Source organism: Rhodoplanes elegans (genome assembly GCF_016653355.1).
Lineage (GTDB): Bacteria > Pseudomonadota > Alphaproteobacteria > Rhizobiales > Xanthobacteraceae > Rhodoplanes > Rhodoplanes elegans.
The window spans coordinates 1-55949 of the sequence record NZ_NHSK01000112.1 but is presented as its reverse complement, the minus strand read 5'-3'; the positions used below and the strand labels follow the sequence as shown (position 1 = coordinate 55949).

General features: G+C 70.2%; 49 protein-coding genes, 1 tRNA gene and 3 pseudogenes. 24 read left to right on the top strand and 29 right to left on the bottom strand.

Annotated features, from left to right (window positions below):
- A pseudogene (locus CCR97_RS14895) lies at positions 1 to 104 on the top strand (IS110 family transposase); the annotation flags it as partial.
- A gap of 212 nt (positions 105 to 316) precedes the next feature.
- Here CCR97_RS14895 and CCR97_RS14890 read toward each other — a convergent pair.
- The gene (locus CCR97_RS14890; protein ID WP_111357926.1) at positions 317 to 1180 is read right to left on the bottom strand and encodes a tetratricopeptide repeat protein; all 864 of its coding nucleotides are present in this window, start codon (positions 1178 to 1180) and stop codon (positions 317 to 319) included.
- Between the two features lie 163 nt (positions 1181 to 1343).
- Positions 1344 to 1970, bottom strand: a complete 627-nt coding sequence (locus CCR97_RS14885) for a glutathione S-transferase family protein (protein WP_111357923.1) — start codon at positions 1968 to 1970, stop codon at positions 1344 to 1346.
- A gap of 187 nt (positions 1971 to 2157) precedes the next feature.
- Here CCR97_RS14885 and CCR97_RS14880 point away from each other — a divergent pair, with 187 nt between their 5' ends.
- The 3 genes from CCR97_RS14880 (at position 2158) to CCR97_RS14870 (ending at position 5150) form a co-directional block, all read left to right on the top strand.
- Complete coding sequence (locus tag CCR97_RS14880) at positions 2158 to 3534, top strand: leucyl aminopeptidase family protein (protein ID WP_111357922.1); 1377 nt, start codon at positions 2158 to 2160, stop codon at positions 3532 to 3534.
- Positions 3535 to 3764: 230 nt separating this feature from the next.
- The gene (locus CCR97_RS14875) at positions 3765 to 4631 is read left to right on the top strand and encodes a C40 family peptidase (protein WP_111357925.1); all 867 of its coding nucleotides are present in this window, start codon (positions 3765 to 3767) and stop codon (positions 4629 to 4631) included.
- Positions 4632 to 4676: 45 nt separating this feature from the next.
- Positions 4677 to 5150, top strand: a complete 474-nt coding sequence (locus CCR97_RS14870; protein ID WP_111357921.1) for an HXXEE domain-containing protein — start codon at positions 4677 to 4679, stop codon at positions 5148 to 5150.
- A gap of 25 nt (positions 5151 to 5175) precedes the next feature.
- Here the strand turns inward: CCR97_RS14870 and CCR97_RS14865 are convergent, their stop codons facing one another.
- The 10 genes and pseudogenes from CCR97_RS14865 to CCR97_RS14820 all read right to left on the bottom strand — a co-directional run.
- Positions 5176 to 5865, bottom strand: coding sequence for a DsbA family protein (locus CCR97_RS14865; protein WP_111357920.1), 690 nt, complete (start codon positions 5863 to 5865; stop codon positions 5176 to 5178).
- Between the two features lie 4 nt (positions 5866 to 5869).
- The gene (locus tag CCR97_RS14860) at positions 5870 to 6502 is read right to left on the bottom strand and encodes an NUDIX domain-containing protein (RefSeq protein ID WP_111357924.1); all 633 of its coding nucleotides are present in this window, start codon (positions 6500 to 6502) and stop codon (positions 5870 to 5872) included.
- 168 nt (positions 6503 to 6670) lie between these two features.
- The gene (locus CCR97_RS14855) at positions 6671 to 8299 is read right to left on the bottom strand and encodes an ABC transporter ATP-binding protein (RefSeq protein WP_111357919.1); all 1629 of its coding nucleotides are present in this window, start codon (positions 8297 to 8299) and stop codon (positions 6671 to 6673) included.
- Positions 8296 to 8763, bottom strand: a complete 468-nt coding sequence (locus CCR97_RS14850) for a type II toxin-antitoxin system VapC family toxin (protein ID WP_111357918.1) — start codon at positions 8761 to 8763, stop codon at positions 8296 to 8298. The genes CCR97_RS14855 and CCR97_RS14850 overlap by 4 nt, the downstream gene beginning before the upstream one ends.
- Positions 8756 to 8995, bottom strand: a complete 240-nt coding sequence (locus CCR97_RS14845) for a hypothetical protein (RefSeq protein ID WP_111357917.1) — start codon at positions 8993 to 8995, stop codon at positions 8756 to 8758. The genes CCR97_RS14850 and CCR97_RS14845 overlap by 8 nt, the downstream gene beginning before the upstream one ends.
- 49 nt (positions 8996 to 9044) lie before the next feature.
- Positions 9045 to 10244 carry an ABC transporter permease gene (locus CCR97_RS14840; protein ID WP_111357916.1) on the bottom strand — a complete coding sequence of 400 codons (1200 nt, stop codon included), beginning with the start codon at positions 10242 to 10244 and terminating at the stop codon, positions 9045 to 9047.
- A gap of 28 nt (positions 10245 to 10272) precedes the next feature.
- Positions 10273 to 11388 carry a microcin C ABC transporter permease YejB gene (locus CCR97_RS14835; protein ID WP_111357915.1) on the bottom strand — a complete coding sequence of 372 codons (1116 nt, stop codon included), beginning with the start codon at positions 11386 to 11388 and terminating at the stop codon, positions 10273 to 10275.
- A 159-nt stretch (positions 11389 to 11547) separates the two neighbouring features.
- Positions 11548 to 13395, bottom strand: a complete 1848-nt coding sequence (locus CCR97_RS14830; RefSeq protein WP_201159606.1) for an extracellular solute-binding protein — start codon at positions 13393 to 13395, stop codon at positions 11548 to 11550.
- A gap of 80 nt (positions 13396 to 13475) precedes the next feature.
- Positions 13476 to 15395, bottom strand: coding sequence for an extracellular solute-binding protein (locus tag CCR97_RS14825; protein ID WP_244670470.1), 1920 nt, complete (start codon positions 15393 to 15395; stop codon positions 13476 to 13478).
- Between the two features lie 516 nt (positions 15396 to 15911).
- Positions 15912 to 16448, bottom strand: a pseudogene (locus CCR97_RS14820) (c-type cytochrome); the annotation flags it as partial.
- 168 nt (positions 16449 to 16616) lie between these two features.
- Here CCR97_RS14820 and CCR97_RS14815 point away from each other — a divergent pair.
- From CCR97_RS14815 to CCR97_RS14805, 3 genes are all read left to right on the top strand, one after another.
- On the top strand, positions 16617 to 17372 hold the full coding sequence (locus CCR97_RS14815; protein WP_111359186.1) for a 3-deoxy-manno-octulosonate cytidylyltransferase: 756 nt from the start codon (positions 16617 to 16619) through the stop codon (positions 17370 to 17372).
- Positions 17373 to 17443: 71 nt separating this feature from the next.
- The gene (locus tag CCR97_RS14810) at positions 17444 to 18325 is read left to right on the top strand and encodes a prephenate dehydratase (RefSeq protein ID WP_111359187.1); all 882 of its coding nucleotides are present in this window, start codon (positions 17444 to 17446) and stop codon (positions 18323 to 18325) included.
- 33 nt (positions 18326 to 18358) lie between these two features.
- Positions 18359 to 18667 (top strand): hypothetical protein, encoded by a 309-nt coding sequence (locus CCR97_RS14805; protein ID WP_146618863.1) that lies wholly within the window; start codon positions 18359 to 18361, stop codon positions 18665 to 18667.
- Between the two features lie 216 nt (positions 18668 to 18883).
- Here the strand turns inward: CCR97_RS14805 and CCR97_RS14800 are convergent, their stop codons facing one another.
- Together CCR97_RS14800 and CCR97_RS14795 are read right to left on the bottom strand one after the other, a co-directional pair.
- Positions 18884 to 19531 carry a DsbA family protein gene (locus CCR97_RS14800; RefSeq protein WP_111359189.1) on the bottom strand — a complete coding sequence of 216 codons (648 nt, stop codon included), beginning with the start codon at positions 19529 to 19531 and terminating at the stop codon, positions 18884 to 18886.
- A 233-nt stretch (positions 19532 to 19764) separates the two neighbouring features.
- The gene (locus CCR97_RS14795; protein WP_111359190.1) at positions 19765 to 20799 is read right to left on the bottom strand and encodes an aspartate-semialdehyde dehydrogenase; all 1035 of its coding nucleotides are present in this window, start codon (positions 20797 to 20799) and stop codon (positions 19765 to 19767) included.
- Positions 20800 to 20952: 153 nt separating this feature from the next.
- Here CCR97_RS14795 and CCR97_RS14790 point away from each other — a divergent pair, with 153 nt between their 5' ends.
- On the top strand, positions 20953 to 21744 hold the full coding sequence (locus tag CCR97_RS14790; RefSeq protein WP_111359191.1) for a hypothetical protein: 792 nt from the start codon (positions 20953 to 20955) through the stop codon (positions 21742 to 21744).
- A gap of 155 nt (positions 21745 to 21899) precedes the next feature.
- Entirely contained in the window at positions 21900 to 22244 is a 345-nt protein-coding gene (locus CCR97_RS14785; RefSeq protein WP_201159605.1) for a hypothetical protein, read from the top strand.
- A 177-nt stretch (positions 22245 to 22421) separates the two neighbouring features.
- Here the strand turns inward: CCR97_RS14785 and leuB are convergent, their stop codons facing one another.
- The 4 genes from leuB to CCR97_RS14765 form a co-directional block, all read right to left on the bottom strand.
- Positions 22422 to 23537 carry a 3-isopropylmalate dehydrogenase gene (gene leuB, locus CCR97_RS14780; RefSeq protein ID WP_111360690.1) on the bottom strand — a complete coding sequence of 372 codons (1116 nt, stop codon included), beginning with the start codon at positions 23535 to 23537 and terminating at the stop codon, positions 22422 to 22424.
- A 255-nt stretch (positions 23538 to 23792) separates the two neighbouring features.
- Positions 23793 to 24677, bottom strand: a complete 885-nt coding sequence (gene folD / locus CCR97_RS14775) for a bifunctional methylenetetrahydrofolate dehydrogenase/methenyltetrahydrofolate cyclohydrolase FolD (RefSeq protein ID WP_111360229.1) — start codon at positions 24675 to 24677, stop codon at positions 23793 to 23795.
- Positions 24674 to 25015, bottom strand: coding sequence for a DUF167 family protein (locus CCR97_RS14770; RefSeq protein WP_245429241.1), 342 nt, complete (start codon positions 25013 to 25015; stop codon positions 24674 to 24676). Before CCR97_RS14770 ends, folD begins: the two co-directional genes overlap by 4 nt.
- Entirely contained in the window at positions 25012 to 25302 is a 291-nt protein-coding gene (locus tag CCR97_RS14765) for a YggT family protein (RefSeq protein WP_111360228.1), read from the bottom strand. Before CCR97_RS14765 ends, CCR97_RS14770 begins: the two co-directional genes overlap by 4 nt.
- Positions 25303 to 25578: 276 nt before the next feature.
- Between CCR97_RS14765 and CCR97_RS14760 the strand changes: the two genes are divergently transcribed.
- Positions 25579 to 25654: transfer RNA gene (locus CCR97_RS14760), tRNA-Ala, on the top strand.
- 206 nt (positions 25655 to 25860) lie between these two features.
- Positions 25861 to 26124, top strand: a complete 264-nt coding sequence (locus CCR97_RS14755) for a hypothetical protein (RefSeq protein ID WP_111360227.1) — start codon at positions 25861 to 25863, stop codon at positions 26122 to 26124.
- 263 nt (positions 26125 to 26387) lie between these two features.
- On the opposite strand, the gene CCR97_RS14750 is transcribed toward CCR97_RS14755, so the two are convergent.
- The 4 genes and pseudogenes from CCR97_RS14750 to CCR97_RS14735 form a co-directional block, all read right to left on the bottom strand.
- Complete coding sequence (locus CCR97_RS14750; protein ID WP_201159604.1) at positions 26388 to 27761, bottom strand: SLC13 family permease; 1374 nt, start codon at positions 27759 to 27761, stop codon at positions 26388 to 26390.
- 212 nt (positions 27762 to 27973) lie between these two features.
- A complete protein-coding gene (locus CCR97_RS14745) occupies positions 27974 to 29647 on the bottom strand; it encodes a methyl-accepting chemotaxis protein (protein WP_201159603.1) in 1674 nt (557 codons plus the stop codon).
- Positions 29648 to 29792: 145 nt separating this feature from the next.
- Complete coding sequence (locus CCR97_RS14740; protein WP_111357635.1) at positions 29793 to 31760, bottom strand: methyl-accepting chemotaxis protein; 1968 nt, start codon at positions 31758 to 31760, stop codon at positions 29793 to 29795.
- A gap of 382 nt (positions 31761 to 32142) precedes the next feature.
- Positions 32143 to 32323: pseudogene (locus CCR97_RS14735) on the bottom strand (aldo/keto reductase); the annotation flags it as partial.
- 78 nt (positions 32324 to 32401) lie between these two features.
- On the opposite strand from CCR97_RS14735, the gene CCR97_RS14730 reads away from it, so the two are divergent.
- Positions 32402 to 33373, top strand: a complete 972-nt coding sequence (locus CCR97_RS14730) for a LysR family transcriptional regulator (RefSeq protein WP_111357634.1) — start codon at positions 32402 to 32404, stop codon at positions 33371 to 33373.
- A 90-nt stretch (positions 33374 to 33463) separates the two neighbouring features.
- On the opposite strand, the gene CCR97_RS14725 is transcribed toward CCR97_RS14730, so the two are convergent.
- From CCR97_RS14725 to CCR97_RS14715, 3 genes are all read right to left on the bottom strand, one after another.
- On the bottom strand, positions 33464 to 34336 hold the full coding sequence (locus CCR97_RS14725; RefSeq protein WP_111357636.1) for a glutamine amidotransferase: 873 nt from the start codon (positions 34334 to 34336) through the stop codon (positions 33464 to 33466).
- Between the two features lie 117 nt (positions 34337 to 34453).
- Positions 34454 to 35263 (bottom strand): SDR family NAD(P)-dependent oxidoreductase, encoded by an 810-nt coding sequence (locus CCR97_RS14720; RefSeq protein WP_201159602.1) that lies wholly within the window; start codon positions 35261 to 35263, stop codon positions 34454 to 34456.
- Positions 35260 to 35736 carry a tellurite resistance TerB family protein gene (locus tag CCR97_RS14715; protein WP_201159601.1) on the bottom strand — a complete coding sequence of 159 codons (477 nt, stop codon included), beginning with the start codon at positions 35734 to 35736 and terminating at the stop codon, positions 35260 to 35262. The genes CCR97_RS14720 and CCR97_RS14715 overlap by 4 nt, the downstream gene beginning before the upstream one ends.
- Positions 35737 to 36018: 282 nt before the next feature.
- Between CCR97_RS14715 and CCR97_RS14710 the strand changes: the two genes are divergently transcribed.
- Positions 36019 to 37131 (top strand): endonuclease/exonuclease/phosphatase family protein, encoded by a 1113-nt coding sequence (locus tag CCR97_RS14710; protein ID WP_111358808.1) that lies wholly within the window; start codon positions 36019 to 36021, stop codon positions 37129 to 37131.
- Between the two features lie 88 nt (positions 37132 to 37219).
- Here the strand turns inward: CCR97_RS14710 and CCR97_RS14705 are convergent, their stop codons facing one another.
- Both CCR97_RS14705 and CCR97_RS14700 read right to left on the bottom strand, forming a co-directional pair.
- On the bottom strand, positions 37220 to 37810 hold the full coding sequence (locus CCR97_RS14705) for a tetratricopeptide repeat protein (RefSeq protein WP_111358807.1): 591 nt from the start codon (positions 37808 to 37810) through the stop codon (positions 37220 to 37222).
- Positions 37811 to 38122: 312 nt separating this feature from the next.
- Positions 38123 to 39055 carry an NAD(P)-dependent oxidoreductase gene (locus CCR97_RS14700; RefSeq protein ID WP_111358806.1) on the bottom strand — a complete coding sequence of 311 codons (933 nt, stop codon included), beginning with the start codon at positions 39053 to 39055 and terminating at the stop codon, positions 38123 to 38125.
- A gap of 301 nt (positions 39056 to 39356) precedes the next feature.
- Between CCR97_RS14700 and cpaB the strand changes: the two genes are divergently transcribed.
- From cpaB to CCR97_RS14650, 10 genes are all read left to right on the top strand, one after another.
- On the top strand, positions 39357 to 40211 hold the full coding sequence (gene cpaB / locus CCR97_RS14695; protein ID WP_146618842.1) for a Flp pilus assembly protein CpaB: 855 nt from the start codon (positions 39357 to 39359) through the stop codon (positions 40209 to 40211).
- Positions 40212 to 40362: 151 nt separating this feature from the next.
- Positions 40363 to 41817, top strand: coding sequence for a type II and III secretion system protein family protein (locus CCR97_RS14690; protein WP_146618841.1), 1455 nt, complete (start codon positions 40363 to 40365; stop codon positions 41815 to 41817).
- 16 nt (positions 41818 to 41833) lie between these two features.
- Positions 41834 to 42211, top strand: coding sequence for a hypothetical protein (locus CCR97_RS14685; RefSeq protein ID WP_146618840.1), 378 nt, complete (start codon positions 41834 to 41836; stop codon positions 42209 to 42211).
- A gap of 49 nt (positions 42212 to 42260) precedes the next feature.
- Positions 42261 to 43490, top strand: a complete 1230-nt coding sequence (locus tag CCR97_RS14680) for a CpaE/TadZ family protein (protein ID WP_201159600.1) — start codon at positions 42261 to 42263, stop codon at positions 43488 to 43490.
- 39 nt (positions 43491 to 43529) lie between these two features.
- Positions 43530 to 45014 (top strand): TadA family conjugal transfer-associated ATPase, encoded by a 1485-nt coding sequence (locus tag CCR97_RS14675; protein WP_201159599.1) that lies wholly within the window; start codon positions 43530 to 43532, stop codon positions 45012 to 45014.
- A gap of 82 nt (positions 45015 to 45096) precedes the next feature.
- A complete protein-coding gene (locus CCR97_RS14670; protein WP_111357654.1) occupies positions 45097 to 46062 on the top strand; it encodes a type II secretion system F family protein in 966 nt (321 codons plus the stop codon).
- A 26-nt stretch (positions 46063 to 46088) separates the two neighbouring features.
- On the top strand, positions 46089 to 47039 hold the full coding sequence (locus tag CCR97_RS14665) for a type II secretion system F family protein (protein ID WP_111357653.1): 951 nt from the start codon (positions 46089 to 46091) through the stop codon (positions 47037 to 47039).
- Positions 47040 to 47195: 156 nt separating this feature from the next.
- Positions 47196 to 49943, top strand: a complete 2748-nt coding sequence (locus CCR97_RS14660) for a bifunctional diguanylate cyclase/phosphodiesterase (RefSeq protein ID WP_111357652.1) — start codon at positions 47196 to 47198, stop codon at positions 49941 to 49943.
- A gap of 4 nt (positions 49944 to 49947) precedes the next feature.
- On the top strand, positions 49948 to 51072 hold the full coding sequence (locus CCR97_RS14655; protein WP_111357651.1) for a DUF2336 domain-containing protein: 1125 nt from the start codon (positions 49948 to 49950) through the stop codon (positions 51070 to 51072).
- A 94-nt stretch (positions 51073 to 51166) separates the two neighbouring features.
- Entirely contained in the window at positions 51167 to 53584 is a 2418-nt protein-coding gene (locus CCR97_RS14650) for a putative bifunctional diguanylate cyclase/phosphodiesterase (RefSeq protein ID WP_170145863.1), read from the top strand.
- Positions 53585 to 53591: 7 nt separating this feature from the next.
- Here the strand turns inward: CCR97_RS14650 and CCR97_RS14645 are convergent, their stop codons facing one another.
- Positions 53592 to 54116 (bottom strand): hypothetical protein, encoded by a 525-nt coding sequence (locus CCR97_RS14645; RefSeq protein WP_146618763.1) that lies wholly within the window; start codon positions 54114 to 54116, stop codon positions 53592 to 53594.
- A 106-nt stretch (positions 54117 to 54222) separates the two neighbouring features.
- A complete protein-coding gene (gene pcaB, locus CCR97_RS14640; RefSeq protein WP_111357648.1) occupies positions 54223 to 55596 on the bottom strand; it encodes a 3-carboxy-cis,cis-muconate cycloisomerase in 1374 nt (457 codons plus the stop codon).
- A 157-nt stretch (positions 55597 to 55753) separates the two neighbouring features.
- Between pcaB and CCR97_RS14635 the strand changes: the two genes are divergently transcribed.
- Positions 55754 to 55949 (top strand): hypothetical protein (locus CCR97_RS14635; RefSeq protein WP_201159597.1); only part of this gene is annotated, 196 nt, incomplete at its 3' end.

Here is a 55949-nt window from a genome sequence, read left to right as displayed (position 1 = left end):
GTGCCGGCAAGCCGAAGATGGTCGCCTTGATCGCCGTCGCTCGGAAGCTACTGACAATCCTCAACGCCATGCTCAGGGACAATCGACCATGGCAAAACGCTTGACAGCCAAGACAGTCGCTCACCCCAACCCTCTCCCCGCCGGGGAGAGGGAGTTCCCCCGTGCTCGCCGCAGGGGCAGAGAACGTCCGCACCGCCCTTTGTCGTCAGGCGGCCTCGTTCGTCGTGAGATAGGTTGTCGAGGGAGCCGCTATGGAGTCCGGAGCCGCGGACACCGCGCCATGCCGGCGGTATCGCGCGCGTCCGCGATCACCTGATCACGACTTGCCGCGGGCGGCGATCTGGGGCTGGCGGCCCATGCGCTTCCAGTCGCCCTTGTCGGCCAGCATCTCGCGCAGATAGGTCACGTTGGCGGCGGCCTCCGTCGGCGGGAGATCGGCCTTGGCGATCTGCTCGGCATCGGCGAAGCGGCCCTGCAGGCCGACCACCAGAGCGAGGTTCTGGCGCACCCGCGGATCGGCGCCGGGATGCTCGGCGGCGCGCCGCAGCGTCGCCTCCGCCTCGGCGAGGTTCTTGTCGAGCGCGTAGGACAGGCCGAGATTGGACAGGACCGACGGCTCGTTCGGGGCGATCTTGAGGGCGGTCGTGTAATAGGTCTGCGCCTGCTTGTGGCGGCCGAGCTGATCCAGCACCGTGCCCTGCGCCGAGAGGATGCGCCAGTCGGGCCGGTCCGGGCTGTGGGCGCGGCCGAGCACGTCGAGCGCCTGCTCGTAGCGTCCGGTGTCGGCGAGTGCCCGGCCGAAGGCGCCGAGCAGCGCCTGGTTCTTGGGATTGCGCAGCGACGCCTGCTCCAGCACCGAGGCGGCTTGGGCGCGCTGCTCGGTCGCGGTCAGGGCGCGGGCATAGGCGATCGCGTTCGCGGCGTCGGAGGGGTCGGCCCGATAGCGGGATCCGTAGAGCTCGGCCTCGCGCCGCCACTCCGCCTCGCTGCGGGCCTGCGCCGCCGGCGCCGCGGCCGTCACGGCGCCGGTGCGGTCTCCGCCCATTCCGGACGCGCTCAGCACCTCGGCGAGCGTGGTGCCCGTGGTGGAGCAGCCGGCCGCCGAGAGGGCGACGAACCCGAGGCTTGCGACGGAGGCGAGAAGGCGGGCGAGACGGGGGAGACGAACGGGTCGGGACACGGCGGACACCTCACTCGTGCCGGCCTCACGGCTCCGGCACGAGATCAGCAATAGACCGTTAACCCTAACGCCCGGTTAAAGTTTTCACGTCGTGGCGAGATGGCGAGGGCGGCGGTGCAGTGTCGCCCCGCCGTCACGCCCTGTCTTTCCGCGTCGCGCCGGCTCAGCTCAGCGTGACCGCGAAGCCCTTGGCGACGCCGGGGCGCGCCATCATGGTCTCGTACCAGCGCTTCACGTGGGGGAACCGGGCGAGATCGACCTTGTGGCGCTCGTGCCGCCACGCCCAGCCGACGATGGCGAAGTCGGCGATCGAGATGTCGCCGGCGAAGAACGCATGGTCGGCGAGGCGACGATCCATCACGCCGTAGAGGCGCTCCGTCTCCTTGGAGAAGCGCGCCAGTCCGTAGCGGCGGTCCTGCTCGTTCTCGACCGTGAGGAAGTGGTGCATCTGGCCCGGCATCGGGCCGAAGCCGCCGACCTGGAACATCAGCCATTCGAGCACCGGCACGCGGGCGCGCAGATCCTTCGGCATGAACCGGCCGGTCTTCTCGGCCAGGTAGAGCAGGATCGCGCCCGACTCGAAGACGCTGATCGGCGCGCCGCCGGGGCCGTCGGAATCGACGATCGCCGGGATCTTGTTGTTCGGCGAGATCGCCAGGAAGGCCGGGTCGAACTGCTGGTCCTTGGTGATGTCGATGGTCTTCACCGTGTAGGGAAGCTCCATCTCCTCCAGTGCGACGCTGATCTTGCGGCCGTTGGGGGTGTTGAAGGCGTAGAAGTCGATGGCCATGCGGAGTCCTCGTGACGCGCGCTCTGCGGCGCGGCTGGCGAAACCGAATAGTCCATGGCCGCGCCGGCGTCCACGCGGGCCGGCCGTGCACCGGCCGGAGGCCGGCGGGCGGGCGGTGTCCGGGCGGCTTCAAAGCGGCCCGGCCGCGTGGTAGCAGCATGGTTCCTCGACAAAGGACGTCTCCAGCATGCAACCGGTATTCGCGACCGACGCCGCCACGGCGATCCCGATCTGGCTGGTCGATACCGGCACCTGGCCGAACGTGCGGGCGCGGCTCGATCCGGCCGCCATCGCGTTCGCCGAGGCGACGGGCTTCGAGCCCATGCCGGGCCGCCACGCGCTGCTGCCGGACGCCAAGGGGCGCCTCGCCGCGGTCGTGTTCGGCGTCGATCCGCCCGGGCGCGCCGGCCGCGACGCGTTCCTGCCGGGGCGCCTGCCGGCGCTCCTGCCGCGCGGCACCTACCGGTTCGCCGAGCCTCCCGCCGATGCGCGCCTCGCGGTGCTCGCCTTCGCGCTCGGCGCCTACCGGTTCGGCCGCTACCACGAGGCCGCCGACCGCGAGGTGCGGCTGGTCCCGCCGGACGGCGCCGGCGGCGATCTCGCCTGCGTCGTCGAGGCCGTCACCATGGCCCGCGACCTAGTCAACACGCCGTCGAACGACATGGGGCCGGCCGAGCTCGAGGCGGTCGCGAAAAAGCTCGCCGAGCGGCACGGCGGCGCGATCCGCACCATCGTCGGCGACGATCTCCTCGCCGAGAACCTGCCGCTGATCCACGCCGTCGGCCGCGCCTCGACCCGGGCGCCGCGGCTGATCGACATCACCTGGGGCGATCCTGCCGCCCCCAAGGTGACGCTGGTCGGCAAGGGCGTCTGCTTCGACACCGGCGGTCTCGACATCAAGGGCGAGACCGCGATGCGGCTGATGAAGAAGGACATGGGTGGCGCCGCGACCGTGCTGGCGCTCGCCCACATGATCATGGGCCGCGGCCTGAAGCTGCGCCTGCGCGTGCTGATCCCGGCGGTCGAGAACGCGATCGACGGCAACGCCTTCCGGCCGCTCGACGTGTATCCGTCGCGCAAGGGCCTGACCGTCGAGATCGGCAACACCGACGCCGAGGGCCGCCTCGTGCTCGCCGACGCGCTGACGCTCGCCGACGAGGAGGCGCCCGAGCTGCTGGTCGACATGGGCACGCTCACCGGCGCGGCGCGCGTCGCGCTCGGGCCGGACCTGCCGCCGTTCTACACCGACGACGAGGATCTCGCCGTGGCGCTCGCCCGGCACGCCACGGCCGAGCACGACCCCCTGTGGCGGATGCCGCTGTGGCATCCTTATGATCAGATGATCGAGTCGAAGACCGCCGACGTGAACAATGTCGGCACCTCGGGCTTCGCCGGCTCGATCCTGTGCGCCCTGTTCCTGGCCCGCTTCGTCTCCGCGGCGAAGCGCTGGCTGCATCTCGACATCTACGCCTGGACGCCGTCGGCCAAGCCGGGGCGACCGGAAGGCGGCGAGTGCCAGGCGGCGCGCGCCCTCTACGCGCTCCTGTGCGAGCGGTACGGGTGAGAATGGCGCGCTCGCCCGAGCACCCGCGTGTCCCGGGCGCGGCGCAACGCGCCGCGAACCGGGACCCAGGGGCCGTCGCACGAGGCGCTGTCCGACTGCTTGCCGCGGCGCTCGTCGTGACGCCCCTGGGCCCCGGCTCTGCGGCGCATCAGGCCTGCGGCCCGATGCGCCTTGTCCGGGGCACGAGACCACTGTCTGCGGCTTGATCCGATGCCCCTGATCCGATGCTCATGACCCTCGATCCCCGTCTCACGCCGGCCCGGCCCGATCTCGCGGCGTCTCATCTGAGAGGCCAGGTGGAGGCCGAACGCTTCGTCGACGGCGTGCCGCGCGTCGTGGTCGCTGCGCAGGCGCCGCTGCGGCGCCGGCGCGAGCCGGACGCGCCGCTCGACACCGAGGCGCTGTTCGGTGAGGTCGTTACGGTCTACGAGGCCGACGACGAGGGCTGGTCGTGGGCGCAGCTCGACGACGGCTATGTCGGCTATCTGCCGAGCGAGGCGCTGGCGGCCCCCGGGCCGGCGCCGACGCACCGGGTCGCGGCGCTGCGGACCTTCGTGTTCCCGGCCGCCTCGATCAAGACGCCGCCCGTGACGACGCTGTCGCTCGGCGCTCGCGTCGCTGTCGCCCGGACCGAGGGCGTGTTCGCCGTGCTCGCGACCGGCGGGTTCGTCTTTTCCGCGCATCTCGCCTCGATCGACACGGTGGAGCCGGATTTCGTCGCGGTGGCCGAAACATTCGTCGGCACGCCGTATCTGTGGGGCGGCAAGTCGAGTCTCGGGCTCGACTGCTCCGGCCTCGTGCAGGTGGCGCTCGCCGCGGCCGGCATCGCGGCACCGCGCGACAGCGACATGCAGGAGCGCGGGCTCGGCACGGCACTGCCCGCTCCGCACGACCTCGCGTCGTGGCGGCGCGGCGACCTCGTCTTCTGGACGGGCCATGTCGCGATCGTGCGCGACGCCGCGACGATCCTGCACGCGAATGCGCATCACATGGCGGTCGCGATCGAGCCCGCGGCCGCCGCGGTCGCCCGCATCGCCGCGGCCGGCGGCGCGATCACGAGCGTCCGGCGGCTTGCCGATCCGCCACCGCCCGTGTGAGCATCGAGGAGCCGGCGATCGCGTCCGGTTCAGCGTGGAACGATCATGACTCTCGTCGAACTCTCCTGGCTCGCCATGGCCGCCTATGCGGTCCACATTCTCGAGGAATACACGTTCGATTGGCGCGACTGGGCGCGCGGCGTGATCGGCCTGCCGGTCGAGTGGACCGACTTCTACGTGACCAACGCGGTCGTGGTCGCGCTCGGCATGGCCCAAGGCATGCTGGCGCCGACGCTGCCCTGGGCGCCGCTCACCTACGCGGCACTGATGATCATCAACGCCGTCTTCTTCCACATCCTGCCGTTCGTCACGACCCGCGGCCGCTTCTCCCCCGGTCTCGTCACCGCCGTGGTGCTGTTCCTGCCGCTCGGCATCGCGATGTTCGCGGCCGCCTCGAGCGAGGGGCGCCTCGACCTGGCGACCTCGATCGGCGCGGCGGTCGGCGGTGCGCTCCTGATGGCGAGCCCGGTGGTGATGCTGAAGCTGAAGGACAAGCCCTGGTTCGTCCAGCGACGCTGACCCGGTGCGCGCCGGCCGGATCGGCTCAGCAGCCGATCTGGTCGCAGCGGCGCACCGAGGCGATCATCTGCTCGAGCGCCTTGCGACCCGGATGGCCGAGCACCGCGACGCCCTTGATCACCCAGGACGGCGTCGCCTGCAGCCCGAGCGCGTTGCCGAGCCGCACATGCGCCAGCATGGTGTCGGTGGTGGTGTCATCGTCGGCCACCTTGGTGATCGCCGGAACCGACATGCCGAGCTCCTTGACGACGGCGAGCGAACGCGCCCCGTCGATCGTGCCGCGGATGGAGAAGACTCGGCGGTGGAACGCCAGGAACTGCTCCGGCGTGCCGAGCTTGGCGACCGCGAGCTCGATGCGGCCCGCCTGGATCGACGGCACGCCGAGCACCGGGAACGGCACCAGCACCAGCCGCAGCTCCTTGTCGGTCGCGACCAGCATGCCGGCGTCGGCCGCCGCCTTGCGGCAGAACGGGCAGTTGAGGTCGTAGAACTCGGCGAGAGTCACGTCGCCATTCTTGTTGCCGATCACGACGACGCCCGGCATCTCCTCGATGCGGCTCTCCAGCTCCACCGGAACCTTGTAGTTGACGACCGGCTTGCCGTCTTCGCCGGTGATCGGGAACAGCGATGCGTCCTGTGCGCCGGCCGGGGCGAGCGCCATCGCGGCCCCGGCGCCGGCGAGCGCCGCCACGGCGCTCCGTCTCGTCAATCGCATGTGATCAGTCCTCTCCGAGCAGGGCGCCGAGCCGCTGGCGGTTGAGCGCCAGCCATTGCAGCGACAGGAGCAGATAGCCGTTCTCGACCGTGCCGGCGCCGAGCGCGGCGATCGCCGCGTCGATCGGCACGCGGATCGGTCGCGTGTGCTCGATCTCGTCGGTCGCGCCGGCGTGCTCCGGGATCTGCGATGCGTCGACCGAGATCAGGAAGATGTGGGCGTACTCTTCGAGCATGCCGGGTGCCGGTATGAAGCGGAAGATCTCGCGCAGCGCGCGTGGCGCGACCCCGATCTCCTCCAGGCATTCGCGTGCCGCAGCCGCTGCCGGCACTTCGCCCGCCTCGATGTAGCCGGCCGGGATCTCGACGATGTCGCCGCGTCCGGTGGCGAGATGCGCGGCGAGCCGGAACTGGCGGATCAGCACGATCTCGTCGCGGGCGAGGTCGACGGCGACCATGCCGACCGTACGGCCGATGCGCAGGATGTCACGCGACAGCGTGGCCGGCGTGCCGCCGTGGTCGATGCCGACCGACCAGCGCTCGAAACGCCGGAAGCCCGGGCCGAGCAGCGTCGGGCCGTCGAGCTGCACCTCGGCCGGCGCGTCGGCGAGGGCGGGAGGAGGTGATTGTCGGTTCATGCGCGGGTCATAGCACAAGTGCGACGATGGCGAGAGCATCCATCGTCGCGATCGGATTGACATGCGCGTCCGCTCGCTCCGCTCATTCCCGCGCGAACCGGAGTCCGGAGCCGCATGCCGTGCCGCCCCTGGGTCCCCGCCGTCGCGGACGAGCGGGGAGCATCGCACTCACTGCGCCACCACGCCCTCGGGGGCGGTGTCGAGGTTGAAGGCGGCGGCGAAGAGGGCGCGCGTGTAGGCGCTCTTCGGGGCGTTGAACACCTCGGCCGCCGGGCCTTCCTCCACCACCTTGCCGTTGCGCATGACGACGAGCCGGCTCGCCAGCGCGGCGACGACGCGCAGGTCGTGCGAGATGAACAGGTAGGTGAGGTTGCGGCGCTTTTGCAGGTCGCGCAGCAGGTCGACGATCTGCGACTGGATCAGCATGTCGAGCGCCGAGGTCGGCTCGTCGAGCACCATGAAGGTCGGCTCCAGCACCAGCGCGCGGGCGACCGCGATGCGCTGGCGCTGGCCGCCCGAATACTCGTGCGGGTAGCGGAAGCGCGACTGCGGATCGAGTCCGACGTCGCCGAGCGCGCGCACAACGCGCTCCTCGCGCTCGGCCGCCGACAGGCCGGGCTGATGCACCCACAGGCCCTCCTCGATGATGTCGGCGATCGACATGCGGGGCGACAGCGAGCCGAACGGATCCTGGAAGACGATCTGCATGTCGCGCCGGAACGGCCGCATCGCCTTGAACTTCAGCCCCTGCAGCTCGTGACCGAGAAAGACGATCGGCCCCTGCGAGGAGATCAGCCGCAGGATGGCGAGGCCGAGCGTCGTCTTGCCCGAGCCCGACTCGCCGACGATGCCGAGCGTCTCGCCCTTGCGCACCGCGATGTCGATGCCGTCGACCGCCTTGATGTGGCCGACCGTGCGCCGCATCAGGCCGCGCTTCACCGGGAACCAGACCTTCAGATCCCTGGTCTCGACGACGATCGGCTGGTCCGGCTGCAGCGGCGCCGGATCGGGCTTCGGCTCGGCGGCGAGCAGCTCGCGCGTGTAGGGATGCTCGGGCGCCGCGAACACGCGCTCGACCGCGCCCTGTTCGACGATCTTGCCGTGCTTCATCACGCAGACCCGGTCGGCGATCTTGCGCACGATGCCGAGGTCATGGGTGATGAACAGCATCGACATGCCGAGCCGGCGCTGGATGTCCTTCAGGAGCGCGAGGATCTGCGCCTGCACGGTGACGTCGAGCGCGGTCGTCGGCTCGTCGGCGATCAGCAGATCGGGCTCGTTGGCGAGCGCCATGGCGATCATCACGCGCTGGCGCTGGCCGCCGGAGAGCTGGTGCGGGTAGCTGCCGAGCCGGCCCTCCGGATCCGGGATGCCGACCTGGGTCAACAGCTCGATGATGCGGGCGCGCGCCGCCTCGCCGGTGAGGCCGCGGTGGAGCAGCAGGATCTCGGCGATCTGCTTCTCGATCGTGTGGAGCGGGTTGAGCGACGTCATCGGCTCCTGGAACACGATCGCGATGTCGTCGCCGCGCACCTTGCGCATCTCGTCGTCGCTGCGCCCGACAAGCTCCTGGCCCTTGAACACGATGGTGCCGGACGGATGGCTCGCCGCCGGATAGGGCAGGAGCTTCATCACGGAGAGCGCCGTGACCGACTTGCCCGAGCCCGACTCGCCGACCAGCGCCAGCGTCTCGCCCTTGGCGAGATCGAACGACACGCGATCGACCGCGAGGATGTCGCGCCCGCCCTGGCGGAAGACGACGGAGAGGTCCTTCACGGAGAGGAGGGGGGTGGTCATGGCAACTCCTCGATCACCGCTGCGATTGACGCAGCATCCGTTCCGACCCTGAAAACGCCTGTCGGAACCGCTAACCTGGCGTCGTTCGTCACGAGATAGCGGCATCCTTCTATGCCGGCCGTAACGGCATGGATCGCATCTGGGAGTTTCGGCATTCGGAAACCCGCGGATGCGACCGTTCTCCGGAATTCGGCGGCGCCGAGAATGACCTCTCTGGTCACGGGGAGAAGCCGCAGGAAGCCGCTCGACAACATCAGGTCGAGATAATCCTCTCGATGCCACTCCGGTGCTTTCGGCAGGACTTCGGCCAATGTGAGCTCGCTGGTCGCTCCCGATCCGGGATTCGCCTGCAATTTGCCGAACAGTCGCTCCATGACCGCGACGAGATCGTCGGCACCCTCGATCAGGTAAATGAACGGATTCGCGTCCAAATAGACAAGCGGAGCTCGTGAGGCCTCAGTCATCCCACTCGTCTCGGTCTGCCCTCACCTGGGCGTCGATCTCTTCCTTGCTTCGGTACGGCGGGCGGCGACGCGCCATGATCTCCTCGAGCGTGACCCGCCGCTCGGGCGGAGTCTCGACCGCGGTGTCCTGGGTTTCCACCGTCACCACGACCCGCGCCTCCGGATCGCTGCTCGGGCGCAAGTCCTCCGGCAGCTTCGAGGCCGGGTAGTTCTCTCGCACGATCCTGTTCATGGGAGCCTCCTTCGGCCAGGGCCCATCATAACGCGAAACGCGTGAGCACTCACCCGAACGCCTTGCGCGGGTCGAAGGCGTCGCGCACCGCCTCGCCGATGAAGATCAGCAGCGACAGCATCGCCGCGACGGTGAAGAACGCGGTGAGGCCGAGCCACGGCGCCTGGACGTTGGCCTTCCCCTGGCCGAGCATCTCGCCGAGCGAGGGCGAGCCGGGCGGCAGGCCGAACCCGAGGAAGTCGAGCGCCGTGAGCGTCATCACCGAGGACGACAGGATGAACGGCAGGAAGGTGAGGGTCGCCACCATGGCGTTGGGCAGCAGGTGGCGGAACATGATCAGCGTGTTCGACACGCCGAGCGCGCGCGCCGCCTGCACGTACTCGAAGTTCCGGCCGCGCAAAAACTCGGCCCGCACCAGACCGACCAGCGACACCCAGGAGAACAGCAGGAGAATCCCGAGCAGCACGAAGAAGCCCGGCACCAGCACGGACGAGATGATCAGCAAGAGATAGAGCGACGGCACCGAGGTCCAGATCTCGATGAAGCGCTGGAACAGGAGATCCGTCCAGCCGCCGAAATAGCCCTGCACGGCACCGGCCGCGATGCCGATCGCCGAGGACACGAGGGTGAGGCACAAGCCGAACAACACCGAGAGGCGGAAGCCGTAGATCAGCCGCGCGGCGACGTCGCGGCCCTGGTCGTCGGTGCCGAGCCAGTTGTATTCCAGGTCGCGGCAGCCGGAGAGCCCCTTGCGCTCGACCACGGCCTTGCATTGCGCCTCGGTCAGCATCCAGGTCGGCGGCGAGGGCGCCGGCGTCGGCAGATCGAGATTGTGGGTGTTGTAGGAGTAGCGGATCGGCGGCCACCAGATGGTGCCGCCCTTCTCGGCGATCTGCTTCTGCAGGAACGGGTCGCGGTAGTCGGCCGTCGTCTCGAAGTCGCCCCCGAAGGTCGTCTCCGGATAGGCGACGAAGGCCGGGAAGTACCAGTGGCCGTCGTAGGAGACGAGGAACGGCTTGTCGTTGGCGATCAGCTCGGCGCCGAGCGAGGCGACGAACAGCACCAGGAAGACCCACAGCGAGACGAAGCCGCGCCGGTTCGCCTTGAAGTTCTGCCAGCGCCGCCGCGTGATCGGCGAGACCGGGAGGGGCCGGCCCTCGGGCGGCACGGCGAGGCCGGTCGGGGCGATCGCGGAGGTCTCGGGCTCGCGCCCTTGCGCGGCGGCGCGTTCGGCCGGGCGGGCGTCCATGCGGGGTGGGGTGGTCGGGGCGTCCATCTCACACCTCCCGGGTCTCGAAGTCGATGCGCGGATCGACCCAGGTGTAGGTGAGATCGGAGATCAGGTTCACGATTAGGCCGACCAGCGAGAAGATGTAGAGCGTGGCGAACACCACCGGATAGTCGCGGTTGAGCACGCTCTCGAAGCCCAGGAGACCCAGGCCGTCGAGCGAGAAGATCGTCTCGATCAGCAGCGAGCCGGAGAAGAAGGCGTGCACGAAGGCGCCCGGGAAGCCGGCGATGATCAGCAGCATGGCGTTGCGGAACACGTGCCCGTACAGCACCTGCCGCTCGGTACAGCCCTTCGCGCGGGCGGTGAGCACGTATTGCTTGCGGATCTCGTCGAGGAACGAGTTCTTGGTCAGCAGCGTCATGGTGGCGAAGGCGCCGATGCCCATCGAGACGATCGGCAGCACGAGATGCCAGAAGTAGTCGAGGATCTTCTGCCACCAGGCGAGCCGGTCCCAGTTGTCCGAGGTCAGGCCGCGCAGCGGGAACCAGTCGAAGAAGGAGCCGCCGGCGAACAGGATGATCAGCAGGATGGCGAACAGGAAGCCGGGGATCGCGTAGCCGATGATGATGATTCCCGACGTCCACATGTCGAACTGCGATCCGTCGCGCACCGCCTTGCGGATGCCGAGCGGGATCGAGATCAGGTAGGTGAGCAGCAGCATCCAGATGCCGAGCGACATCGAGACCGGCAGCTTCTCCTTGATCAGGTCGATCACCTTGACGTCGCGGAAGTAGCTCTTGCCGAAGTCGAACGTGATGTAGTTCTTCAGCATGATGAGGAACCGCTCGTACGCCGGCTTGTCGAAGCCGAACTGGCGCTCGAGGTTCTTGATGAACTCCGGGTCGAGTCCCTGGGCGCCGCGGTATTTCGACGAGGTCGCGTCCATGGCGGCGCCGCCCTGCGGCTGGCCGCGGGCGCCGAAGTCGCCACCGGCCGAGCCCGAGATGCGCGAGGTCGCGCCGGTGTCGGAACCGGAGATCTGAGCGATCACCCGCTCGACGGGGCCGCCGGGCGCGAACTGCACCACGACGAAGGACACCAGCATGATGCCGAGCAGCGTCGGGATCATGAACAGGAGGCGACGGGCGATGTAGGCGGTCATGATGTCAAGCTGCGTCTTGCTCTGGTGGCCGCGTCCTTCGAGACGCGCCCTTCGGGCGCTCCTCAGGACGAGGGCAGGCGCTGAACTCCATCCTCGTCCTGAGGAGCCCGCGACGCGGGCGTCTCGAAGGACGTGGCCCCTGCGCCCGCTCCGGGCGCGCTATCCCTTCCCCTCGGTCTTCGCCGCCTTGGCGGCGTCGTGCCACCAGGTCTCCGGCGCGCCGCGGGCGTAGCGCGGCTTCGTCGGCGGGCGCTCGAACACGTCCCAGAAGGCGAGCCAGTGCGACGCTTTGTACCACTGCGGCACCCAGTAGCGTCCGGACCGGACGACGCGGTCCAGCGCCCGCGCGGCGATCACCAGATCGGCGCGGGTGTTGGCGGCGATGATCGCCTCGATGAGCTGGTCGATCACCGGATCGGCGATGCCGGCGAGGTTCTGGGTTCCCTTGATGGCGGCGGACTGCGACGAGAAGTAGGAGCGCAGCGCGTCGCCCGGCGTGGTCGAGAACGAGAAACGCTGGATCGTCACGTCGAAGTCGAACGCGTCGACACGGGCCCGGAACTGCACCGGGTCGACCATGCGCAGCGTCGCGTCGATGCCGAGCAGGCCGAGATTCTTGATGTAGAGCATGTGATGCGGCTGGAACGCCGGCTCGTCGAGCAGGAACTCGATCGTCACCGGCGCGCCGTCGGGACCGACGCGCTTGCCGTTCTTCACCGGGTAGCCGGCCTCGAGCAGGAGCTGCGAGGCGCGGCGCAGGAGGGCGCGGTCCTGCCCGGAGCCGTCCGAGACGGGCGGCACGAAGGGGTCGGAAAACACCTCGTCCGGAACCTTGCCGCGGAACTTTTCCAACAGCGCGAGCTCGGCGCCCTCCGGCTTGCCGGTCGCCATCATGTCGGAGTTCTGGAACACCGAGTGGGTGCGCTGGTACGAGCCGTACATCAGCGACTTGTTGGTCCACTCGAAGTCGAAGGCGACGATCAGCGCCTCGCGCAGCTTGATGCTCTTGAACTTGTCGCGGCGCACGTTGAGGAACCAGCCCTGCGCGCCGGAGGGCGTGTCGTCGGGCAGCACGACCTGCTTGACGCGGCCGTCGCGGATCGCCGGGAAGTCGTAGCGGGTCGCCCAGATGCGCGACGTGAACTCCTCGCGGAACAGGTAGCTCTTGCCGGTGAAGCCCTCGAAGGCGACGTCGCGGTCGCGATAGAACTCGTAGCGCAGCGTGTCGAAATTGTACTGGCCGACCGACACCGGCAGCGCCGCGCCCCACCAGTCCGGCACCCGCTCGTAGGCGATGTAGCGGCCGGGCTCGAAGCGGCCGACCTTGTACGGCCCCGCGCCGAGCGGCACCTCGAGCGTCGTCTCGTCGAAGGCCCGGTTGGCATAATAGGCGCGCGAGAAGACCGGAAGCGACGCGACGAACAGCGGCACGTCGCGGGCGCGGCCCGGCGCGAACCGCACCGTCACGAGGTCGTCGGCCTCGGCCTCGGCGGCGATCATGTCGCGCAGCAGCTGCCCGATGATCGGATGACCCTTGGCCTTGAGGGTGGTCAGCGACCAGGCGACGTCGGCGGCCGTGATCCGCGTGCCGTCATGAAAGCGTGCCTCGGGCCTCAGCACGAACGTGCAGGCGAGGCCGTCGGGTGCGACCCGCACGGCCCGCGCCACGAGGCCGTACAGGGCGTCCGGCTCGTCGGTCGCCCGCACCATCAGGCTCGCCATGGTCCACTCCATGCCGAGCGCGGCGTCGCCGCGGAGGATCCAGCTGTTCAGCGAGTTGAAGGTCAGGAAGTTCTGATTGAACTGCCGGGTCGAGCCGATCAGCGAGAAGGTACCGCCCTTCGGGGCGCTCGGATTCACGTAGTCGAAGTGGCGGAAGTTGGCCGGGTATTTCAAGTCGCCGAAGGCCGAGAGCCCGTGCGTCTCGGGCGCCTCCACGGCGGCGCTCGCGGGGCGCGGCGCGAGGCCGGTCGCGACGACGAGGCCGGCGGCTGCGGACGTGATCAGGACCTCGCGGCGGCTCGGCCCTCTCTCCCCGCGCGCGGGGAGAGGTGCAAGGAGGTGCCGCTCGTCGCGCTCGCCCGCGCTCACGAACGGCCGCCGGTCTTGGCGGCCTTGGCCGCGTCCCACCACCAGATCGTCGGGAAGGCCGCGGCGCCGTAGGTCGGCATCGTCGCCGGCCGGCCGAAGCGGTCCCAGCGCGCCGTGCGCTGCTTGCCGTAGGTCCATTGCGGGACGACGTAGAAGTTCCACAGCAGCACGCGGTCGAGCGCCTTGGTCGCGGCGACCAGCTCGGCCCGGTCCTTGGCGAAGATCACCTTCTCGATCAGCGCGTCGACGGCCGGGTTCTTGATGCCGACCGAGTTCTGCGAGCCCGGCTGGTCGGCGGCGGGCGTGCCCCAGAAGCCGCGCTGCTCGTTGCCGGGCGACAGCGACTGGCCCCAGGAGTCGACGATGATGTCGTAGTCCCAGCTGCGCATCCGGTTCTCGTACTGGGCCGGGTCGATGGTGCGCACCGTTGCGGCGATGCCGAGGCGCTCCAGCGCCGGCTGATAGCGCAGCACCAGCCGCTCGAAGGTCTGCGACGAGAGCAGGAACTCGACCGTCATCTGCTGGCCGGTCTTCACGTCGACCATCTTGCGGTCGCGCACCTCGAAGCCGCCGAGCTTGAACAGCCGCAGCGCCTCGCGGAAATTGTTGCGCACCGCCTCCGGCGAGCCGGCGACCGGGTTGGTGTAGGGCGTGGTGAACACCTCGGCCGGCACCTTGTCCCGCACCGTCTCCAGGATGGCGAGCTCCCGGCCTTCCGGCAGGCCGGACGACATCAGGTCCGGCATGCCCTCGAAGTAGCTTCCGACCCGCTTGTACTGGCCGAAGAACATCGCCTGGTTCATGTCCTCGAAGTCGAACGCGTAGTTGAACGCGCGGCGGACGTTCGGGTCCTTGAACTTGTCGCGACGGATGTTGAACGCGAAGGCCTGCATGCCGCCGGAGCTGCGGATCGGGAACTCCTCGCGGATCACCCGGCCGTCCTTCACGGCCGGGAAGTCGTAGGCGGTCGCCCAGTCCTTGGCCGAGTTCTCGGTGCGCCAGTCGACGGCGTCGCCCTTGAACGCTTCGAGCGCGACCGTGGTGTCGCGGAAATACTCGTAGCGGAGCTCGTCGAAGTTGTCGCGGCCGACGCTGACCGGCAGGTCCTTGGCCCAGTGGTCCTTCACCCGTTCCAGCACGATCGTGCGGCCGGGCGAGAACTCCTTGATCCTGTAAGCGCCGCTGCCGAGCGGCACCTCCAGCGTCGTCTGGGTGACGTCGCGCTTGCGACCCTGGCTGTCGGTGCCCTCCCACCAGTGCTTCGGCAGCACCCGGAGCTGGCCGACGATCTGCGGCAGCTCGCGGTTGCCCGGCTGGTCGAACGTGAAGGTCACGTCGCGGTCGCCGGTCTTCTCGGCCTTGGTGACGTGGCGGTAGTAGGCGCCGAACTGCGGGTGGTTCTTGGTGAACGCCTGGAGCGAGAAGATCACGTCCTCGGGCGTCACCGGCTTGCCGTCGTGCCAGCGCGCGTTGGCGCGCAGCCGGTAGGTCACCGACGCGTAGTCGGCCGGATAGGACACGGCTTCGGCGAGCAGCCCGTACTCGGTCGAGACCTCGTCGAGCGCCGGCGTCATCAGGGTCTCGTAGACGAAGAACACCGGGCCGGCCAGGTTGCCCTTCACGCCGGAGACGACGACGTTGAAGTTGTCGAAGGTGCCGATGGCGATCTGGCGCACCGTGCCGCCCTTCGGGGCGCTCGGGTTCACGTAGTCGAAGTGCTCGAAGCCGGCCGGGTACTTGAGGTCGCCGAACAGCGACAGCCCGTGGCGCCAGACCGGCTCGGCCGGTCCTTCCGCGGCCGCCTGCGCGAGCGCGGCCGGAGCCAGCCCGGCGAGCGGGGCAAGGACAGGGGTCGCCGCCGCGATCGCGGTCGAGCGGAGCAGGTCACGACGGGACAGGGGCCGGGACAGGGGCAAGGACATCTCCCAAGCACGCCACCCGAGACGTCCTCGGGCGGGCAGACCGACGGTTCTAACCGAATATGTCGGTTTTGGGATGTGCGTCCGCCAGCCGCGGACGGCCGAAACGGGTTAAATGTTGGCAATCTCGCCGGATTGGACGGAGCCAAAGCGGCACCTGTCCGCTCGTCCCCGCGCAGGCGGGCACCCAGGGACAACACGGCGAGCCGCTCTGGATGGCCGCCTTCGAGAAGGCTTTGCATCCCCGTCATTCCGGGGCGCGGACCGAAAGGTCCGCGAGCCCGGGATCCATACGCCCGGTGAAATTCGCTCACGAGAAGCAGGGGTTATGGGTCCCGTGCTCGGCGCTTGCGCGCCGCCCCGGGACGACGGTGCAATTCCGAGAAGCGCCCCGCCGCCTCACTGCTTGGGCGGCGCGGTCTCGGCCTGGGCGTTGGGCTGGGCGCCCTGGTTGCCGGGCTGCGGCTGGGCCGCCGCCGGCGGCGCCGGCTCCGGCGAGGCGGCGCCCGTGGTGGTCGGCAGCGGCTGCGGGTTGTCGGACTTCGAGTTGAGGAAGGCGAGGAGGTCGGCCCGCTCGCTCGCCTTCGCCACGCCGGCGAACGCCATCGCGGTGCCCGGAACCGCCGCCTTGGGATTCTGGATGAAGGCGTTCAGCTCCTCGATCGTCCACGGGCCGGTCTTCGCCGCCATGGCGGCCGAGTACTTGAAGCCGGCATGCGAGGCGTGCGGCCGGCCGACCACGCCCCACAGGTTGGGGCCGACCTTGTTGGCGCCGCCCTTGTCGAAGGTGTGGCAGGACTCGCATTTGCGCGCCGCCGCGGCGCCACGGTCGATGCTCGCCGACGCGAGCAGCGTGGTGATCGGCGGCTCGGCGGGGGCGTCGGCGGCGGCCTTCGGCGCCGCGGTCTCGCCCGCCACCGCGATGGCGTAACCCGGCTGCTCGGGCTTCTCCGGCGAAAAGATGATGCCGGCCGTGACGTTGAGGGCAACGACACAGGCGGCGCTGAACAGGAACGCGCCGGCGATCTTGTTGAGCTCGAAAGAATCCATCGCGCACGGGCTCCGGGGGAAAGAGCGTCTACGGCGGGGGTGCCGCACGAGGTTCCAGGCAGACATAGCGGGTTTGCGGCGCGCCTTGCAACACGTATAAGCGCCGCCGAAGGCCGCGGTTCGCGGCTGCGCAACGGCGCTCCGCCGTTTCCCGATCCGGCATCCGTCATGTCCTTGTCCGACACCGTCGTTCTCGTCCCGGCCCGGCTCGCCGCGACGCGGCTTCCCGACAAGCCGCTGGCCGACATCGGCGGCGTGCCGATGATCGTCCACGTGATGCGCCGCGCCGTCGAGGCCGGGATCGGGCCGGTGGTCGTCGCCACCGATTCGGAGGCGATCCGCGCCGTCGTCGCGGCTGCCGGCGGGCATGCCGTGCTGACCCGGGGCGACCATCCGTCGGGCTCCGACCGCATCTTCGAGGCGCTGCAGACGATCGACCCCGAGGGCCGGTTCGGAACCGTCGTCAACGTGCAGGGCGACCTGCCGACGCTCGCGCCGGCCGACGTCGCCGCCGCGGTCGCGCCGCTCCACGATCCATCTGTCGACATCGCGACGCTCGCGGCCGAGATCGTGCGCGACGAGGAGCGCACCAACCCGAACGTCGTCAAGGTGGTCGGGAGCCCGGTCGCGGACCGGCGGTTGCGGGCGCTCTATTTCACCCGGGCGACGGCGCCGTGGGGCGACGGGCCTCTCTACCACCACATCGGGCTCTACGCCTATCGGCGCGCCGCGCTCGCTCGCTTCGTCGCGCTGCCGCCGTCGGTGCTGGAGCGGCGCGAGCGGCTGGAGCAGCTCCGGGCGCTGGAGGCGGGCATGCGGATCGACGTCGCCGTGGTCGTCTCGGTGCCGCTCGGCGTCGACACGCCGGCCGACCTCGACGCTGCCCGCGCGATCCTGGCCGGCCGCGGCCGACACCCCGACTGACCGACACGCCGCCCCGTCGGCCGACACGCGGATTGACTCGCCCGCCCGCCGGGGCTTTACCCGAGACCATCATGGACCAGAAAAAGATCGTCTTTCAGGGCGAGCCGGGCGCCAACTCGGACATCGCCTGCCGCGAGGCCTATCCCGACTACACGCCGGTGCCGTGCCCGACCTTCGAGGACGCCTTCACGGCGGTCTCGTCCGGCAAGGCGACGCTCGGCATGATCCCGATCGAGAACTCGGTCGCCGGGCGGGTCGCCGACATCCATCACCTGATGCCGACCTCGCGGCTGCGCATCGTGGCCGAGTGGTTCCTGCCGATCCGCAACCAGCTGATGGCGCCCAAGGGGGCGACGCTCGAAGGCCTGAAGACGGTCGAGAGCCACATCATGGCGCTCGGCCAGTGCCGCCGCTTCCTGCGCAAGCTCGGCGCCGTCACCAAGGTCCAGGCCGACACGGCGGGCGCCGCGCGCATCGTCGCCGAGGCCGGCGACAAGACCCGCGCCGCCATCGCGTCGCGCCTCGCCGCCGAGATCTACGGGCTCGACATCCTCGCCGAGAACGTCGAGGACGAGTCGCATTCGACGACGCGCTTCATCGTGCTGTCGAAGGAGCCCGCCGTCGCCGAGCCGAACAACGGGCCGGTGATCACCACGTTCGTGTTCCAGGTGCGCAACATCCCGGCCGCGCTCTACAAGGCGCTCGGCGGCTTCGCCACCAACGGCATCAACATGACCAAGCTCGAGAGCTACATGCTCGAGGGCAATTTCGCCGCGACCCAGTTCTACGCCGACGTCGAGGGCCATCCGGAGGAGCGCGGTCTCAAGCTCGCGCTGGAGGAGCTCGCCTTCTTCTCGCAGCCGAAGACGCTGAAGATTCTCGGCGTCTATCCGGCGCATCCGATCCGCGCTACCTTCGCCAAGCGGTCGCAGCAGGAGCTCGCGACCACCTGAGCGGGGGCGGGGATGGCGACGGCCGGCGGGAGCGTGCGGAGAGTCCTTCTTCTGAAAGTCACGTTGCCTTCGGCCGATCCGGCCTATGTGCGCTCGGTCGTGCAGGCGACCGCGCCCTTCTACGGGCTGCTCGGCGGCACCTCGATGCGCCTCCTGCGCAACGTCGACGATCCCGCCCAGTTCATCCAGGAGATCGTCTACGAGACCCCGGAGGCGGTGGAGATGAGCCGCCAGCGCATCGCCGGCGACCTGCGCATCCAGAGTTTCCTCCAGGCGTGGCGCCAGGTCCTCGGCGGCGCCGTGACGCTCGAGGTCTGGGAGGACCTCACCGAGAGCGCGTGACTTTGCTCGCCCCGCGCTCCGGCTGCGTCCCCCGGATGCTGCGTGCCCCGGACAAGGCGCTTCAGGCCGCAGGCCTGATGCGCCGCAGAGCCGGGGCCCAGGGGCCGCACGGGATGACCGACTGAAACCGCCTCGCTCGATCGCCCCTGGGTCCCGGTTCGCGGCGCGTCGCGCCGCGCCCGGGACACGAGGCCGAGCGCCTTCACCCGCCGTCAGTCACCCCGTCGCCAGGGCCTCGGAAATCCGTTCGGGGCCGGCGAACAGCAGGCCCGAGTCGAGCCGCTGCGGTCCTTCCGGCGTGTGCCGCACCAGGGTCGGCACCCCCTGCGCCCCGACCGCCTGCATCAAGGTGCGGGCGCGAAGAATCCGATCGGCATTGAAGGCCTTCAGCGCGTCGGTCGGCGCCGCCACCAGGGCGCTCGCGGCGCCGAAGCCGTGGTCGGCCAGGATGGCCGCCAGCACGGCCGGTGCCGTGATGTCGCGGCCATCGACATAGCGGGCGGCCTGGAGGGTCGACAGCGCGCCCATCTCGCGCCGCGGCTCGGTGCTCGCCACGGCGGCGAGCGCCAGCGTCGCCGGGCCGGAATCGAAGCGCCGCATGCGGTCGCCCAGCACGGTGTCGCGATAGGCGTCGGTGAACGGCTGGCCGGTCAGCGTCTCGATGCGCTTGTCGTTGGACCAGGCGTAGTCGGCGAAGGCGTCGGTCATCGGCCGGCTGGCGCCGTCGGCGAACAAGCCGGTCGGCAGCAGCGCGATGGTGATGTCCGGCATCGCCGCGAGCCGGTGCAGGGCCGGGGCGGCGCCGTAGCACCAGCCGCACAGCGGATCGAACAGATAGGTGAACGTACGCGGGGGTCTCGTCACAGGGGCTCCTTCGGGGCGGTGCGCGCACCGCCTTGATCGTTCTCGTGTCCGAAAGGGCGTTTCCGGGGGCCGTCTTGCGAGGGCAGTCTTTGTGAAGAGTAGTGTTCTTGGGCACGGTCGGCGGCGCTTCGGCCGCTCCGGACGCGGGCGCGTCCGGCAAAAAGCGAAGCCCGGCGCGAGGAACGCCCTCGGCCGGGCTTCGTGTCATCGCGCCGCGCGGGCGGCGTGTCGGGTCAGGCGGCCTTCTTCTTCGGCTGGAGAAGGTTGCGCTTGAGCATGCATTCGGCGATCTGCACGGCGTTCAGCGCCGCGCCCTTGCGCAGGTTGTCGGAGACGCACCACAGCACGAGGCCGTTCTCCACCGTCGCGTCCTCGCGGATGCGGCTGATGTAGGTGGCGTCCTCGCCGGCCGCCTCGTAGGGCGTCACGTAGCCGCCGGGCTCGCGCTTGTCGATCACCAGGCAGCCCGGCGCGGTCGACAGGATCTGCCGCGCCTCGTCGGGCGTGATCGGCTGCTCGAACTCGATGTTCACGGCCTCGGAGTGGGCGACGAAGACCGGCACGCGCACGCAGGTGGCGGTGAGCTTGATCTTCGGGTCGAGAATCTTCTTGGTCTCGGCCATCATCTTCCACTCTTCCTTCGTGTACCCGTCCTCCATGAACACGTCGATCTGGGGGATCAGGTTGAAGGCGATGCGCTTGGGGAACTTCTTCACCTGCATCTCGTCGAGCGTGAAGACCGACTTGGTCTGCGAGAACAGCTCGTCCATCGCCTCCTTGCCGGCGCCCGACACCGACTGATAGGTCGACACCACGACGCGCTTGATGGTCGCGCGGTCGTGCAGCGGTTTGAGCGCGACGACGAGCTGCGCGGTCGAGCAGTTCGGGTTGGCGATGATGTTCTTCTTGCGGAAGCCCTCGACCGCGTCGGCGTTCACCTCGGGCACGATCAGCGGCACGTCCGCGTCGTAGCGCCAGGCCGACGAGTTATCGATGACGACGCAGCCCTGCGCGCCGATCTTGGGCGACCACTCCTTCGACACCGAGCCGCCGGCCGACATCAGGCAGATGTCGACGTCGGAGAAGTCGTAGTGCTCCAGGGCTTTCACTTTGAGGGTCGTGTCGCCGTAGGAGACCTCGACGCCCTGGCTGCGCCGGGACGCGATTGCGACCACCTCGTCGGCCGGGAACTGCCGCTCGGCGAGGATCTCCAGCATGGCGCGGCCCACATTGCCCGTGGCGCCGACCACCGCGACCTTGTAACCCATAGTTTACTCCCAGGATTAATATCCCTCGGTCTCGTTCCGGGAGACACGAAAGCGCAACCGCTTCTAGGCGAGAACGTCGGTCGAGACAACGCATGGCTCGCCCGCGCCTCGCCCACGGCGGCGCGAGGCCCCATATAGGCTTCGGTGCGTTTCATGGCCACCCCGTATCTCGGTCCGGACGATTCCCGATTCGACCGCTCGCCCGTCGGCGCCGTGGTCTCCACGGCCGGCGTGATGATCCGCTACGGCTTCTATCTGGTCGGCCTCCTCGTGCTCGGCCTGATCGGGCTCGTGATTCTCTGGGTGTCGAGCTTCCAGGTGACGCGCTCGGACGACCAGCCGTCGTTCCGGCTCGCCGACCCATCGCTCGAGCGCCTCGGCGGGCGCGGCCTGGTGGCGACGAGCCGCGGCATCGGACGGGTCGAGATCCGCCAGTACGGCAACGTGCTGGCGCGCGACCAGGACCTCACCGTGGCCCTCGTCCAGGCGCCGTCGAACTGGTTCGGCGAGACCGATTTCCGCGGCGAGATGCGGACCATGCCGGTGGCGCGCCAGTTCAGCGGCCAGTTCGGGCGCAATCACTGGGACCTGGAGACGCGGTACGGCGACCTGCGCGCCGTCGACGCGACCTTCTTCTCCGACGGGCTGCGCAAGCCGTGCTTCGTCTTCTTGAGCCGGTTCTCGACCACGGCCGTCTACCTGAAGGGCTGGTACTGCGAGGCGGACGGCAGCCGGCCGTCGGCGGCCCGGCTCGCCTGCCTGATCGACCGGCTGGTGCTGGACCGTGCGCTGCCGGCCAAGGACGCCGACGCTTTTCTGCGCGCCCGAATGGTCAACAGCCCCCGCTGCTCGGCCAGCCCGCTCGTCCAGACGACCGATCCGCGTGGGCCGAACCCGGCCGTCGCCCGCAAGGCGAGCCCCTATGCCCCGCCGCGCAACTACTGATGCCCGCATCGAAATCCCGCCGAGTGCAGCAGGGCCGCCACAGGTGGGCGGGAAACGCCGCGGAACCAGCCCGTTAACGCGGTCGTTGCCTTGTCGTGCTACGGGAATCGACGGTAAGACTGACGTTCGCGTTCGACAACGCTCGAGAGGTTCCGATGCGCCCGATGACCTTCGTCGCCTGCGCGGCCGCCGCCGGGCTCGTGGCCGTGCTGTTCTCCGCGCCGGAGGCCGAGGCCGCGACCAAGCGCCGCCAGGCCAAGACCTACGACATCGTCGCCGACTACAACGGCCGGCCGGCGTCGCGTGTCACGGTGCGCAAGCGCTCGTTCCTGGATCCGGGCCGCGAGCCGCTGCCGAACAGCCAGCACTACAGCGACTACGCCCTGTCGCCGTCCTACACGGTGTTCCCGCACTGGATGGACAACAACGCCTTCCCGGGCTCGTGGTCGCGCGCCCCGCTGCCCGGTCAGTTCGATATCCCGGGCTGGTCGCGGTACTGACGGGACACGACGCTCTTTTTCACCTCTCCCCGGCGGGGAAAGGTCGGATCTCGCGCGGCTGCGCGAGATCCGGGTGAGGGGTGCCGAGGCCAGCCATCGGCGCATACGCCCCGGACCCCGGTCGCGAGCTGCGCTCGCGCCCGACCCTCTCCCCACGGGAGAGGGTCGAGAGGCGCCTCACTTCCCGGCGATGCGGGCCACCTCGGCGATCACCGCCTCGCCCATCTCGCGCGTGCCGACGACCTTGCAGCCCTCGGACGTGATGTCGGCGGTGCGCAGGCCCTTGTCGAGCGTCGCGGCGATCGCCTGCTCGACCATGTCGGCCTCCTTGCCCAGCCCGAACGAGTAGCGCAGCGCCATCGCGAACGACGCCAGCATGGCGATCGGGTTGGCGATGCCCTTGCCCTGGATGTCCGGCGCCGAGCCGTGCACCGGCTCGTACATCGACTTGCGGGTGCCGGTCGCCGGATCGACGTCGCCGAGCGAGGCGGACGGCAGCATGCCGAGCGAACCGGTCAGCATCGCGGCGACGTCTGACAGCATGTCGCCGAACAGGTTGTCGGTGACGATGACGTCGAACTGCTTGGGCCAGCGCACCAGCTGCATGCCGCCGGCGTCGGCCAGCACGTGCTCGAGCGCGACGTCCGGGAACTCGCGGGCGTGGAGCGCGGTCATCACCTCGTTCCACAGCACGCCCGACTTCATGACGTTGCGCTTCTCCATCGAGGCGACCTTGTTGCGGCGCTTGCGCGCCAGCTCGAAGGCGACCCGGCCGATGCGCTCGATCTCGAAGGTGTCGTAGACCTGGGTGTCGATGGCGCGCTTCTGGCCGTTGCCGAGGTCGACGATGGTCTTCGGCTCGCCGAAATAGACGCCGCCGGTGAGCTCGCGCACGATCATGATGTCGAGCCCGTCGACCACCTCGCGCTTGAGCGACGAGGCCTCGGCGAGCGCCGGGTAGCAGATCGCCGGGCGCAGATTGGCGTAGAGGCCGAGATCCTTGCGCAGCCGCAGGAGGCCGGCCTCGGGCCGCGCCTCGTAGGGCACCGACGCCCACTTGGGCCCGCCGACCGCGCCGAAGATCACGGCGTCGGCCGCCATCGCCAGCGCCATGGTGGCGTCCGTGATCGCCACGCCGGCGTCGTCGTAGGCGGCGCCGCCGACCAGCCCCTCCTCGGTCTCGAAGGTGCCGAGCCCGTTCTGGTTCATCCACGCGATCAGCCGCTTCACCTCGGCCATCACCTCGATGCCGATGCCGTCGCCGGGAAGCAGGAGAAGCTTGTAGGTCGCCATGATGAGCCTTCTGAGGGGGCTGGTTGTGCGGGACGGCCCGCCTGCGCCGGCCGTTGCGCGTGTGACGAGGGTCGCCCGTGGCGGCCCGCGCGTGTGACGGCGGAGTGCTAATTCGCGGCTCGCAGAATGGCAAGGTATCGCGGGGTCATTCCGGGGCGCTGCGAAGCAGCGAACCCGGAATCCAGCCCCGGCTTCGGCGCTTGCCGCTGGATTCCGGGTTCGCGGACCTATGGTCCGCGCCCCGGAATGACGGTCTTAGATCTTCGGCGCCGGCAGGCCGGCGGCCGCGCAGGCGGCCCGCACCGTGTTGACCAGCAGGAACGCCACCGTCATCAGGCCGACGCCGCCCGGCACCGGCGTGACGGCCCCGGCGACCTGCACGGCCTCCTCGAAGGCGACGTCGCCGGTGAGCCGGCCCTTGCCGTCTGCGGTCGGCACCCGGTTGATGCCGACGTCGATCACGGTGGCGCCCGGCTTGATCCAGTCGCCCCGGATGAAGCCCGGCTTGCCGACCGCCGCGACCAGGAGGTCGGCGCGACGGCACACCGCCGGCAGATCGCGGGTCTGCGAATGGGCGATCGTCACGGTCGCGTTCTCGCGCAACAACAGTTGGGCGACGGGCTTGCCGACGAGATTCGAGCGGCCGACCACCACGGCCTCCATCCCGGCGAGCGACGCATGCACGGTCTTCGCCATGTAGAGGCAGCCGAGCGGCGTGCAGGGCACGAGGCCGGGCAGGCCGCTCGCCAGCAGGCCGGCGCTGAGCGGATGCAGGCCGTCGACGTCCTTCATCGGGTCGATGGCGAGAATCACGGCATGCGGGTCAATCTGCTTCGGCACCGGGAGCTGGACCAGGATGCCGTGGACGCTCGGGTCGGCGTTGAGCTGCGCGACGACGGAAAGCACCTCGTCCTGCGTGGCGGTCGCCGGCAGGCGATGCTCGAAGGAGCGCATGCCCGCCGCGACCGTCTGCTTGCCCTTGCTGCGCACGTAAGCGGCGCTTGCCGGGTCGTCGCCGACCAGCACCACGGCGAGGCCGGGGACGAGGCCGTGCGCGGCCGAGAGCCGCGCCACCTCGGCGGCGACGCCGGCCCGCACCGCCTCGGCGGCGGTCTTTCCATCGATGAGACGAGCGGTCATGCGGAGACTCCGGACAGGCGGGCGAGCGCGGCCGCGAGGGTCGCGGCGTCGCCCGTGATCTTGATTCGCTTGATGCGGGCGGTATCGCCGGCGACCAGCGCGACGGCGCGAGCCGGCAGCTTCAGGGACTTGGCGAACAGGGTGGTGAGGGCGGCGTTGGCTTCGCCCTCGGTCGGGGCGGCGCGCACCCGGGCCTTCAGCACGGCCCGGCCGTCGGCGAGCCGATCGATGCCGTCGAAGCCGTCGCGGCCGCCGCGCGGGGTCAGCCGCACCGTCACGACCAGGCCGTCGGGTGCCGCGATCCAGGGATGCTCCGCCGAATCGGCCGCAGCCGTCACACCAGCGCCCGTGCGAGATTCGGCAGGATCACCGACTGGATGAAGAAGATCACCAGGATCACGATGACGGGCGAGATGTCGATGCCGCCGAGGTCCGGCATCACGCGCCGGATCGGCCGGAGCACCGGCTCGGTGATTCGGTAGAGGAACTCGCCGATCACCGAGACGGCCTGGTTGCGGGTGTTGACCACGTTGAAGGCGATCAGCCAGCTCAGCACCGCCGATGCGATCAGGATGTAGACGTAGAGCGTCAGCAGGGTGCTGATGAAACCAAGGAATTCAATCATCTCGCGGGTCTCGTCGGGTGATCGCAATGCGCGTGCGGCGCGCGGACGCGGCGGGCCCGGGCCGAGCGACGTGTACCGTTCCGGTCCGACAGCGGCAAGGGCCAAGGACGGCGCTGTTTCGCCGCTGGTAAACGGCGGGCGCGGCGGCCGGCGCGGCATTCCGGTCACGCCGGAGTGGACTTCCGTCACGATCGCCCGACAGTCCTTGACACTGTCCTGACCGGACCCGTAAATGGCGCCACCTGATGGCTCGCCGCCCTTGCGGCCGCGAGCGGCGGGGCCGTAGCTCAGTTGGGAGAGCGCCGCAATCGCACTGCGGAGGTCAGGGGTTCAAATCCCCTCGGCTCCACCATCCCATCCGGTCCGATCCGTCGCGCGATCTCGATCCGCCCCATTCGGCGCGGAACGTGCATGGCGTGTGCCCGGACGGCCATTGTTCGTCGGTGATCGTGTTCGTCCGTGATGATGCGTCGCTGCGCCGCCGATCCGTCGGCCGGTCGCCGCCGCATCCGACCTCCGATCCCTCAACCATTTGGACTTTTGGAAGGAATACCACACATGGCGACTCGCGCCGGGGGCAAGACCCTCACGAAGCTCGTGGCTCCCGAGGCGGCCGTCGCGGCCGCCGAGCCGCGGACGCAGCGCCGCCAGCCCGAGACCGGTCGCTACCTGCTCCAGGTCGACCGTCAGACCAAGCGGTCGTTTCCGACTGTCGAGGCGGCCGAGCAGGCCGGCCGCGTGATCAAGAAGAACTATCCGGTGCTGCAGGTGTCGATCTACGACCCGGTCGACTGCGTCGCCACGCTGATCCAGGCCGAGTGATACCCATTCCGGTTGATCGGCACGTCGTCATTCCGGGGCGCGGCGAAGCCGCGAGTCCGGAATCCAGCGACGAGCTTCGCCTCGGCTGAATTCCGGGTTCGGCGCGGAGCCTGTCGTCGGCTGGCCGAAGGCCGGACCGGATAGCGTCGCTCCGGAATGACCCCGAGTGATCGGGCAGATGCCGTCTGATCTCCGTCGGAGCGGGCTCCGGCGGTTTTCCGGTCACGTCCCCGACCCTGCCGCGGTTGGCGACGCCGGGGCGGCTACAGCCGCCCCAGCAGCATCCACCACAGGACGTCGAGCGGCCACAGGAGCACGATCGTCAGCGCCGCCAGGATCAGGCAGGCGCGCACCGCCTCGCGCACCGGCAGGGCGCCGATCTGCACCGCGACGGCGAGCGGCGGCGCCTGGTAGGGCAGGAAGATGGTCGAGAAGCCGAGCACCTGGCTCATCGTCACGGTCGCGACCGGCAGGCCGGTCGCGGCGGCGAGCACGGGTGCGATCGGGGTGAGGATCGCCGGCACGCCGACGGCGGTGACCAGCGGCCCGAGCGACGCCGCCACCGCGGCCAGCCCGACATAGCTCGCGATCGCGCTGCCGGCGAGCGGCGCCACCACCACGGTCAGCACCTCGCCGAGCGTCGCGCCGAGCCCGGTATGGCCGACCACGGCGCCGAGCCCGACCACGCCGGCGACGTAGATGATCGGCTCGAACGCGACGCTCTTCATCGGGTTCGGCGGCAACAGCCCGGTGCCCGGCCACAGGCACACCAGGGCGGCCGCCATGCCGACCCAGGTGGCCGAGACCCCGTGCAGGCTGTCGGTGAGCCACAGGCCGATGGTGGCGGCGAGCAGCACGGTGAGGCGCTTCTCGCCCGTCGACATCGCCGGCGGCGGGTCCGCCTGCGGGGCCGGCACCGGTCCGACGTCGCGGAACATGACGACGAGGACGCCGATCAGCAGCAGGAGCTTGGCGAGCCCGACGACGGGGAAGTGCAGCAGCAGATATTCGGAGAAGGTCGGGACGCCGAGCCCGGTGGTCTCCAGGAGGCCGGCCAGCACGTTGTTCGGCACGTTGGCGGGTAGGATGCCCATCGCCGGAAAGAACGTGCCGTAGAGCCCGGCCAGCATCACGCCGGCGCGGCCGCGCGAGCCTTTCGCCAGGCCGGCGCGCTGGGCGAAGGCGGCAAGCAGCGGCGCCAGGAGGAAGATGCGGCCCATGCCGGACGGCATCAGGAAGGCGAGCCCGGTGCCGAACACGGCGACCCGCGTGATCACCGCCGGGAACGACCCGTTGGCGACTGCCGCGAGCTTGGCGCCGAGCCGGTCGGCGAGACCGGTGTGGCCGAGCGAGGCGCCGATCACGGATCCCGAGAAGACCAGCCAGGCGGCCGGCCCGGTGAAGCCCGACAGCACCACCGGGGCGGGAGCGACGAGGCCGACGACGCAGACGACGAAGAACACGAAGGCGGCGAGATACTCCGGCACCACCCGGGTCGCCCACATCAGCACGGTCGCCAGCACGGCGAAGAAGGCGAGCCAGATGCTGTGGCCGCCGGTGGCGTGCTGAACGGCCGCGGCGAGGCCGAGGGCGATCACGGCGGCCGCGATGACGCGGGGCGTCCAGGTCGCGGTCATCGGCGCACCGCGTCGCGCAGGGTGGATGCGATCGGGGCGTCGCCGGGCAGGCGGGGCGGCTGAGCGGACCAGGCAGGCACGGGGGAGGTCTCCGGACGGGGCCGGAACCCATGCATGTCGCAGGCCAGGGAGGCAAGCGGGAGGCGATCGGCGCCTCCGACGCCGCCGACGGACCCGGCGTGCCGGGTCCGGGCTTTCCGGGACGGGCAGGCTCAGGCGGCCCGGACCGTGTCGAGGAACTTCGTCACCTCGCTGCGGAGCTGGTTGCTCTCGATCGCGAGCTGGCCGGCGGCGTTGAGGACCTCGCCGGAGGCCGCGCCGGTCTCTTCGGCGCCGCGGCTCACCTCGACGATGTTCTGGGCGACCCGGCTGGTGCCCGAGGCCGCCTGCTGGATGTTGCGTGAAATCTCGGCCGTCGCCGCGCCCTGCTCCTCCACGGCGGCCGCGATGGCCGAGGCGACCTCGGCGATCTGCCCGATGGTGCCTGAGATCTCTTTGATGGCGGCGACCGAGTCCTGCGTCGCCGCCTGCATGGCGGAAATCTGCGCCGAGATCTCGCCGGTCGCCTTGGCGGTCTGGCCGGCCAGGGCCTTCACCTCCTGGGCCACCACGGCGAATCCCTTGCCGGCCTCGCCGGCGCGGGCCGCCTCGATGGTGGCGTTCAGCGCCAGGAGATTGGTCTGCTCGGCGATGTCGGTGATCAGCTTGACCACGTCGCCGATGCGGCTCGCCGCCTGCGACAGCTCGCCGACGCGGGCGTCGGTCTTCGCCGCCTGGCTCACCGCGTCGTCGGCGATGCGGCTCGAGGTCTGCACCTGGCGCGAGATCTCGCCGATCGACGAGGTCATCTCGTTGGTCGCCGCGGCGACGGCCTGGACATTGCTCGAGGCCTCCTCGGACGCCGCGCTGACCGTCGCCGACTTCTGCTGGGTCTGGTCGGCCGTGCGGGTGAGCGTGGTGGCGGTCGCCTCCAGCTCGGTCGCCGCCGACGAGACCATGGCGATGATGCCGCCGACCGCCTGCTCGAACTGATCGGCGAGCCGCACCATGTCGGCCTTGCGCTGCGCCGCGGCTCGGGCCTCCGCCTCGTGCTGCTCGGCTTCGAGCCGCCGGCGCTCGACCGCGTTGGTCTTGAACACCGCGACCGCGTCGGCCATGGCGCCGACCTCGTCCTTGCGGCCGACCCCGGGAATCTCGACGTCCAGCTTGCCGGCGGCCAGCTCGCCCATGGCCGAAGTCATCGTCTTCAGCGGTCCCACGAGGCCGCGGGCGAGTGTCACGGCGACGACGCAGAGAACGGCGACCAGCCCCGCCGCCCACAGGAGCGTCGTGCGCGCCGAGGCCCAGAAGACCTGATCGAGATCGTCGGTGTAGACACCGGTGCCGACCACCCAGCTCCACGGCCCCATCGCGGCATAGCCGATCTTCGGGGCTGGTTCGGAACTGCCGGACCGGGGTGCTTCGTAGGCCACGAAGTCGCCGCCGCGCTGGGCCGCGGCGATCAGCCCGCGCACCGTGTAGACGCCCTTCGGATCCTTGTTGTCGATGCGGTTCGTGCCCTCCAGCTGGGCGCGCGGCCCGAGCACCAGCGTCATGCCGTCGGTGCCGTAGACGAAGACGTAGTCGTCCTGCCCGAACCGGATGGCGCGCAGCGCCGTCTTGGCGCGCTCCTGTGCTTCGGCTTGCGGGAGCTGACCCTTCTCGGTCTTGGCCGCGTAGTCGCGGACGATGGCGACGGCGGACTGGACCTGCGCCATGACGGCGGCGCGCCGCTCCTGCTCGAGCGAGCTGCGCAAGGCGAGCAGTTGGACCACCATGATGGCGAGGCAGGCGAGAACGGCGAGCAGCACGAGCGCGCCGACCCGGCGCGAGATGGTCAGAGACATCGAAAGAGACTTCTGGGACCCGCCTCCGGACCGCACGTGCCGGCACGTGCCGGCAGCCCGGCCCCCGCGGCACAGGACTGATTGCGGGCCCGTTATGGCCCGAACCGTTTAAGGAGTGCCTAAGCTTCGGGCCGCATTGAGCGGGTCACGCCGCCCGCACGGTGGCCAGGAAGGTGTCGACCTCCTGCCGCAGCCGGCTGCTCTCGCGGGCGAGCCGGCTCGCCGCCTGCAGCACCTCGCCCGAGGCGGCCCCGGTCTCCTCGGCGCCGCGCTTCACCTGGACGATCGTCGACGACACCTCGGCGGCCCCGGCGGCGGCGTGCTGGATGTTGCGCGAGATCTCGGTCGTCGCGGCGTTCTGCTCCTCGACGGCGGCGGCGATCGCCGCGGCGACCTCGGCGATCTGCCCGATGGTGCCGCCGATCGCCTTGATCGCCGTCACCGACTCGGTCGTCGCCGACTGCATGCCGCCGACCTGGGCGGCGATCTCGTCTGTCGCCTTGGCGGTCTGGGCGGCGAGCGCCTTCACCTCGGAGGCGACCACGGCGAAGCCGCGGCCTGCCTCGCCGGCCCGTGCCGCCTCGATGGTGGCGTTGAGCGCCAGCAGGTTGGTCTGCTCGGCGATCGCCGTGATCAGCTTGACGACGTCGCCGATGCGCCCGGCCGCGTCCGCCAGCTCGCCCACCCGCGCGTCGGTGCGGGTCGCCTCGGTCACAGCGGACTCGGCGATGCGGCTCGACGTCTGCACCTGGCGGCCGATCTCGCCGACCGAGGCGGTCAGCTCGTCGGCCGCCGCGGCGACCGCCTGCACGTTGGTCGACGCCTCCTCCGACGCGGCGCTGACGCTCGTCGACATCTGCCGGGTCGTGTCGGCCGTGCGCGTGAGCGTGCCGGCGGTCGCCTCCAGCTCGGTCGACGCCGCCGACACGGTCGCGATGATGCCGCCGACCGCCTGCTCGAACTGATCGGCGAGCCGCACCATGTCGGCCTTGCGGACCGCCGCGGCGGCGCGCTCGCGCTCGGCCTGCGCCATCGCCTCTTGGCGCGAGCGCTCCTGCGCCTTCACCTTGAACACCTCGACGGCGCGGGCGATGTCGCCGACCTCGTCGGTGCGTGACAGGCCCGGCAGCGCGACATCGAAGTCCCCGCCGGCGAGCCGCTGCATGCCGGCCGTCATCGCCGTGAGGGGACGCGACAGCGACCGCCCGATCAGCAGCGAGAGGATCGCGACGGCGCCGACGACCGCGAGGATGACGATCTTCAGACGATCCGAGGTCTGGTCGATCGCCGCCGTCTCGGCCGCCTCGCTGCGCGTGCGGGCGGTCTCCAGCGCCGTGTGGATCGCGTCGATCCGCGGCTCGATGGCGGCGAACGTTTCCGACACGGCCTTCTGGGCGACGGCGACCCGCTGCGCCTCGGCCATCCAGGCGGCGAAGTCGGCCTGATAGGCGGCGAGAGCCATCGTCACGACGGCGCGGGCCGCATCCGGCATGTCGGCCGCGGCGAGCTTGGTGCGGAACTCGCCGTCCCGCGTCTTCATCTCGGCGCCGTAGCGCGCGTCGCCACGCAGCATGAAGTCCTTCTCGTGCCGTCGCATCATCAGCATGGTGACGAGGAGCTGCGGCTGATCGAGGCGGCTCACCTGCTGCTCGATCGCGTGCACGCTCTTGCGCAGCGAGCCCTCGAGCCCGGAGCTCTCGTCGAGGCCGAGCCGGGTGCGGGCCTCGGCGAGCGTGCGGAACTGCGTCGCATAGACGTCGAAACCGGCCCGCACCGCCGCGATGTCGGCGGCGAGCGTGCCGTCGGCCTTGCCGGCATCGGCCTGCAGGGTCGCGAGCGCGTCCGCGACCTTTCGGCTCGACGCGGCGTGCCGGTCGGCGTAGCGGGCGTCCTTGCGCAGCAGGAAGTCCTTCTCGGCCCGCCGCAGCTCCAGGAGATCGACCAGTACCCGGGTCGCGTCGCGGTCGAGCGTACGGGCCGTGGCGGCGTCGAGGCGGTAGCGCGACTGCTCGGCCGTGCCGGTCAGATAAAGGCCGCCGACCACGGCGAGGCCGACGATCCCGAGCACGCCGAGACCGGCGATCTTGTGGGTCAGGCGAAGGCGAAACGACATCGGTCTTCTCCGGTCGGAGGCATCGGCGGCCACGTCTTGGTTCGCTCCGCCGGGGGAACTCCGGCCGTAACGGCCGGCGGCGACAGGTGCGATACGCCGCCACGGCCGGTATGGATGCGAAGCTCGTTTTGGTTGAGGCCAATGTCATTTCCAGGCAATGAATAAACTTATAACGAGAGTCGACGAATGAAGATCGCTCTGACCGGTGGGGGATATATAATTTTCAAATAGCTGTTCGTCTGGCGCGAGATCGGTTCATCTCCATAGCTCGTAACGACTAGAGGCGGCGGCATCACGGGCACGTCGGAGCGGGGTGTGTCCGTGTTGTTGCATGTTCGATAGACGTGCGGGCGACGCGAGTGCTTGATCGCGGCGCCATCGATCACCGCTCCGAGTCGAGCACCCCCATCTGGGACTCGGCGCAGCGGGCGCCGGCGGCGGCGCCCTTCGGCACGGCGCGCTCGATCGCCGCGAGGTGGTCCGGCCCCAACTGTGACGTCGAGGCTGCCGAGCGCCTCGGTAAGGCGGTCGCGCCGCCGCGCGCCGACCAGCGGCACGATGTCGGCGCTCTGCTGGCACTTTGTTCGATAATGCGCCATTGTCGGAACGGGCTGTGCGAAATTCAGGACAAAAGGCGGATCATGGCCGACGCGGATCTGGCCGATCTCGATGCCTTCGCGGCGGTGGCACGGGCCCGCAGCTTTCGCGGAGCGGCGGCGGTGCGCGGCGTCTCGCCGTCGAGCCTGAGCGAAGCGGTGCGGCGCCTGGAGGCGCGGCTCGGCGTGCGGCTCCTCAACCGGACCACCCGCAGCGTCACCCCGACCGAGGCCGGCGCCCGGCTGCTGGAGCGGCTCGCCCCGGCGCTCGGCGAGGTCGCGGCGGCGGTCGACGCGATCAACAGCGTGCGCGACAGCCCGACCGGGACGCTGCGCCTCAACGTACCGACTATCGTGGCCCGCCCCGTGCTGCCGCCGATCGCCTGCGCGTTCCTCGAGCGCCATCCGTGGGTCACCCTGGAGGTGGTCGCCGAGGACAGCTTCATCGACGTGCTGGCGGCCGGCTTCGACGCCGGGGTGCGCTACGACGAGCGGCTCGAGCAGGACATGATCGCAGTGCCGATCGGGCCGCGCCGCCAGCGTTACGCCGCCGCTGCGGCGCCCGCCTATCTCGCCCGGCACGGGACGCCGGCGCATCCGCGCGACCTCCTCGATCATGCCTGCATCCGCCACCGGTTCCCGAGCGGCGTCGCGCTGCCCTGGGAGTTCGAGCGCGACGGCGAGGTGGTGCGGATCAGCCCGAAGGGGCCGCTGGTCGCCTCCAATCTCGATCTGGAGGTCGCCGCAGCCGAGGCCGGGCTCGGCGTCATCGCCACCTTCGAGGCGGCGCTGTCGCCGGCGCTCGCCCGCGGCACGCTGGTGCCGGTCCTGTCCGACTGGTGGCCGAGCTTCTCCGGCCCGTTCCTCTACTACGCCGGCCGCGACCATCTGCCGGCGCCGCTGCGCGCCTTCGTCGCCTTCCTGCGGGAAAGGGCGAGGAGTGGGGTGGATGAAAGCCTCTCTGTCATTCCGGGGCGCGGCCAAGCCGCGAACCCGGAAACCAGCGGCGATCTCTGAGGTCTGGACTGGATTGGTCTGGGCTGGATTCCGGGTTCGCGGGCCATCGGCCCGCGCCCCGGAATGATCGGAAAGGGGCTTGCCGACCGATCAGCCCGCCGCGTAAGGCCCGGCCGCCATCGCCATGCCGGTGACGCGCTCGGCGCCGCGGCCGGGGCGGGCCTCGGCCCGCGGGCCGGCGAGCCAGCCGTCGAGGAACTCGGTCAGCCAGGCCCGGATGGCGCCGTCGTACATGGGCCGCTCGGCAAAATGATCCACCCGCGGCCGCGCACCCGGCAAGGCCAGCCGCTCGTGCCCGCGGGTCGTCCACCGGCACATCATCGCGTGCGTCACCTCGGGATGGAACTGGATGCCGTAGGCGGCCGGGCCGTGGCGGAACGCCTGCACCCGGAACATGTCGCCCTCGGCCAACAGGCGCGAGCCGGCCGGCAGCTCGAAGCCCTCGCGGTGCCACTGGTACACGTGGGCCGGCCAGTGCGGGCAGACGCGATGACCGTCGAGCGTCGCGCGCAGCGGATAGTAGCCGATCTCGGCCTTGCCTTCGGGATGTGGCGCGACCCGGGCGCCGAGATGCCTGGCGAGCATCTGGGCGCCGAGGCAGATGCCGAGAAACGGCTTCTGCTCCTTCAGCGGCACGGCGAGCCAGTCGATCTCCTGCTTGACGAAGTCGTCCGGGTCGTTGGCGCTCATCGGGCCGCCGAACACCACGGCACCGGCGTGCTCGGCCAGCGTCTCGGGCAGGCGCTCGCCGAAGCGCGGGCGGCGGATGTCGAGCGGGATGCCACGCGCCTGCAGGAACTGCCCGACGCGTCCCGGCGTCGAGGTTTCCTGGTGCAGAACGATCAGTACGGGCTCCGGCATCGTCGCGTTCCTGGTCGGCGTAGTCCTGGTCGGCTTCACGAAGCGAACAATCTGGAAGGCTAAAGGGGCCGCAATGCGACAAGCAAGCGTAATGCCACGCATGGCGACCAAGTGAGAAAACACGTGCTGCCGCGTGTTGCCGCGGCAGCACGGTCCTGCTGTGGGTGTCGTGAAGAAGGAAACGGGTTCGCCCTGCCGCCGCGCGGCCGACTGCCGGGCCTAAAGCCCGCCGCCGGGGCCGAGGCGCCGGATCTGGGTCGAGGCGATCAGCGCGATCATGGTGCGGCGCGGGAGAACGCGGGCGAACAGCGGCACCAGATTGGCGAGCCGCCCCGGGACCACCATGCGACGGCGGCCCATCAGGGCATCGTAGCCGGCCTTCGCGGCGTCGGCGGCCGTCACGGTGAGGATGCTCTGCAGGCCCGAGACGGTGACGCCGGCGCGCGCCTGGAACCCGGTCGGCACCGGACCGGGGCACAGCACCGTGACGGCGACGCCCTTCGGCCCGAGCTCGCGCCACAGCGCCTCCGAGAACGAGTTCACGAAGGCCTTGGTGGCGTAATAGACGGCCATGCCGGGCCCCGGCACGAAGCCGGCGAGCGAGCCGACATTGAGGAGGCCGCCTTGCTGCGCGACGAGATCGTCGGCGAAGGCGAGGCTGAGCGCGGTGAGCGCCTTGACGTTGAGGTCGATCATCGCGAGCTGCTCGCCGTGATCCAGCGACGTCGCGACGCCGAGCAGGCCGAAGCCGGCATTGTTGACGAGATACTTCGCCACGGCGCCGCGCTCGGCCAGCGCGGCGCGCAGATGCGCCACCGCATCGGGCTGCGCGAGGTCGAGCACCACGACATGCGGGCGCGGCCGGCCGGTCGCGGCGATCTCGTCGGCGAGGGCGTTGAGATCGGCGGCGCGCCGCGCGACCAGCACCACGGCATGGCCGTCGGCGGCGAACAGCTTCGCCAGCTCGGCACCGATGCCCGAGGAGGCGCCGGTGACGACGGCGACGGGCGACGGCGCCGCCGCCGTCACCGAGGCTCGTCCAGCGGATCGCGGCCGGCCGCGACCTCGCGCTTGAGCTCGATGCGCTCGCGGTTCGGCACGGCCAGGAGGTCGGCGACCCGCCACATCACGTTGTCCTCGAACTCGGTCACGCCACCGTCGGCGAACACCATCTCCCACATCATGGCGACCACCTTGCGGCGCCCCTCCTCGTCGAGGGTGCGCATCAGGAGGCTGGTGAACTGATAGAAGTCGACGGCGTCGCGGTCGGCCACCACGGCGGCGTCGATCAGCTCGTCGGTCGCCGCGTCGTCGAGGGCGAAGCGGGTCTTCAAGAGCGTGTGCAGCTTGGCGCGCTCGACGTCCGAGAGGTTGGCGTCGAGGGTCGCGACATGGACCATCAGGGCGGCGGCGGCGAGCCGGTAGTCGCTCGCGTCGAACCGGGCCGGGTGCTTGTCCCCGCTGGTCAGCTCGGCCAGGAACGTCTTGATGTCGGCGAACATGCGGGTCTGCTCCGGGTCGGGGCGCGCCGGCGCCCGTGGCTCTCGGGCGCCGTACGATCGGACCCGCCTTCTAGCGATTTCGGAGCGAAACGGCAAAAGCCCAGCCGCCAGGACGATCGGCCGCAGGGGGCGTGAAGGAGGGCCGTCCGAAGACCTGCCTCTCCCGGCGGTTCAAATGTGTGTCATGCGGCCGACGCATCCTCGGGTTGTGGTAGCGTCTTGTGCCATTCCCACCACCGATCTGCCCGAGCGGACCCGCCGTCCCTCCGACCGAGGTGTGCCATGAGGCTAGCCGCCTACAATGTCGAGAACCTGTTCGACCGCGCCAAGGCCATGAACCTGGAGAGCTGGGACGAAGGGCGGCCCATCCTCGCCGCCTTCGCCAGGCTGAACGGGCTCCTGGGAGAGGTTTCCTACACGGCGGCAGCGCGGCGCCAGATGGCGAAGCTGATGATCGAGCTCGGACTGGAGAAGAGCGACACCGGCCCGTTCGTCGTCCTGCGGCGCAACCGCGGCGGTCTTCTGGTCCGGCCGCGCACCGGCGGCATCGAGATCACGGCGGGCGGCCGCGCCGACTGGGTCGGCTCGCTCGAGCTGCGCGACGAGCCGATCGACGAGAACGCCATGCGCAACACGGCGCGCGTCCTCGTCGATCTCGAGGCCGATGTCGTCGGCGTCGTCGAGGCGGAGAACCGGCCGGTGTTGCGTGACTTCAATCGTCTGATCATACCGGCGATCGACGGGGTGCCGTTCCGCCACGTGATGGTCATCGACGGAAACGACGATCGCGGCATCGACGTCGGTCTCCTGTGCCGCGAAGGATTTCCGATCGAGACCATGCGCAGCCATGTCGACGATGTGGACGGAGACGGCGACCCCATCTTCTCGCGCGACTGTCCGGAATACACGGTGCTGACCCGCAAGAAGAACCGGCTGATCGTTCTCGTGAATCACTTCAAGAGCAAAGGATTCGGCCGTCCCGAGGAGTCGAACGCGCGGCGCAAGGCGCAGGCCGCCCGCGTGCGCGAGATCTACAAGACGCTCGATCCGCGGGGCGACGCTTTCGTGGCCGTGATCGGCGACCTCAACGACACGCCGGACAGCGATCCGCTCTCGCCGCTCGTCCGCGGCTCGAAGCTGAAGGACGCGTTCACGCATCCGGCGTTCGACGACGGCGGCTTTCCGGGCACCTACGGGCCGTGCTCGGCCGCCAACAAGATCGATTATCTGTTCCTGTCGCCGGCGTTGTTCGCGAAGGTCACGGCCGGCGGCGTGTTGCGCAAGGGCATGTGGCCCGGCGTGCGCCCGAAGAAGTGGGACGTCTACGAGACTCTCCAGGACAAGAAGGACGCCGCCTCCGACCACGCGGCGATCTGGGTCGATCTGGACATCTGACCGGCGACGTCACGCCCGGCCAAGTCGGCTTGGTGAAGTCAGCTTGGCCAAGTCACGCCGGCGACCGCGATCGTGGGCGATCCGCCCGCTACCGGATGCCTTCCTTCGTGGCGGTCGCCTCGGCGAGGAGCGCGAGGTTGTTCTGCACGAAGGGATTGCCCGGATCCTTGGCGGCGGCCTCGTTGAGGGTGGCGCGGGCGCGGCGGTAGTCGCCGCGCAGCATGTAGGAATAGCCCATGTTGTTGAGCACCGCGGCGCTGCGGCCGACGATGCGGATGAGCTGCAGATAGGCGCGATCGGCGAGATCGAAGCGCTTGAGCCGGTCGTACGAGGCCGCGAGGCACAGCCACGCGTCGGCGGATTTCGGTGTCTGCTCGACCGAGCGGCGGCAGTACTTCTCGGCATTGCCGTAGTTGCCCTGCCGGAACTGCTCGCGGCCGACGCTGAGATCGTCGTTCGGCGCGCTCGGCGTCATGTCGTCCTGCAGGAGCTTGGGCGCGGCGCCGGCCGTCGAGCCGGTGACGTCGGCGTCGGCCACCACGACGGGCACGGATCCCGTCGCCTCGCTGCGGCCGAAGCTCGGCAGCTCGGGCAGCTTCACGGCCGTGGTCTCGCAGGCGGACAGCCACAGGAGCCCCGCAACGGACACGAACGCGAAACGCTGGAACTCGACTGTCATGATACGCTCGGGACCGAGGCCCCTTCCGTCGCGGCACCGGTGCTCGGGCGCGACGCGGACCTGGAGGCTTTGGCGGAGCGTAGGTCCGGGATAGTTAAAGAATCGCGTTCTCGGAAAAGTCGAGATTCTTTGTCTGCAAAGTACGTTTGGTTGTAGGACGTGGCGCCGAATAGCCCGTTCGAACGATGATCCGTCGTCCGCGCCGGTCGACGAGCGCGGGCCCACGAGTCCCGCCGGAGCGATGCGACGGACCGTGTGGCTTGCTGATCGAAACGCTCGTCGAGCCACGGGGAGTGGTTCGGAAAAGCTCGCTCAGCTCTCCGGTCCGGGGGCCGCGACCGGGGCGGCGGTGACCACCTCTGCGGCGGTCGTCGTTGCCGTCACGTCGTCGCCGATGCTCGCGCGTCCGGGGGCGTCGACGAAGCGGGCGAGGGCGTCGACATCGGCCGTTCCCTCGGCGGCCGCGAGCCGTGCATAGAGCATGGCGATCGCATGATAGATCTCGCAGGCCGGCCGGTCGGTGTGGAGGAAGTCGGCGATCTCCTCCATCTCGGCGACGAACCGGTAGGCCTTCGGGAACATGGCCGGCACCTGGCGGCCGAGCCACTTGGAGAGATGCGGCTGGCTCTCGGCGAGCTCGGCCGCGAGATCGCCGGCGCAGCCGGCCCGCGTCGCGCCGAGCATCATGGCGGCGCCGATCGCGGTCAGCCCCTTGGTGATGCCGGCATACGACATCTTCAGGGCCGAGGCGGCGCCGACCGGCCCCTCCAGCACTCTCACGTCGAGACCGAAGTCGCGCATGGCCGCGGCGCGGCCGGCGTGATCGCCGGACACGTAGAACACGGTGCGGGCCGTGGCGTTCGGCGGCGGCCCGATGATGCCGCCGTCGACGAACGGGCAGCGCGTCCCGGCGAGCGCCGCCGCGATGTGCCGCACCGTGTCGGGCGACACCGCGTTGAAGTCGACATAGACGGGCTTCTCCGGCAGCCGCGCCAGCTCCGGGCGCAGCCGCTTGGCGACCGCGACCGCCTCGCCGGGCGGCACGATGGAGAGCACGAGGTCGGCGCCGGCGACCAGCTCGGCGTCGCTCTCGGCGACGGCGAGGCCGGCGCGCCGGGCCCGCTCGGCGGTCGCCGCGCTGCGGCCGGCGAGCGAGGTGACGACGCGCGCTCCACCGGCGACGAGCCGTGCCCCGACGGCGGCGCCCATCTCACCCGGTGCGAGAACGGCGATGGTCTTCGGCATGGCGGCCCCCTTTGCGGGACGAACTATTCCGTAACCATGTCGACTGCGCAACAGGGGGAAGGCCCGGCCGCTCGAAACGCCTGCGGTGCCGTCGCGCGGTTCCTCGTTACCTGTGCCGCGGCGACATGATTAACGCCGCGCGGCCGCAGCGCGGCGTCGTGCACGGTTCGTTGACGATAACCTTTCAGGGCGTCTTCAGCATACCGGCAAAACTCGGGTTCGGTTCACGAATTCAATACTCTCCAAGGCCCTAGCTACGGTCTGGGAGTCGCAATCCGCGGACTCTGCAGGAATTCGTCCGGTGCGCAGCAGCACAGTCATCATGATCGCGGTGGCGGCCGTCTTCGGCCTGCTCGCCGTGTTCGCGACCAGGACCTGGCTCAACAGCCAGGCCGAGGCGCGCTTGCGCAGCCTGGAGGCCGATCGCGGCCCGCCCGTCGCGTCCCGCACCGTGGTGGTGGCGGCGCGGCCGCTGCGCTACGGCCACGAGCTGTCGCCCCAGGTTCTGCGCGAGGCGGCGTGGCCGAGCGACGCGCTGCCGGCCGGCGCCTTCGCCCGCATTCCCGACCTGCTCGCCGAAGGCAAGCGCGTCGTGCTCACGCCGATCGAGCCGAACGAGCCGGTGCTCGCCGTGAAGATCACCGGGCCGGGCCAGCGCGCCACGCTGTCGGCGCTGGTCGGTCCCGGCATGAAGGCCGTCACCATCCGGGTCAACGACGTCGACGGCGTCGGCGGCTTCGTGCTGCCCGGCGACCGCGTCGACGTGGTGCTGACCCGGCAGGAGAAGGAGCAGGCCTCGACCCAGGTGCTGCTGCAGGACATCCGGGTGCTCGCGGTCGACCAGGTCGCCGACGAGCGCGCCGCCAATCCGATGATCCCGAAGGCCGTGACGCTCGAGGTCGACACCGCCGCCGGGCAGAAGCTCAGCCTCGCCGCGTCGATCGGCTCGCTGTCGCTCCTGCTGCGCAAGGCCGGCGAGTCGACCGAGTCGAAGACCGCGCGGGTGACGGTGAAGGATCTGCTCGAGGAGCTGGTCGGCCCGGCGCCCAAGCGCCAGAGCGGCACCACCGTGGTGGTGTCGCGCGGCGGCCAGACGCAGAGCTATCGCGTGCCGCACGACGGCGAGACCAGCGGGAGCTGGGCGGCGGCGGAGTGAGAGTGAACGAGACGGCGGCATCGTGCCGGGGGGCGCGGCGTCGCCGAGGGACGGACTGGGGGACGACATGGACGGGAACGTCGGCACGAGACACAGGACGGCGGCGCCGTCACCACCGCGCAGCGGTCGCCCGCGATGGCGGGCGCTCGTCGTGTCCGCCGCGCTCGTCGCCGTGGCGTCGGTGGCCGCGCCGCTGTTGCCCGATCTGTCGGCCCCAGCCGCGGCCCAGAAGGCGCTCAACTTCGGCCCGGGCAAGCGCACCCAGGCCGTGACGGTGCCGATCGGCAAGTCGCAGGACGTGCGCACCGACCAGCCCTTCGTCGAGCTGTCGCTCGGCGACGCCGAGATCGCCGACGTCAATCCGCTCACCGACCGCACGCTGTCGATCCTCGGCAAGAAGCTCGGCACCACGCGGGTGTCGGTCTACGGCGAGGGCAAGAAGCTGGTCGGCGTGTTCGACGTCGAGGTCTCCTACGACGTGTCGGCGCTCGCGACGGAGCTCGCCGCGCGCTTCCCCGCCGCCAAGTTCCGGGTCACCAGCGTCAACGGCCGCATCCTGCTCGGCGGCATGGCGCCGGACGCGATCACGCTCGACCAGGCGCTGATCATCGCCCGCGAGTTCGGCCCGCAGGTGATCAACGCCGTCCAGGTCGCCGCGCCCCAGCAGGTGCTGCTCGAGGTGCGCTTCGTCGAGGCGACCCGCTCGGCCGGCCGCGAGCTCGGCGTCCAGTGGAACGCCTGGAGTCGGAACGGACGGTTCGCCGGCAGCGTCGGAGACCAGACGAAGGCGTTGCCGGTCGATTCGCCGAACCCGTGGGGAACGGTCGGCACCGCGGCGGCCGGCGTGCTGTCCGGCGGAAACCCGTTCGGCTTCATGATCGGCAGCCTGCTGACCAAGGGCATGCAGATCGACGTCGCGCTGAACGCGCTGGAGGAGCGCGGCGTTCTGCGCCGGCTCGCCGAGCCCAACCTCGTCGCGCTGTCCGGCGACACCGCGAACTTCCTGGCCGGCGGCGAGTACCCGATCCCGCTGACCGGCGCGCTCGGCCAGATGACGGTGGAGTACAAGCGCTACGGCGTCAGCCTCGCCTTCACGCCGACCGTGCTGAACGGCAGCATCATCAACCTGAAGATCGAGCCCGAGGTCAGCCAGATCGACAAGACCGTCACGGTCACGGTCGCGCCAGGCGTCAACGTCCCGTCGCTGACGGTGCGGCGCGCCTCGACGACGCTGGAGCTGCGCGACGGGCAGAGCTTCATGCTGGCAGGCCTGCTGCAGGCCGACTCGGCGACCGACCAGCAGCAGCTTCCCTGGATCGGCGACGTTCCGGTTCTCGGCGCGCTGTTCTCCTCGAAAAACTACCAGAAGAAAGAGACCGACCTCGTCATCATCGTGACGCCGCGGCTGGTGCAGCCGGCGCGGCCGGGCGATCCGCTGCGGACCCCGCTCGACGCCACGCTTCCGGCCAACGATCTCGACTTCTTCGCCGGCGGCAAGCCCGAGCTCGCCCGCAGCCCGGCGGTGCGCGGCGAGACGGCGGCGCTGCGGCCCTACACGGGGCACATGATCGAGTTTCCGGTGGGAGGTGGCCATGTCGTGCGGTGACATGTGGTGCGGTGACATGGGGTGCGGTGAAGCGCGCGACGGAAAGCGCGTCCGCCCTCGCGCGCTGTGCGGGGCGCTGCTCCTCGCCGCGCTCGTCGGGGGATGCTCGGACATCTATTACGACCGCCGCGAGGCCGTCGTGTTCGGGGCGGGCGATGCGGTCGCCAACAACGTCGCGATCCACACCATCGATCCGTGGCCGAAGGCGGCGGCGGACCGCCACATCCCTGGCCAGGGCACCAATGTCGCCATCGCGGCCGAGCGCTACCGGCGCGGCAAGGTGACGAAGCCGCAGGGCCTCGGCACCACCTCGACCTGGAAAGGCGCGCAGGCCGGCGACGGCGCTCCGACCGTCGCCGGCTCGACCTCGGGAGGCGAGGCCGCCAAGGACTGAGCGCGACGGACGTCCGCCGCGTTCCAACGTGCCGAAAGAACACTCGACCATGCGAAGTGCCCGTACCAAGACCTCCGGCAGCAAGACCCGCGTCGTCGTCGTCACGCCCGATCCAGAGTTCGCCCGCACTGCGAAGGAGACCTTCGCGGCGGCGCCGCAGGTCGAGCTCGAGCTGATGCCGGGCAGCATCGCCGACGCGGCCGCCGAGGTCGCGGCGGCGGAGGCGACCGTCGTGGTCGTCGATCTGCACGGCGCGACCGCGGAGGCGATGGCGGCCCTGGAGGCCCTGACGGCCCGGCTCGCCGGCTGGCCGCCGGTCGTCACCGTGACGGACGCCTTCGACAAGGAGGTGATGCGGCAGCTGCTGAAGATGCGGATCGCCGACTTCCTGGTGAAGCCCGTGCAGCCGGTCGAGCTGGTGCGCACCTGCGCCCGGGTGGTGCAGACGCCGGCCGGCAACGAGCCGAGCGAGGCCGAGATCTTCACCTATCTGCCGGCGGTCGGCGGCGCCGGCGTGACGACGCTCGCCATCCAGACGGCGCTCCTGCTGCTCGGCAGCGGCAATCAGAAGACGCGACCGGCGACGTGCCTGGTCGATCTCGACTTCCAGCACGGCGCCTGCGCCGACTATCTCGACCTCGAGCCGCGGCTCGATCTCAACGAGATCGAGCCGCGGCCCGAGCGGCTCGACCGCCAGCTGCTCGAGGTGATGCTCTCCTATCACGCCTCCGGTCTCGCCGTGATCGCGGCGCCTTGTCGGCCGGCCGAGATGCGCTCCTTCGATCCCGACACGGTGACGCGGCTGCTCGACCTCGTGTCGTCGCACTTCAACTACGTCGTCATCGACCTGCCGCGCACCTGGTTCTCGTGGACCGACAACGTGCTGCTCGGCTCCAACCGGCTGTTCGTGGTGAGCGAGATGACGGTGCCGGGCATCAAGCACGCCAAGCAGCTCGTCACCGCGGTGCGCGAGCGCCTGGAGGAGGGGCCGCGCCCGCAGGTGATCATCAACCGCTTCGAGCAGCGCATGTTCGGCGCCGGGCTGCGGCGCAGCGACGTCGAGCAGGCGCTGGGCGAGGACTTCGCCGCGACGATTCCGAACGACTATCGGCTGGTGCGTGAGGCGATCGACCGGGGCGTGCCGCTGGACGAGGTCAAGGCCGGCAACAAGATCACGACCGAGCTGAAGAAGCTCGTCGCGCCCGTCGTGTCGACCGACAAGACGGCGGCCGAGCCGACCGGAAAGCGGCGCCTGAGCCTGTCCTGGGCGCGCGGCTGATCGCAGAGACGGACGGCAGGAGAGGGGCGACAGGAGATCATGGGAGGGCGTTTCAGCTTCCGCAAGGTGCCGTCGCCGCCGGTCGAGCCGGCGTTGCCCGACGACGCGGCAGCCGCGTCCGACGGGATCGCCTGGACCGTGTTCGCCGAAGGAACGCCGGAGGCCGCGGCCGTTCTCGCTCCGCCGCCGCCGGCGCCCCCGGCACCGCCCGCGGTGCCGTCGCCGTCGGTCGCCCCCGCGAACCCGGTGCTGCGTGAAAAGCTGCTCGACGCCAAGGTGCGGCTGCATCGGCGGCTGATCGAGGAGATCAACCTCCAGGCGCTCGAGAAGCTGCCCGAGGACGAGATCCGCAAGCACATCCAGCAGCTCGTCTCGCAATACGTGCTGGTCGAGCGGCTCGCGCTGAACACCCAGGAGCTCGCCGACTTCGTCGCCGAGATCCTCGACGAGATGACGGGCCTCGGGCCGATCGAGCCGCTGCTCAAGGATGCGAGCATCAGCGACATCCTGATCAACGGCCACGAATGCGTCTATGTCGAGCGCGGTGGCATGCTGGAGCCGACCGCGGTGCGCTTCAAGGACGAGACGCACCTCCTGCGCATCGTCAACAAGATCGTCTCGGCGGTCGGCCGCCGCGTCGACGAATCCCACCCGCTCTGCGACGCGCGCCTGCTCGACGGCTCGCGCGTCAACGTGGCGATCCGACCCGTCGCGGTCGACGGCCCGCTGGTGTCGATCCGCAAGTTCTCCAAGAAGCCGCTCCACCTCGACCGGCTCGTCGACGTCGGTGCGCTGCGTCCGCAGATGGCCGAGCTGCTCGCCGCCTTCGTCAAGGCGCGCGTGACGACCATCATCTCGGGCGGCACCGGCTCCGGCAAGACCACGATGCTGAACGCGCTCTCCGCGTTCATCTCCGACAAGGAACGTCTGATCACCATCGAGGACGCGGCCGAGCTGCAGCTCCAGCAGCCGCACGTCGCCCGCATGGAGACGCGGCCCCCCAACGTCGAAGGCAAGGGCGAGATCCGGCAGCGCGATCTCGTCAAGAACGCGCTGCGCATGCGGCCGGAACGCATCATCCTCGGCGAGTGCCGCGGCGAGGAGGCGTTCGACATGCTGCAGGCGATGAACACCGGCCACGAAGGCTCGATGGCGACCATCCACGCCAACAATCCGCGCGAGGCGATCTCGCGCCTCGAGCAGATGATCGGCATGGCCGGGCTGCCGATGACCATCGCCTCGGTGCGCGGCCAGATCGCCGCCGCGATCCGCGTCATCGTGCAGCTCTCGCGCCTCTCGGACGGCAAGCGCAAGGTGATGAGCATCGCCGAGATCACCGGCATGGAAGGCGACATCATCCAGATGCAGGAGATCTTCAAGTTCGTCCGCACCGCGACGCTTGAGGACGGCACCGTCCAGGGTCACTTCGTCGCGACGGGCGTGCGGCCGCGGGTGCTGGGCGACCTCGCCGCCAAGGGAATCAAGATCCCGTCGAGCTACTTCGATCCGGGGCATCCGCTGTGAGCAGAACCCGCGCTCTCCTCCGTCGTCGTTCCGGGCTCGCGACCGCGCCGCGTCCCGGCATGACGCGCGTTCGGTGACCGCCATGCCGGACATCGATCCCGTCTATCTGATCTACGCATTGGCGGCCGGCTCGGCGATCCTGTTCGGGGAGGGCGCCTATCTCCTGTTCGCCTCGGCGACGTCGTATCGCAAGCGGGTCAATCGCCGGCTCGCGCTTCTCGACGACGCGCGCGACCGCGAGAGCATCCTGGTGCAGCTGCGTCGCGAGCGCGGCCTCACCTCCGGCGGAGACCTCGCGCTGCCGATCCTCTCGCTCAACCGGCTGCTCCTGCAGTCCGGCATGTCGGGCGGCATGACCCGCCTCGTGATCTACACGCTGATCGCCGCCGTCCTCGTGTTCTGCGCCGTGCTGGTGTGGCGCAACAGCATGGTCGAGGCCATCCCGGCGACGCTCGCGACGCTGACGATCGGCCCGTTCCTCGCGCTCAAGACGATGCGATCGCGCCGGCAGAAGAAGTTCGGTGGGCAGTTCCCGGACGCCATCGACATCATCGTGCGCAGCCTCCGGGCCGGGCATCCGGTGCCGATCGCCGTCACCATGGTGGCGCGCGAGATGCCCGATCCGATCGGCTCGGAGTTCGGCATCGTCGCCGACGAGATCACCTACGGGGCGGATCTCGAGACGGCGATGCGCAACCTGTTCTTCCGGGTCGGTCAGGACGACCTGCCGCTGTTCGTCACCGCGGTCGCGATCCAGGGCTCGACCGGCGGCAATCTCGGCGAGATCCTCGAGAATCTCTCCGCCGTGATCAGAGACCGCTTCAAGATGCGCCGCAAGATCAGGGCGCTTGCCTCGGAAGGCAAGATGTCGGCCCTGCTCCTGTCGGCGCTGCCGATCGGCATGTTCTTCGTGATCCAGATGGTGGCGCCCGACTTCTACGGCAGCGTCTGGAAATACGACCTCACCAAGCTCGGCCTCGGGGTCGCCGCTGCCTGGATGCTGGCCGGCAATCTCCTGATGTTCCGCATGGTCAACTTCAAGATCTGATCGCCGCCCCGGAGAGAGCCGCCGGCATGGACACGCTGATCGCCGAGAACGCCGACCTGCTGATCACGATCTTGGTGTTCGTGGCCGCCGCCGCGGCCGCGTTCGGCGCCATGGCGATGCTTCAGGTGCGCGGGGCCGTCAAGCGGCGGGCGGCCGGCATCGTCGGCGGCGGAAGCCTGGTCGAGGGCGGCGGTCGGCGATCGTTCCGGCAGGCGAGCCTCGAGGCGATGCAGAAGCTCGTCGACTACACCACCAAGCACTATGCGAGCCTCGACACCGGCAACATGAAGCTGCTGCGCGCCCGCCTGGTGCAGGCCGGGATCTTCGATCCGCGCGCCGTCGGCCTCTTCTTCGTCCTGCGCTTCGGGCTGGCGATCGGCCTCGCGGCGCTCGCCTTCGTGCTGCTGCCCGCCGTCATGGACGCGACGACCTCGTCCTACTGGGGCGTGGTCGGCCTCGCCGGGCTCGCCGGCTATCTCGGCCCGAGCCTCGCGCTCGACCGGATCGTCAAGCAGCGGCGCGACGAGTACCGGGTCGGCTTCCCCGACTTCATGGACCTGCTGGTCGTCTGCGCCGATGCCGGGCTCGGCATGGAGGCGTCGCTCGAGCGCGTCGGCCGCGAGCTCGCCGATTCGTATCCGGCGCTCGCCCAGAACATCCACATCACCAATCTCGAGGTGCGGGCGGGCTGCAGCCTCACCGAGGCGCTCGAGCATTTCGGCGATCGTCTCGGGCTCGACGAGGTGCGCTCCTTCGCCACCTTGATTCAGCAGTCCGACGAGCTCGGCTCGAGCATCACCGACGCCCTGCGCGTGTACAGCGAGGACATGCGCCACAAGCGACTGTCGCTCGCCGAGGAGAAGGCCTACAGCCTGCCCGTCAAGCTGTCGGTGCCGCTGATGGTGTGCGTCTTTCCGGTGCTGTTCGTCGTCATTCTGCTGCCCGTGGTCGTGCGGGTGAAGATGGGCGCGTATTGAAACGCGAAACACTGCTTCCGACTAATACCGAAGACCTATTTCCGGCGCTCCGAAGTCCTTTCGCCGCTGCATGAATCCTTAGCATTTCTCCGGGCATGATCCGGGCGGCCCCGCACCTTCGTCGACCTCTCACAGCGACCCGCTCACGATCGCCTCATGCCCCGACCCTGGACGTTTCGCACGTTGTCCGGCGCCGCCGCGCTGGTGCTGGGCTTCGTCGCGTGCGGCGTCGGCATCGGCGTGTGGCTCGACCGCGATCACGAGATCCGGGCGGGGCTGCGAAACGCCGAGAACGTCGCGGTGCTGCTCGGCGGGCAGATCAACGAATCGCTCCGGATGGCCGACGTCGCGCTGCGCGACCTGCAGAGCCGCCTCTCCGCGGCATCGGACAAGGGAGCCGGCGAGAGGCTGGTGCTCGACGATCCCCCGGCCTTCCGCGGCCTGATGGTGGACCGGTTGCGACGCCTGCCGCAGGCGTTCGGGATCGGGCTGGTGGATGCCAAAGGGCAGGTACTCCTGTCGACCGCACGTTGGCCCACGCCCGAGATCGATGTTTCGGATCGCGAGTACTTCCGCGAACTGAAGGAGCACGACGACGATCGTCTGAGCACCCCGATACCGATCATCGCCCGGGTCGACGACGTCAACACCGTGGTCCTGGCGCGCCGCATCAACGGGCCGGACCGCCGGTTCCTCGGCGTCGTCCTGATCCGCATCGGAACCGAGTATTTCGAGTCGGTGTTCCGTCCGGTGAAACGCCTCGACCGGCAGATCCTGACCTTCTCCCGTGCCGACGGCCAGCTGTTCACGCGCTATCCCGATCCGATCGGTCGCTTCGGCGCGTCGATCCCGCCCGATTCGCCGTGGCATGCCGCCTATGCGGACGGCAACGGCGCCTATCGGTCGGGCGGGCTGTTCGACGGCGTGCCGCGCTGGATCGTCGTGCGGAAGCTCGACGACTTCCCGCTCGCCGTGAGCGTGTCGGTTCCCGAGGCCGCGCTGCTCGGGGGCTGGTGGAGCCGCAGTCTCGCGGTCGCCGCCGCGACGCTCGCGTTTCTGGTCGCCGCCGCCGCGCTCCTCTCCCTGATGGGCCGTCAGTACCGTCGCACCAGCTCGTCGGAGGCGGCGCTGAGCGAGAAGTCCACGGCGCTCGCCCGCGAGCACGAGGCGCTGCTGGCGCACCAGGCCGCGCTGAAGGTCCAGAACCGGCGCTTCGACGCCGCCCTGAACAACATGACGCAGGGGCTCGCGATGTTCGATCGCACGGGTTGCCTGGTGGTCTGCAACGAGCGCTATCGCGAGATCTACGGCATCGCGCTGGTCGACACCGTGCCCGGAACGCCGCTCTACGACGTGATCTCCGGCTGCAGCGATCTGCGCGGCCGGCCGGAGCGCGCCCTGACGGTGACGCGGCAGATTCGGGAGCGGATCGTCAGCGGAACCGTGACGACCCACGAGATCACGCTCCGCAACGGCCGTATCGTGCAGGTCCTCAACCAGCCGATGGAAGGAGGCGGCTGGCTGTCGACCCACGAGGACATCACCGAGCGGCGCCAGACCGAGGAGAAGATCCGCCGGCTCGCCCACAACGATCTGCTCACCGGCGTCGCCAACCGCTCGCATTTCCTGGAGGAGATCGAGAGCGCGCGGCGCCGCCTCGTCGCCGAGCAGCGGCCGTTCTCGGTGCTGATGCTCGACCTCGACCGCTTCAAGCCGGTCAACGACTCGCTCGGGCACGCCGCCGGCGACACGGTGCTCAAGGAGATCGCGCGGCGCCTGCAGAAGGCGCTGCGCGCCGAGGACGTGCTGGCCCGTCTCGGCGGCGACGAGTTCGCCGTCATCCAGTCGCCGCCCCGCGGCTTCGTGGCGGGCGGCGACTGGGACGAGGCCATGCACGAGAGCGCCGTCGTGCTCGCGACCCGGATCGTCGACCTGGTCGACGAGCCCTTCGACATCGACGGCCACAAGGTCACGGTCGGCGCCAGCATCGGCATCGCGATGGCGCCGAAGGACGGCGTCAAGGTCGCCGAGCTGATGAAGAAGGCCGATCTCGCGCTCTACGCCATCAAGGGCAACGGGCGCAACGGCTTCGCCTTCTTCGATCCGTCGATGGCGGCCGAGGCGGACCAGCGCCACCAGCTGGAGGTCGATTTCCGGGCCGGGCTCGCGCGCGGCGAGTTCGAGCTCTACTATCAGCCGATCGTTGCGTCCGGCTCGCGGCGGTCCGTCGGAATGGAGGCGCTGGTCCGCTGGAACCATCCCGACCAGGGCCTGATCGCGCCCGACCGCTTCATCGCCATGGCCGAGGACACCGGGCTCGTCGGGACGCTCGGCGAGTGGATCCTGCAGACCGCCTGCGCCGAGGCGGCGACCTGGCCGGACGACGTCAAGATCGCCGTAAACATCTCGCCGGTGCAGTTCCGCAAGACCAATCTGCTCGACGTGATCATGTGCGCGCTGGTCGATTCCGGCTTGCCGCCGGAGCGGCTGGAGATCGAGATCACCGAGCGAGTGCTGCTGGAATGGGAGGTCGAGCACGTCTCGACCCTGCATCAGCTCAAGAACCTCGGCGTCGCCGTCGCGCTCGACGACTTCGGCACCGGCTACTCGTCGCTCAGCTACCTGACCGCCTTTCCGTTCGACAAGCTGAAGATCGATCGCTGCTTCACCCGCGACCTGCTCGCCCGCGACGGCTGCGGCGCCATCGTCTGCGCCATCGTCAATCTCGGCCGCACCCTCGACATGGTCACGGTCGCCGAAGGGGTCGAGACGGAGGCCCAGCAGCGGATGCTGGAGGCGGCCGGCGTCGGTCAGATGCAGGGCTATCTGTTCGGCCGGCCGGCGCCCGCCGCCGATCTCGCGATCGGCGGGCCCACGACGGCCGACGCGACCGGCTCGGTCTGACGCCATGGCCGAGCAGCGCACCATCATCGAGGAGCTGGAAGAGGCGCTGGCGAGCCGCACTATCGGCTACCGGGCCGAGGCGCTGCGCCGCATCGCCGATCTGTTCCTCGGTCGTGCCACCGAGTACGACGAGGACGAGGTCGCGCTGTTCGACGACGTGATGGTGCGCCTGATCGGCGAGATGGAGATCTCGGTCCGGGCCGTGCTGGCGCGCCGTCTCGCCGACGTGCCGAACGCGCCGCGCGGCCTGATCCGGATGCTCGCCCGTGACGAGGCGATCGACGTCGCCGGCCCGGTGCTGACGACGTCGGAGCGGCTCGGCGACGAGACCTTGGTCGAGACCGCCAGCACGGCGAGCCAGGCTCATCTCCTCGCCATCTCCAAGCGCGCCGTCGTCAGCGAGGCGGTGTCGGACGTGCTGGTGACGCGCGGCGATCGCGACGTCGCCCTGTCCACGATCGCCAATCGCGGGGCGCGCTTCTCGGACGCGGGCCACGGCGTCCTGGTCGAGCGCTCCAAGGACGACGACGCGCTCGCCGCCGGCGTGTTCGCGCGCCACGACATTCCGCGCCAGCATCTCCTCCGGCTCCTCGCGGTCGCCTCCGAGAACGTCCGTCGCACCCTCGAGTCGGTCGAGGGGCAGTCCGGCAAGGTGGTGCGCGAGATGCTGTCGGAGGTCGCCGGCCGGGTGCAGGCCTCGGTGCGCCGCCTCTCGCCCGACTACTCGGACGCGCGCCTCCACGTCGCCGAGCTGCGCCGGCTCGGCGCGCTCGACGAGGCGAAGGTCCGCGAGTTCGCGGCCACGGGGCGGTTCGACGAGACGACGATCGCGCTCGCCGAGATGGCCGACCTGCCGATCGACGCCTGCGAGCGCGCCATGGTGCAGCCGCGGCCTGAGCTGGTGATCCTGCTCGCCAAGGCGATCGGGCTCTCGTGGAACACCACCAAGACGATCCTGCGGCTGCGCGACGGCGGTGCGGCCGATCGCGCGAGCGAGTCGCTCACGGCCTTCACCAAGCTGCGGCCCGAGACCGCCCGCAAGGCCGTGCAGTTCCTGCGCCTGCGCGGCCGTGCCGGCCACGCGAAGGGGGACGGAACGCCGCGCCGCCGGCCGGAGGCGAATATCTGACATGCAGACAGGGCGGACGACTTCGATACCTCCGTCCCGGCGAGGTTTCCTTAAGCGTCCCCGGCTATCCTGGGTCGCGAGGAGCGGGTTCGGGATGCGGTGGGCGAAACCGGGAGTGGCGCTGGGTCGGCGGGCGACGTTGCCGCCCGACATCCATGCGGATCTGGTCGCCGGCCTCTTCACGCCGGTGCCGTCGCTGGTCGTGGGCTGGGGCTCCAGCATCGCGATCGGCATCCTGATCGCCGCGCGCGGCGAGAGCGCCTGGCTCGTCGGGCTGGCGGTCGCGCTCGTCACCGTCGCGGCGGCGCGGCTGTGGCTCGTGCTCGCGTATCGCCGGGAGCCGATCGGCGCCCGCACCGATCAGGCGATGGTGCGGCGCTGGGAGCGGCTGTGGACGGCCGGCGCCTGGGCGTTCGCGGCGATGCTCGGCGCCCTCTGCCTCGCGACATTCCTGATCACGACCGACACGACCGCCCATCTGCTGATCGTCGGCTCGACGATCGGCTACACGGCGGGTGCGACGGCCCACAACGCCCCGCGCCCGCGCATCGCGATCGGCCAGGTCGTGCTGACCCTCGGGCCGATCGCGCTCGGCGCGATCCTGCACGGTGGCGTCGTCTATCAGGTCTTCGCCGTCGTCACGCTGCTCTATCTCGCCGCCGCCGCCGAGCTCGCCGTCACGCTCGGCCGCCGCAGCCTGCGCTACCGCCTCGCCCATCGCGAGAAGGCGGCGCTCGCGCGATCGCTGGCCGAGCAGAACATGCGGTTCGAGGCGGCGCTGAGCAACATGTCGCACGGGCTGTGCATGTTCGACCGCCGCGGCCGGCTGGTCGTCAGCAACTCGCGCCTGTGCGAGATCTACGGGCTGCCGGACGGGGCGTTCCGGCCCGGCATGTCGGTCCGCGACATGCTCGTCCGCAGCATCGCGGCCGGCAACCATCCGGACGGCGACGCGGCCGAGATGGCGGCCTTCTTCGAGGGCCGGCTCGTCGGCGGCGTGCCGAGCAGCTCCACCATGTCGCTCGCCGACGGCCGCACCATCCAGCTGTCGCAGTGGCCGGTCGCCGACGGCGGCGCCGTGGTGCTGTTCGAGGACGTCACCGAGCGCGAGCGCGCCGTCGCGCGGGCCGAGTGGCTCGCCACCCACGACGAGATGACGGGCCTCCCCAACCGGGTCCTGTTCGGCCGCACCCTCGACGACGCCATCGCGGTGGCCCGCACGGCGCGGCGGCGCTTCGCCGTGATGTTCATCGACCTCGACCGCTTCAAGTACATCAACGACACGCTCGGCCACGCCGCCGGCGACCTGCTGCTCAAGGAGGTCGCGGCCCGGCTCGCCGGCTGCATCGGTGCGGAAGACGTGGTCTCGCGCCTCGGCGGCGACGAGTTCCTGCTGCTGGTCACCAGCGTCTCCGAGCCGGAGGCGGTCGAGGAGATCGCCCGCGGCATTCTCGCCTCCGTCGCCGAGCCGATCGTCGTGCTCGGCCAGGAGTGCCGGGTCACCGCCAGCGTCGGGGCGGCGTTCTATCCGACCGACGGGCACGATGGCGACACCCTGACCCGCAGCGCCGATGCCGCCATGTATCTCGCCAAGGACGAGGGCCGAGGGTGCGTGCGGCTGTTCTCGCCGGCGATCGAGCGGCGCTCCTTCGAGCGGCTGGTGCTGGAGACCGGGCTGCGCGGCGCGCTCGAGCGCGACGAGCTCGTGCTCCACTACCAGCCCAAGCGTCGCATCGCGACGGGCGAGATTTCCGGTCTCGAAGCCCTGGTGCGCTGGAGCCATCCGGCGCTCGGCCTCGTCTCGCCGGCGCGGTTCGTGCCGCTCGCCGAGGAGACCGGCCTGATCGTGCCGATCGGCCGCTGGGTGCTGGCCACCGCCTGCGCCGAGGCGATGGCCTGGCAACGCCGGGGCTTCGCGCCGATGCCGGTCGCCGCCAACCTGTCGCCGCGCCAGTTCGCCGACGGCTCGCTGCTCGCCGACATCGAGGCGGCGCTCTCCGAGTCGGGCCTGGCGCCGGAGCTTCTCGAGCTCGAGATCACCGAGAGCATGGTGGTCGAGAATCTCGCCAACACGCTGCCGCTCCTCACCGCCTTGCGCGAGCGCGGCGTCCAGCTGGCGATCGACGATTTCGGCACCGGCTACTCGTCGATGGCGCTGGTCCGCCAGCTTCCGGTCGACACCCTCAAGATCGACCGCTCCTTCATCCGCGACGTGCTGGCCAATCCCGAGGACACGGCGATCGCCGAGGCGATCCTGGCGCTCGGCAAGGCACTCGACCTCACCATCGTGGCGGAGGGCGTCGAGACCGAGGCGCAGGAGGCGTTCCTGCGCGACCACGGCTGCCACGAGATGCAGGGCTTCCTGTTCAGCCGCCCGCTGCCGGCCGAGGATGTCGTCCCGTTCGTGCGGAGCTACGAGCTGTCGCGGCTGAAGGCGGTCGCCGGGGTCGGCGCCGCGAAGGGATCGTCGCGGCGGAACCGGGCCTCCGGCAAGCAGCGCAACGCCGGCTGAGGCCGGGTCATTGCGGGGTCGACGACCCCGCCGCGCTCTCGCCGTCGCTCTCCCAGACGAAGTTCATGCCGCCTTCGCCGATCCGGAACCAGCGCTTTCGGTGCGGCGTCTCCAGCCGGTGGAAGCCGACGATCACGTCGCCCGTGGTGCTGCTCACGGCCACCACGGCGGCCTTGGCGGCGAGGAGGCCGCAGACCAAGCCGGCGGCGCGGTGATCGCATCCCGATGTGCTCAGCGCGCGGTTCAATGTCGACAGAGCTTCCGCCTCGTCACAGATGATCGAGGCGTGTCGCAGCTCCGGTGGGAGCGACTCCGGTGGGTGCGGCATGGCGAAGTCTCCGGTCGGCCACCCGCAAATGCGTTGTGCGAAGGCTGCCGGGCCGGGTGCGGTGTCTGCGGCCAGGACTTCGATGGATCGACGACTTCGAGGCTCGACGGCTCGATGCTTCGGCTTCGTCGCTTCGACGGGGATGAGACTTCGCGTGCAAAGCAGCGAACACCGGAAAAAGCGCAGGAAACTGATCTCGATCAAAAACAGCGCAAAACAGCGGTCCTGTCACCCACCGGCGGCAGCCGTGCAACCGTGATGCCGCATCGACGTACCGGTGGTGTCTACCGATCCAGCCGGAGCGTGCTCCTCAGCCGCGGTCGGGCCGAGAACTGTCTTCCGCGAACAGCGCCAGCATCTGGTCGACGGCCGCACCGGCCGCGCCCGTATAGTTGGCCGGATCGCACAGCCGGTCGATGGCGTCGGCGTCGAGATGCCGCGTCACCGTCGCGTTCTCCTTCAGCAGGGCGGCGAGCGGCCGTCCGCTCTGGAGCGCCGCGCGTGACAGCTCGGCGACGAGATGATGGGCGTTGCCGCGCCCGAGCGACGGGGCGAGCCCCATCTGCACGGCCTCGGCGGTGACGAGCCCGTTGGTGATCGCGAGATTGGCCCGCATGCGCGCGGCGTCGACCGTGAGGCCGCTCACCACGCCGCGGGTGTGGGCCAGGACGCCGGCGGCGAGGCAGAAGATCTCTGGCACCACGATCCACTCGGTCTGCCAGGCGCCGCTCGCCCGCTCGTGGTCCTCGACCATCGCCTCGTAGAGCGTGGCGGCGAGCTGGCGCACCACCGGTACGGCCGCCTGGATCATCACCGAGGACACCGGGTTGCGCTTCTGCGGCATGGTCGAGGACGAGCCGCGGCCCGGCGCGGCGGCCTCCGCCGCCTCGGCGACCTCGGTCTGCATCAGCAGCGTCACGTCGCGGGCGAGCTTGCCGCAGGTGCCGGTGACGAGCGCCAGGAACCCGCCCGCCTCGGCGATGCGGTCGCGCGCCGTGTGCCAGGCGATCTCGGGCGCCCCGAGGCCGAGCTCGGCCATCAGGGCGGCGTGCACGGCCGGCCCCTTGTCGCCCAGCGACGCCAGCGTGCCGACGGCGCCGCCGAGCTGGCCGACGAGAACCCGCGGCAGGAGCTGCGCGAGGCGCTCGCGGTCGCGCAGCACGGCGGCGAGGACGCCCGCCATCTTGAAGCCGAAGGTCGTCGGGATGGCGTGCTGGAGCTGGCTGCGCGCCGCCATCACGGTGTCGCGGTGGAGGCGGGCGAGCTCGGCCAGCGCCTCGGCGATGGCGGCGAGGTCGGCGTCGATCAGCGCGAAGGCCTCGCGCATCTGCAGCACCGTCGCCGTGTCCATGACGTCCTGGGTGGTGGCGCCGTAGTGGCACCACTGGCCGAGGTCGTCGCGGCAGAGCGCGGTGAGCTGGGCGACCACGGGCTGGACCGGGGCGCCGATCCGCTCGGTGTCGCGCTTCAGCTTCTCCAGGTCGATCTCGTCGAGCGCGCAGTGGCGCCCGATCTCCTCGGCCGCCTCGGCCGGGATGACGCCGAGCCGCGCCTCGACGCGGGCGAGCGCCGCCTCGATGGCGAGATAGAGGCTCAGCCGATGCTCGTCGGAGAAGATCCGGCGCATCGCCGGGGTTGCGAAGACGTCGCGCAGGACCATCGAATCGAGGGCGGTGGCGGGCATCGGGGATCCTTCCAGGGCGCCCGAACGGTGCGGGTACGGGCGGTCGGCAGTGGGCGATCCGGGCGGGCCTTTCGGGCGGACAGTCGGCGGGCGCGCCGGGTTCCGGGGTCGCACCATGCCGGATAGGCTAGGCTGACAGGAGGTGTAGAATCGCTCCATGTTCGACGTGTCCGACCTCCGCAGCAAGGCCGCGCCGCTGCCGCCCGCGGTCTCCGACCTGCGGGCCGGGCCGGCGCAGCGTCCGGCGCCGCCGGCCGGCCGGGTGGTCGACGTGGTGCTGCCGGTCGGTGACAACATCGTCCCGTTCCGCCGCCCGTCCCCGGCCGCCGTCGCGCGGGCGCCGTCCGTCGGCC

Coding starts and splice junctions, on each gene's coding strand:
- CCR97_RS14835 (WP_111357915.1), bottom strand. CDS start 11,388: ATGACCGCCTACATCGCCCGTCGCCTCCTGTTCATGATCCCGACGCTG.
- CCR97_RS14700 (WP_111358806.1), bottom strand. CDS start 39,055: ATGCCGAAGACCATCGCCGTTCTCGCACCGGGTGAGATGGGCGCCGCC.
- CCR97_RS14675 (WP_201159599.1), top strand. CDS start 43,530: ATGGGAGGGCGTTTCAGCTTCCGCAAGGTGCCGTCGCCGCCGGTCGAG.
- CCR97_RS14705 (WP_111358807.1), bottom strand. CDS start 37,810: ATGACAGTCGAGTTCCAGCGTTTCGCGTTCGTGTCCGTTGCGGGGCTC.
- CCR97_RS14880 (WP_111357922.1), top strand. CDS start 2,158: ATGCAACCGGTATTCGCGACCGACGCCGCCACGGCGATCCCGATCTGG.
- CCR97_RS14660 (WP_111357652.1), top strand. CDS start 47,196: ATGCCCCGACCCTGGACGTTTCGCACGTTGTCCGGCGCCGCCGCGCTG.
- CCR97_RS14715 (WP_201159601.1), bottom strand. CDS start 35,736: ATGTTCGCCGACATCAAGACGTTCCTGGCCGAGCTGACCAGCGGGGAC.
- CCR97_RS14670 (WP_111357654.1), top strand. CDS start 45,097: ATGCCGGACATCGATCCCGTCTATCTGATCTACGCATTGGCGGCCGGC.
- CCR97_RS14745 (WP_201159603.1), bottom strand. CDS start 29,647: ATGTCTCTGACCATCTCGCGCCGGGTCGGCGCGCTCGTGCTGCTCGCC.
- leuB (WP_111360690.1), bottom strand. CDS start 23,537: ATGGCGACCTACAAGCTTCTCCTGCTTCCCGGCGACGGCATCGGCATC.
- CCR97_RS14785 (WP_201159605.1), top strand. CDS start 21,900: ATGCGCCCGATGACCTTCGTCGCCTGCGCGGCCGCCGCCGGGCTCGTG.
- CCR97_RS14795 (WP_111359190.1), bottom strand. CDS start 20,799: ATGGGTTACAAGGTCGCGGTGGTCGGCGCCACGGGCAATGTGGGCCGC.
- CCR97_RS14755 (WP_111360227.1), top strand. CDS start 25,861: ATGGCGACTCGCGCCGGGGGCAAGACCCTCACGAAGCTCGTGGCTCCC.
- CCR97_RS14865 (WP_111357920.1), bottom strand. CDS start 5,865: ATGCGATTGACGAGACGGAGCGCCGTGGCGGCGCTCGCCGGCGCCGGG.
- CCR97_RS14845 (WP_111357917.1), bottom strand. CDS start 8,995: ATGAACAGGATCGTGCGAGAGAACTACCCGGCCTCGAAGCTGCCGGAG.
- CCR97_RS14875 (WP_111357925.1), top strand. CDS start 3,765: ATGACCCTCGATCCCCGTCTCACGCCGGCCCGGCCCGATCTCGCGGCG.
- CCR97_RS14860 (WP_111357924.1), bottom strand. CDS start 6,502: ATGAACCGACAATCACCTCCTCCCGCCCTCGCCGACGCGCCGGCCGAG.
- CCR97_RS14750 (WP_201159604.1), bottom strand. CDS start 27,761: ATGACCGCGACCTGGACGCCCCGCGTCATCGCGGCCGCCGTGATCGCC.
- CCR97_RS14885 (WP_111357923.1), bottom strand. CDS start 1,970: ATGGCCATCGACTTCTACGCCTTCAACACCCCCAACGGCCGCAAGATC.
- CCR97_RS14790 (WP_111359191.1), top strand. CDS start 20,953: ATGGCCACCCCGTATCTCGGTCCGGACGATTCCCGATTCGACCGCTCG.
- CCR97_RS14815 (WP_111359186.1), top strand. CDS start 16,617: ATGTCCTTGTCCGACACCGTCGTTCTCGTCCCGGCCCGGCTCGCCGCG.
- pcaB (WP_111357648.1), bottom strand. CDS start 55,596: ATGCCCGCCACCGCCCTCGATTCGATGGTCCTGCGCGACGTCTTCGCA.
- CCR97_RS14855 (WP_111357919.1), bottom strand. CDS start 8,299: ATGACCACCCCCCTCCTCTCCGTGAAGGACCTCTCCGTCGTCTTCCGC.
- CCR97_RS14730 (WP_111357634.1), top strand. CDS start 32,402: ATGGCCGACGCGGATCTGGCCGATCTCGATGCCTTCGCGGCGGTGGCA.
- CCR97_RS14810 (WP_111359187.1), top strand. CDS start 17,444: ATGGACCAGAAAAAGATCGTCTTTCAGGGCGAGCCGGGCGCCAACTCG.
- CCR97_RS14710 (WP_111358808.1), top strand. CDS start 36,019: ATGAGGCTAGCCGCCTACAATGTCGAGAACCTGTTCGACCGCGCCAAG.
- CCR97_RS14655 (WP_111357651.1), top strand. CDS start 49,948: ATGGCCGAGCAGCGCACCATCATCGAGGAGCTGGAAGAGGCGCTGGCG.
- CCR97_RS14650 (WP_170145863.1), top strand. CDS start 51,167: ATGCGGTGGGCGAAACCGGGAGTGGCGCTGGGTCGGCGGGCGACGTTG.
- CCR97_RS14685 (WP_146618840.1), top strand. CDS start 41,834: ATGGGGTGCGGTGAAGCGCGCGACGGAAAGCGCGTCCGCCCTCGCGCG.
- CCR97_RS14725 (WP_111357636.1), bottom strand. CDS start 34,336: ATGCGTGGCATTACGCTTGCTTGTCGCATTGCGGCCCCTTTAGCCTTC.
- CCR97_RS14680 (WP_201159600.1), top strand. CDS start 42,261: ATGCGAAGTGCCCGTACCAAGACCTCCGGCAGCAAGACCCGCGTCGTC.
- CCR97_RS14850 (WP_111357918.1), bottom strand. CDS start 8,763: ATGACTGAGGCCTCACGAGCTCCGCTTGTCTATTTGGACGCGAATCCG.
- CCR97_RS14665 (WP_111357653.1), top strand. CDS start 46,089: ATGGACACGCTGATCGCCGAGAACGCCGACCTGCTGATCACGATCTTG.
- folD (WP_111360229.1), bottom strand. CDS start 24,677: ATGACCGCTCGTCTCATCGATGGAAAGACCGCCGCCGAGGCGGTGCGG.
- CCR97_RS14870 (WP_111357921.1), top strand. CDS start 4,677: ATGACTCTCGTCGAACTCTCCTGGCTCGCCATGGCCGCCTATGCGGTC.
- CCR97_RS14740 (WP_111357635.1), bottom strand. CDS start 31,760: ATGTCGTTTCGCCTTCGCCTGACCCACAAGATCGCCGGTCTCGGCGTG.
- CCR97_RS14765 (WP_111360228.1), bottom strand. CDS start 25,302: ATGATTGAATTCCTTGGTTTCATCAGCACCCTGCTGACGCTCTACGTC.
- CCR97_RS14840 (WP_111357916.1), bottom strand. CDS start 10,244: ATGGACGCCCGCCCGGCCGAACGCGCCGCCGCGCAAGGGCGCGAGCCC.